51 protein-coding genes, 2 tRNA genes and 4 pseudogenes (1 of these 57 running past the window's edge) are annotated in these 55,343 nt (G+C 69.5%); 28 read left to right on the top strand and 29 right to left on the bottom strand.

Annotated elements, in window-relative coordinates; genetic code table 11:
* Positions 1 to 1,564, bottom strand: the 5' portion of a protein-coding gene (locus tag ABCR83_RS12255; protein WP_462694949.1) for an LCP family protein. It extends 17 nt beyond the left edge of the window; only the first 1,564 of its 1,581 coding nucleotides appear in the window; the start codon lies at positions 1,562 to 1,564; the stop codon falls past the left edge of the window.
* Positions 1,557 to 2,090 (bottom strand): DUF6542 domain-containing protein, encoded by a 534-nt coding sequence (locus ABCR83_RS12250; protein WP_462694948.1) that lies wholly within the window; start codon positions 2,088 to 2,090, stop codon positions 1,557 to 1,559. The genes ABCR83_RS12255 and ABCR83_RS12250 overlap by 8 nt, the downstream gene beginning before the upstream one ends.
* Positions 2,091 to 2,182: 92 nt before the next feature.
* Between ABCR83_RS12250 and ABCR83_RS12245 the strand changes: the two genes are divergently transcribed.
* On the top strand, positions 2,183 to 2,515 hold the full coding sequence (locus ABCR83_RS12245) for an ArsR/SmtB family transcription factor (protein WP_462694947.1): 333 nt from the start codon (positions 2,183 to 2,185) through the stop codon (positions 2,513 to 2,515).
* 844 nt (positions 2,516 to 3,359) lie between these two features.
* On the opposite strand, the gene ABCR83_RS12240 is transcribed toward ABCR83_RS12245, so the two are convergent.
* Both ABCR83_RS12240 and ABCR83_RS12235 read right to left on the bottom strand, forming a co-directional pair.
* A complete protein-coding gene (locus tag ABCR83_RS12240) occupies positions 3,360 to 3,788 on the bottom strand; it encodes an ATP-binding protein (protein ID WP_462694946.1) in 429 nt (142 codons plus the stop codon).
* A 46-nt stretch (positions 3,789 to 3,834) separates the two neighbouring features.
* A complete protein-coding gene (locus tag ABCR83_RS12235; RefSeq protein ID WP_462694996.1) occupies positions 3,835 to 4,242 on the bottom strand; it encodes an NUDIX hydrolase in 408 nt (135 codons plus the stop codon).
* Positions 4,243 to 4,350: 108 nt separating this feature from the next.
* Between ABCR83_RS12235 and ABCR83_RS12230 the strand changes: the two genes are divergently transcribed.
* Positions 4,351 to 5,139 (top strand): GntR family transcriptional regulator, encoded by a 789-nt coding sequence (locus tag ABCR83_RS12230; protein WP_462694945.1) that lies wholly within the window; start codon positions 4,351 to 4,353, stop codon positions 5,137 to 5,139.
* A gap of 648 nt (positions 5,140 to 5,787) precedes the next feature.
* Here ABCR83_RS12230 and ABCR83_RS12225 read toward each other — a convergent pair.
* On the bottom strand, positions 5,788 to 7,809 hold the full coding sequence (locus ABCR83_RS12225) for a type I restriction-modification system subunit M/S (RefSeq protein WP_462694944.1): 2,022 nt from the start codon (positions 7,807 to 7,809) through the stop codon (positions 5,788 to 5,790).
* 276 nt (positions 7,810 to 8,085) lie between these two features.
* Between ABCR83_RS12225 and ABCR83_RS12220 the strand changes: the two genes are divergently transcribed.
* Complete coding sequence (locus ABCR83_RS12220) at positions 8,086 to 8,937, top strand: hypothetical protein (RefSeq protein WP_462694943.1); 852 nt, start codon at positions 8,086 to 8,088, stop codon at positions 8,935 to 8,937.
* Positions 8,938 to 9,283: 346 nt separating this feature from the next.
* Here ABCR83_RS12220 and ABCR83_RS12215 read toward each other — a convergent pair whose 3' ends face one another.
* From ABCR83_RS12215 to ABCR83_RS12190, 6 genes and pseudogenes are all read right to left on the bottom strand, one after another.
* Positions 9,284 to 9,985: a hypothetical protein gene (locus ABCR83_RS12215; RefSeq protein ID WP_462694942.1), complete on the bottom strand. Its 702-nt coding sequence runs from the start codon at positions 9,983 to 9,985 to the stop codon at positions 9,284 to 9,286.
* A 114-nt stretch (positions 9,986 to 10,099) separates the two neighbouring features.
* Positions 10,100 to 10,252 (bottom strand): annotated as a pseudogene (locus ABCR83_RS12210) (IS5/IS1182 family transposase); the annotation flags it as partial.
* 100 nt (positions 10,253 to 10,352) lie between these two features.
* The gene (locus ABCR83_RS12205) at positions 10,353 to 10,799 is read right to left on the bottom strand and encodes a PIN domain-containing protein (protein ID WP_462694941.1); all 447 of its coding nucleotides are present in this window, start codon (positions 10,797 to 10,799) and stop codon (positions 10,353 to 10,355) included.
* Positions 10,796 to 11,062 (bottom strand): hypothetical protein, encoded by a 267-nt coding sequence (locus tag ABCR83_RS12200; RefSeq protein WP_462694940.1) that lies wholly within the window; start codon positions 11,060 to 11,062, stop codon positions 10,796 to 10,798. The genes ABCR83_RS12205 and ABCR83_RS12200 overlap by 4 nt, the downstream gene beginning before the upstream one ends.
* A 165-nt stretch (positions 11,063 to 11,227) precedes the next feature.
* Positions 11,228 to 11,300 (bottom strand) — tRNA-Arg (locus ABCR83_RS12195).
* Positions 11,301 to 11,349: 49 nt separating this feature from the next.
* On the bottom strand, positions 11,350 to 12,621 hold the full coding sequence (locus ABCR83_RS12190) for a M6 family metalloprotease domain-containing protein (RefSeq protein ID WP_462694939.1): 1,272 nt from the start codon (positions 12,619 to 12,621) through the stop codon (positions 11,350 to 11,352).
* A 246-nt stretch (positions 12,622 to 12,867) separates the two neighbouring features.
* Here ABCR83_RS12190 and ABCR83_RS12185 point away from each other — a divergent pair, with 246 nt between their 5' ends.
* Both ABCR83_RS12185 and ABCR83_RS12180 read left to right on the top strand, forming a co-directional pair.
* Positions 12,868 to 13,545 (top strand): TetR/AcrR family transcriptional regulator, encoded by a 678-nt coding sequence (locus ABCR83_RS12185; protein ID WP_462694938.1) that lies wholly within the window; start codon positions 12,868 to 12,870, stop codon positions 13,543 to 13,545.
* A 77-nt stretch (positions 13,546 to 13,622) separates the two neighbouring features.
* Positions 13,623 to 15,134, top strand: a complete 1,512-nt coding sequence (locus ABCR83_RS12180) for an MFS transporter (RefSeq protein ID WP_462694937.1) — start codon at positions 13,623 to 13,625, stop codon at positions 15,132 to 15,134.
* Between the two features lie 72 nt (positions 15,135 to 15,206).
* Here ABCR83_RS12180 and ABCR83_RS12175 read toward each other — a convergent pair whose 3' ends face one another.
* On the bottom strand, positions 15,207 to 15,713 hold the full coding sequence (locus tag ABCR83_RS12175) for a MarR family winged helix-turn-helix transcriptional regulator (RefSeq protein ID WP_462694936.1): 507 nt from the start codon (positions 15,711 to 15,713) through the stop codon (positions 15,207 to 15,209).
* A 150-nt stretch (positions 15,714 to 15,863) separates the two neighbouring features.
* On the opposite strand from ABCR83_RS12175, the gene ABCR83_RS12170 reads away from it, so the two are divergent.
* Positions 15,864 to 16,619 (top strand): dioxygenase family protein, encoded by a 756-nt coding sequence (locus ABCR83_RS12170; protein ID WP_462694995.1) that lies wholly within the window; start codon positions 15,864 to 15,866, stop codon positions 16,617 to 16,619.
* Between the two features lie 24 nt (positions 16,620 to 16,643).
* Here ABCR83_RS12170 and ABCR83_RS12165 read toward each other — a convergent pair whose 3' ends face one another.
* On the bottom strand, positions 16,644 to 17,114 hold the full coding sequence (locus ABCR83_RS12165) for a hypothetical protein (RefSeq protein ID WP_462694935.1): 471 nt from the start codon (positions 17,112 to 17,114) through the stop codon (positions 16,644 to 16,646).
* Positions 17,115 to 17,345: 231 nt separating this feature from the next.
* Entirely contained in the window at positions 17,346 to 17,798 is a 453-nt protein-coding gene (locus tag ABCR83_RS12160) for a hypothetical protein (protein WP_462694934.1), read from the bottom strand.
* Positions 17,799 to 18,299: 501 nt separating this feature from the next.
* On the opposite strand from ABCR83_RS12160, the gene ABCR83_RS12155 reads away from it, so the two are divergent.
* Together ABCR83_RS12155 and ABCR83_RS12150 are read left to right on the top strand one after the other, a co-directional pair.
* Entirely contained in the window at positions 18,300 to 19,301 is a 1,002-nt protein-coding gene (locus ABCR83_RS12155; RefSeq protein ID WP_462694933.1) for a sigma-70 family RNA polymerase sigma factor, read from the top strand.
* Positions 19,302 to 19,445: 144 nt separating this feature from the next.
* Entirely contained in the window at positions 19,446 to 20,981 is a 1,536-nt protein-coding gene (locus ABCR83_RS12150) for a peptide MFS transporter (RefSeq protein WP_462694932.1), read from the top strand.
* Positions 20,982 to 21,045: 64 nt separating this feature from the next.
* Here the strand turns inward: ABCR83_RS12150 and ABCR83_RS12145 are convergent, their stop codons facing one another.
* Positions 21,046 to 22,008, bottom strand: coding sequence for a helix-turn-helix transcriptional regulator (locus ABCR83_RS12145; RefSeq protein ID WP_462694931.1), 963 nt, complete (start codon positions 22,006 to 22,008; stop codon positions 21,046 to 21,048).
* A gap of 163 nt (positions 22,009 to 22,171) precedes the next feature.
* Between ABCR83_RS12145 and ABCR83_RS12140 the strand changes: the two genes are divergently transcribed.
* The 3 genes from ABCR83_RS12140 (at position 22,172) to ABCR83_RS12130 (ending at position 25,395) form a co-directional block, all read left to right on the top strand.
* The gene (locus ABCR83_RS12140) at positions 22,172 to 23,629 is read left to right on the top strand and encodes an MFS transporter (protein ID WP_462694994.1); all 1,458 of its coding nucleotides are present in this window, start codon (positions 22,172 to 22,174) and stop codon (positions 23,627 to 23,629) included.
* A gap of 594 nt (positions 23,630 to 24,223) precedes the next feature.
* The gene (locus tag ABCR83_RS12135; RefSeq protein ID WP_462694930.1) at positions 24,224 to 24,682 is read left to right on the top strand and encodes a hypothetical protein; all 459 of its coding nucleotides are present in this window, start codon (positions 24,224 to 24,226) and stop codon (positions 24,680 to 24,682) included.
* The gene (locus ABCR83_RS12130; protein ID WP_462694929.1) at positions 24,616 to 25,395 is read left to right on the top strand and encodes a class I SAM-dependent methyltransferase; all 780 of its coding nucleotides are present in this window, start codon (positions 24,616 to 24,618) and stop codon (positions 25,393 to 25,395) included. The genes ABCR83_RS12135 and ABCR83_RS12130 overlap by 67 nt, the downstream gene beginning before the upstream one ends.
* Here the strand turns inward: ABCR83_RS12130 and ABCR83_RS12125 are convergent.
* Positions 25,383 to 26,492, bottom strand: coding sequence for a P1 family peptidase (locus tag ABCR83_RS12125; protein WP_462694928.1), 1,110 nt, complete (start codon positions 26,490 to 26,492; stop codon positions 25,383 to 25,385). The genes ABCR83_RS12130 and ABCR83_RS12125 overlap by 13 nt on opposite strands.
* Before the next feature lie 12 nt (positions 26,493 to 26,504).
* Complete coding sequence (locus ABCR83_RS12120; protein WP_462694927.1) at positions 26,505 to 27,728, bottom strand: low temperature requirement protein A; 1,224 nt, start codon at positions 27,726 to 27,728, stop codon at positions 26,505 to 26,507.
* A 73-nt stretch (positions 27,729 to 27,801) separates the two neighbouring features.
* Here ABCR83_RS12120 and ABCR83_RS12115 point away from each other — a divergent pair, with 73 nt between their 5' ends.
* On the top strand, positions 27,802 to 27,975 hold the full coding sequence (locus tag ABCR83_RS12115) for a hypothetical protein (protein ID WP_462694926.1): 174 nt from the start codon (positions 27,802 to 27,804) through the stop codon (positions 27,973 to 27,975).
* Positions 27,976 to 27,995: 20 nt separating this feature from the next.
* Here ABCR83_RS12115 and mscL read toward each other — a convergent pair whose 3' ends face one another.
* The 5 genes from mscL to ABCR83_RS12090 all read right to left on the bottom strand — a co-directional run bounded on the left by mscL (position 27,996) and on the right by ABCR83_RS12090 (position 33,416).
* On the bottom strand, positions 27,996 to 28,475 hold the full coding sequence (mscL, locus tag ABCR83_RS12110; RefSeq protein WP_462694925.1) for a large conductance mechanosensitive channel protein MscL: 480 nt from the start codon (positions 28,473 to 28,475) through the stop codon (positions 27,996 to 27,998).
* 590 nt (positions 28,476 to 29,065) lie between these two features.
* Positions 29,066 to 29,929 (bottom strand): S-methyl-5'-thioadenosine phosphorylase, encoded by an 864-nt coding sequence (locus ABCR83_RS12105; protein ID WP_462694924.1) that lies wholly within the window; start codon positions 29,927 to 29,929, stop codon positions 29,066 to 29,068.
* A gap of 105 nt (positions 29,930 to 30,034) precedes the next feature.
* A complete protein-coding gene (locus tag ABCR83_RS12100) occupies positions 30,035 to 30,349 on the bottom strand; it encodes an FmdB family zinc ribbon protein (RefSeq protein ID WP_462694923.1) in 315 nt (104 codons plus the stop codon).
* Positions 30,350 to 30,415: 66 nt separating this feature from the next.
* Positions 30,416 to 31,696 carry an MFS transporter gene (locus ABCR83_RS12095; RefSeq protein WP_462694922.1) on the bottom strand — a complete coding sequence of 427 codons (1,281 nt, stop codon included), beginning with the start codon at positions 31,694 to 31,696 and terminating at the stop codon, positions 30,416 to 30,418.
* A gap of 220 nt (positions 31,697 to 31,916) precedes the next feature.
* Positions 31,917 to 33,416: a potassium/proton antiporter gene (locus ABCR83_RS12090; protein WP_462694993.1), complete on the bottom strand. Its 1,500-nt coding sequence runs from the start codon at positions 33,414 to 33,416 to the stop codon at positions 31,917 to 31,919.
* 230 nt (positions 33,417 to 33,646) lie between these two features.
* Between ABCR83_RS12090 and ABCR83_RS12085 the strand changes: the two genes are divergently transcribed.
* The gene (locus tag ABCR83_RS12085; RefSeq protein WP_462694921.1) at positions 33,647 to 36,442 is read left to right on the top strand and encodes a penicillin acylase family protein; all 2,796 of its coding nucleotides are present in this window, start codon (positions 33,647 to 33,649) and stop codon (positions 36,440 to 36,442) included.
* Here the strand turns inward: ABCR83_RS12085 and ABCR83_RS12080 are convergent.
* On the bottom strand, positions 36,432 to 37,034 hold the full coding sequence (locus tag ABCR83_RS12080) for a 5-formyltetrahydrofolate cyclo-ligase (RefSeq protein ID WP_462694920.1): 603 nt from the start codon (positions 37,032 to 37,034) through the stop codon (positions 36,432 to 36,434). The genes ABCR83_RS12085 and ABCR83_RS12080 overlap by 11 nt on opposite strands.
* An 81-nt stretch (positions 37,035 to 37,115) precedes the next feature.
* On the opposite strand from ABCR83_RS12080, the gene galU reads away from it, so the two are divergent.
* From galU to ABCR83_RS12045, 7 genes are all read left to right on the top strand, one after another.
* Complete coding sequence (gene galU, locus ABCR83_RS12075; protein ID WP_462694919.1) at positions 37,116 to 38,018, top strand: UTP--glucose-1-phosphate uridylyltransferase GalU; 903 nt, start codon at positions 37,116 to 37,118, stop codon at positions 38,016 to 38,018.
* A gap of 4 nt (positions 38,019 to 38,022) precedes the next feature.
* The gene (gene glp / locus ABCR83_RS12070; protein WP_462694918.1) at positions 38,023 to 39,327 is read left to right on the top strand and encodes a molybdotransferase-like divisome protein Glp; all 1,305 of its coding nucleotides are present in this window, start codon (positions 38,023 to 38,025) and stop codon (positions 39,325 to 39,327) included.
* 66 nt (positions 39,328 to 39,393) lie between these two features.
* Positions 39,394 to 39,885: a cyclic pyranopterin monophosphate synthase MoaC gene (gene moaC / locus ABCR83_RS12065; RefSeq protein WP_462694917.1), complete on the top strand. Its 492-nt coding sequence runs from the start codon at positions 39,394 to 39,396 to the stop codon at positions 39,883 to 39,885.
* A complete protein-coding gene (locus tag ABCR83_RS12060; protein ID WP_462694916.1) occupies positions 39,882 to 40,376 on the top strand; it encodes a MogA/MoaB family molybdenum cofactor biosynthesis protein in 495 nt (164 codons plus the stop codon). Before moaC ends, ABCR83_RS12060 begins: the two co-directional genes overlap by 4 nt.
* Positions 40,373 to 40,993, top strand: a complete 621-nt coding sequence (locus ABCR83_RS12055; RefSeq protein WP_462694915.1) for a GNAT family N-acetyltransferase — start codon at positions 40,373 to 40,375, stop codon at positions 40,991 to 40,993. Before ABCR83_RS12060 ends, ABCR83_RS12055 begins: the two co-directional genes overlap by 4 nt.
* Before the next feature lie 150 nt (positions 40,994 to 41,143).
* Positions 41,144 to 42,202, top strand: a complete 1,059-nt coding sequence (sepX, locus tag ABCR83_RS12050) for a divisome protein SepX/GlpR (RefSeq protein WP_462694914.1) — start codon at positions 41,144 to 41,146, stop codon at positions 42,200 to 42,202.
* Positions 42,203 to 42,301: 99 nt separating this feature from the next.
* Positions 42,302 to 42,375: transfer RNA gene (locus ABCR83_RS12045), tRNA-Ala, on the top strand.
* Positions 42,376 to 42,609: 234 nt separating this feature from the next.
* On the opposite strand, the gene ABCR83_RS12040 is transcribed toward ABCR83_RS12045, so the two are convergent.
* On the bottom strand, positions 42,610 to 44,427 hold the full coding sequence (locus ABCR83_RS12040) for a hypothetical protein (RefSeq protein ID WP_462694913.1): 1,818 nt from the start codon (positions 44,425 to 44,427) through the stop codon (positions 42,610 to 42,612).
* Positions 44,427 to 44,885 carry a hypothetical protein gene (locus tag ABCR83_RS12035; protein ID WP_462694912.1) on the bottom strand — a complete coding sequence of 153 codons (459 nt, stop codon included), beginning with the start codon at positions 44,883 to 44,885 and terminating at the stop codon, positions 44,427 to 44,429. Before ABCR83_RS12035 ends, ABCR83_RS12040 begins: the two co-directional genes overlap by 1 nt.
* 433 nt (positions 44,886 to 45,318) lie before the next feature.
* On the opposite strand from ABCR83_RS12035, the gene ABCR83_RS12030 reads away from it, so the two are divergent.
* Together ABCR83_RS12030 and ABCR83_RS12025 are read left to right on the top strand one after the other, a co-directional pair.
* On the top strand, positions 45,319 to 46,152 hold the full coding sequence (locus ABCR83_RS12030; RefSeq protein ID WP_462694911.1) for an NAD(P)H-binding protein: 834 nt from the start codon (positions 45,319 to 45,321) through the stop codon (positions 46,150 to 46,152).
* Between the two features lie 63 nt (positions 46,153 to 46,215).
* A pseudogene (locus tag ABCR83_RS12025) lies at positions 46,216 to 47,043 on the top strand (Mu transposase C-terminal domain-containing protein); the annotation flags it as partial.
* Between the two features lie 233 nt (positions 47,044 to 47,276).
* On the opposite strand, the gene ABCR83_RS12020 reads toward ABCR83_RS12025, so the two are convergent.
* Complete coding sequence (locus tag ABCR83_RS12020; RefSeq protein ID WP_462694992.1) at positions 47,277 to 47,756, bottom strand: DUF6194 family protein; 480 nt, start codon at positions 47,754 to 47,756, stop codon at positions 47,277 to 47,279.
* A gap of 47 nt (positions 47,757 to 47,803) precedes the next feature.
* On the opposite strand from ABCR83_RS12020, the gene ABCR83_RS12015 reads away from it, so the two are divergent.
* Positions 47,804 to 48,595, top strand: a complete 792-nt coding sequence (locus ABCR83_RS12015) for a MerR family transcriptional regulator (RefSeq protein ID WP_462694910.1) — start codon at positions 47,804 to 47,806, stop codon at positions 48,593 to 48,595.
* A gap of 68 nt (positions 48,596 to 48,663) precedes the next feature.
* Here ABCR83_RS12015 and ABCR83_RS12010 read toward each other — a convergent pair whose 3' ends face one another.
* Complete coding sequence (locus ABCR83_RS12010; protein WP_462694909.1) at positions 48,664 to 49,875, bottom strand: serine hydrolase domain-containing protein; 1,212 nt, start codon at positions 49,873 to 49,875, stop codon at positions 48,664 to 48,666.
* A gap of 111 nt (positions 49,876 to 49,986) precedes the next feature.
* Here ABCR83_RS12010 and ABCR83_RS12005 point away from each other — a divergent pair.
* The 3 genes and pseudogenes from ABCR83_RS12005 to ABCR83_RS11995 form a co-directional block, all read left to right on the top strand.
* Positions 49,987 to 50,700, top strand: a pseudogene (locus tag ABCR83_RS12005) (histidine kinase); the annotation flags it as partial.
* Positions 50,701 to 50,972: 272 nt separating this feature from the next.
* Positions 50,973 to 51,341 (top strand): annotated as a pseudogene (locus ABCR83_RS12000) (response regulator transcription factor); the annotation flags it as partial.
* The gene (locus ABCR83_RS11995; protein ID WP_462694908.1) at positions 51,331 to 51,792 is read left to right on the top strand and encodes a GNAT family N-acetyltransferase; all 462 of its coding nucleotides are present in this window, start codon (positions 51,331 to 51,333) and stop codon (positions 51,790 to 51,792) included. The pseudogene ABCR83_RS12000 and the gene ABCR83_RS11995, both read left to right, overlap by 11 nt.
* A gap of 9 nt (positions 51,793 to 51,801) precedes the next feature.
* Here ABCR83_RS11995 and ABCR83_RS11990 read toward each other — a convergent pair whose 3' ends face one another.
* Complete coding sequence (locus ABCR83_RS11990; protein ID WP_462694907.1) at positions 51,802 to 52,341, bottom strand: hypothetical protein; 540 nt, start codon at positions 52,339 to 52,341, stop codon at positions 51,802 to 51,804.
* A 119-nt stretch (positions 52,342 to 52,460) separates the two neighbouring features.
* Positions 52,461 to 53,351 (bottom strand): LysR family transcriptional regulator, encoded by an 891-nt coding sequence (locus ABCR83_RS11985; RefSeq protein ID WP_462694906.1) that lies wholly within the window; start codon positions 53,349 to 53,351, stop codon positions 52,461 to 52,463.
* A gap of 79 nt (positions 53,352 to 53,430) precedes the next feature.
* On the opposite strand from ABCR83_RS11985, the gene ABCR83_RS11980 reads away from it, so the two are divergent.
* A complete protein-coding gene (locus ABCR83_RS11980; protein WP_462694905.1) occupies positions 53,431 to 54,366 on the top strand; it encodes an EamA family transporter in 936 nt (311 codons plus the stop codon).
* Positions 54,366 to 55,244 carry an NmrA/HSCARG family protein gene (locus ABCR83_RS11975; RefSeq protein WP_462694904.1) on the top strand — a complete coding sequence of 293 codons (879 nt, stop codon included), beginning with the start codon at positions 54,366 to 54,368 and terminating at the stop codon, positions 55,242 to 55,244. Before ABCR83_RS11980 ends, ABCR83_RS11975 begins: the two co-directional genes overlap by 1 nt.
* Positions 55,245 to 55,343 lie beyond the last annotated feature (99 nt).

The following is a 55,343-nucleotide window of genomic DNA, read 5'->3' as shown; positions in this document are numbered from 1 at the left end:
TGCCGCCCGCCTTCACCGACTCGCCCGCGAAGTCGCTGTCCGGCGCCGACGCCGAGGCCGACGGGGAGCTCTTGGGGCTCGGGGAGGTGGTGGAGCCCTTCCCCGGACCGGTGAAGTCCTCGCCCAGGGTGACCTGGACGTGCCCGGCCGGGACCGAGGAGCTGGCGAGCGGAGCGGCGGTCACCCCCAGGCGTCCCGCGATCTGCTGGGCGGCGGCCTGCGAGCCCTTGCCGTAGACCACGGTGGTCCGCGCCTGCGCCTCGGTGTTGGTCGACTGCCCCGCGGTGTGGCCCAGCGCGGTGAGGGCCTTGAGCTCATCGGCGGCGGCGCCCGTCCTGCCGGAGCCGTTGAGGACGTCCACGGTGGCCGGTGCCGTCTTCGCCTGCCCGGAAGGCTTCGCGTCGTCCTTGCCGGGTGCCGGGGACGAGTCGCCTCCGCCGAACCTCGCCCGCACCAGGGCCCGGATCTTGTCCGGGTCGACCATTTCCACCTGCTCGTCGCCGACATAGGCGGACCCCTTGGTCGGCAGGGTGTTGAACTCGACCTTTCCGCCGGTGAGGTTGGTGGCCTCCTGGGCGAAGTCGAGCACATTCAGCTTGCTGTCGATGACCAGGTCCTTCTTCACCACGCCGAAAAGCCCCTGCAGCTTGCCCAGACTGCCGAACACGCCCTCGGACTTGAGCTTATGGGTGACCGAGGAGAGGAACGCCTGCTGACGGTGGGTCCGGTCCAGGTCGCCGCCGTCCAGCCCGTGCCGCTGGCGGACAAAGGCCAGCGCCTGCTTGGGGTCCACGCTCTGCAGCCCGGCGGGGAAGTCGGCCCCGGAGTAGCGGTCCTTCACCGGGTGCTTCAGACAGACCTGAAGCGGCCCGAGCGCCTTGGCGATGTCATAGAAGCCGAGCAGGTTGACCTCGGCGAAGTGGTCGATCGGCACGTCGAGGAAGTTCTGCACGGTCGCCAGCGTCGCCTCCCGGCCCGCCTCCCGGCTCTGCGCCTCCAGCTTGCTGCCCTTGACGCCCTGGCTGTACAGCTTGTCGTGGGCGCTGGTGTAGGCGTAGGAGTACGCCTCCTTGATCTTGTAATGCCCCTGGGTCGAGCCATCGCCCTTGAAGGTCTGGACATAGCTGTCCCGCGGTATGGAGAACGCCTGGACCTTGCCGCCGTCGGCGGGTATGTGCATCAGGATCAGGGTGTTGGTGTTGTAGTACCCGATCTCGCTCGACCCGGCGTGCAGTTGGTCCTGGACGAACTCCTTCGGCAGGTTGTTGCCGTCCATGTCCTTGCGCGAATCCAGCCCGATCAGCAGCAGGTTGACCGAGTTGTCGAGGTGCTTGGGCGCGTTCTTCCCCACCTTGTCGAGGGCGTCGGAGGTGTTCAGCCCGCCGGTGATCCAGTGGTACGTGGCCCAGGAGACCCCGCTGGTCGCCAGCACGGCGGCGGAGGCCACCCCGACCACCACCCGCCCGGTGACCACCAGCCGGGACGTCCGCCTGCCGCCCCGCCGCCGGGCGGCCCTGCCGTGTCCGCCGGACCTGTTGCCGCTCCGCCCTGGTTCCTTACCCACGGTTCTTCCTCACCTTCGCGACCTTCGCGCTTCGCCTGGCCCGGATCCAGCGCACCGCCAGCACGACGATCAGTGCGGCCTCGGCCGCCGCCATGGCCGGGAAGGCGTCGATGGCCCAGTGCACCGCCCCGGTGGTGAGCCCCTTGCCATGGGCCCCGGTCTTGCCCGTCGACTGCTCGGCGACCACTGTGATCAGCGCCACCACCGGCGGTGGCGCGTACGCCACCCACCAGGCACCCGCGCGCGAGCAGGTCGCGGCCGCGATGACCGCACCGAGGACCGAGGTGACCACCAGGGCCCAGCCCAGCGAGGAGTGGGTCAGCTCGTCCACCACGGCGCCGAGCACCGGCAGGACCACGGCGAGCAAGGCCGCTCCACGGCCCCGCGCCCCCGTTCTGCCGCCTTTTCTGGCTCTCCCGCGTGCACCTGCCGCTCGACGCCGTGAGGCAGGCACCCGGTGTGATCCTTGCGTGGCGGGGTGGGGCGTGGCGGGGTCTTGGCCTGCCACGGGCGTTCCGGGTTGCATAGTTGCGCAATGTAGCAAGCATTGCGGCTAGTCTGTACGGGTGTTCGGCCGGAATCCCGGGAGAGTGAACTAGACAGGGGAGGGGCGCGTCAATGGCGGCACCAGGGGGCAGAGCCGTGGATCCCCCAACCCAGGCACTCGATTTGGCGGCCCTGATGTTCGGGCTGCTAGCTTCGCCGCTGCGCCTGCACATCGTCTGGGCTCTCGCCCAGAGTGAGAGCGACGTCACACGCCTGGCACTGCGGGTGGGCGCCCGGCCGCAGGCCGTGAGCCAGCACCTGGCCCGGCTCAAGCTCGCCGGGGCGGTCCGGGCTCGCACCGAGGGCCGCCGCCAGATCTACGCGGTGACGGACCCCCGGCTGAGCGCGGCCGCGCGGACCATGCTGGCGGAGACCATCGCCGAGGCGGACGGCCTCCCGGCCTGAACGGGGCGGAGTCCCGCCTCCGGTACCGGAGTTGATCCCTGCCGAGTCCCGGGCGCCGACCTACCATCAGGATTGATGCCACCGAGCTCTACTGTCCGTCGGTCAGTGCTCTGCTCAGGGTGCGAAGCGGGCCACGGTGCACGAGCGGAGCGACGGGCCAGACGCCGGTGCTTACATACGCGGGGTTATGGAGACCGAACGCCATCAGGGTCGTCACGGGTAACACGGGGATGGCAGCCCCCTCCTCAGCCCAATTAGGCCCGCACTCGCTCGGCGGGCTCCCGCCATCCCGGAGCCTGAGCGCCCCCGCCGGAGGCATCGTCTCTGACGTTCAACGGCTGCTCTTGCATCAGCTGCGCGGACGGGCGCCCCCGGGCCGGAGACAGGTGCGCGCGGCCCGGGGTGATACGAGTCGCCTTGAACCCGCAGAGAAGGTTGTTACTCAATGCCTGGGTGGTGGGTCTGATGCGGGAGGGGGTACGTTGTGAATCGCTTCGTGCATGCGGGCAGTTGGGATCCAGATCGGTGGGCCAGTGGGAGGAACAGGACTGGTCGCAAGATCCAGTTGATTTCCGTGTCGCCTCGGGTCACGGCGTAGGTACAGGCCTGCCCGCCGATGAGCGACCAGGTGGTCTGGCTCTTGTCGAACCATTCCCGTGCGGCGGTCGCTTCCTTCCGGTCCTGGTCCGTCATCGTCATCTCTATGGCCACGATGACGCCGATGACTGCTTCTGCTGCGCTTCCGGCGTCGAACGATGCGACGGGGACGGGGCTTTGTTCGCTGCCGATGGTGGAGATGGTGCACTCGCACCAGTAGCCGGACCGTAAGGCGGTTCCGCGGGGCCTATTCATAGGGTGCTCCCGGAAGGGTCGGTGCCATCAGAAGCTCGGCGGTGACGGTGTGGCCTTGTCCGTCCCGGCGGATTGCCACATGGGTCGCGAGTGCGGTGACCAGCGCGAGTCCGCGCCCGTGCGTAGCCGCCGCATTCGGCTGTCCGACCGTCGGCGCACTCGATGCACCGCCGGCGTCCATGACGGAGACGGCGAGCACGCGCTCCGTGAGGGCCAGGGCGACATGGAAGTGCCCGGTGCTGCCGCTGGCGGTGTGCAGGACGGCGTTGCTGCTCAGCTCGCTCACGATCAGGGCGACGTCATCGGCACATGTGCGGTGACGGAGGACGTCACGGGCCCAGCGTCGTGCGCGGCTGACCTCTTCTGCCGAACCTGGGCAAGTGAGCCCCCAGACTCGCGGATAGCTCGTATACTCATCCATACAAGTTCCTTTGCGCTGGTGGGACGCTATGGACAGCGGGATTCTGTTAGACGAGTTTCACGCCGTCGTGGGCCCGGACGGCCGGCGGGAATGGCGCGTCAAGGGCGTCCAGGACGCGTATCGCGTAAGCCTCGTCGGCGAGCTCGGTGACCTCGTCGCGCGTCGCCCAGCGCAGTGCTCTGGTCTCGGCGCCCGTGGTCGGGTTCCCGTCGATCGCTTCGCAGCGGAAGACGAGGGAGACGATCAAGCCGGTCATGTTCTTGTACACGCCCGTCAGGACCGCCGGTGTCGCGATCTTGATCCCGGTCTCTTCGAGCACCTCGCGCTCAAGAGCATCGTGGATGGTCTCGCCGGCCTCCAGCACGCCACCCGGCGGCTCCCAGTGGCCGTTGTCCCGCCGCTTGATCAGCAGCGCGCGGCCCTGGTCGTCGACGATGATCCCGGCGACGCTCACGGAGTGGGGGCGCTCTGTGCTCACGTTCCTCGGTTCCCTTTGGCTGGCTAGTCTCTCCACCGTAGCAACTGAACTCAACCGCTCGTCTAGATACCTAAAGGAGTGCAGATGTCTGCTCTTCCCTCCGGCCTGCTCGGATCGTTGGATCCGACCAGTGATCGCGCGGTGTTTCGCCAGATTGCTGATCAATTGCGGGAGGCCATCGACAAGGGGCGCTTCAGGGAAGGCGACAAGCTTCCCTCGGAGGCCGAGTTGGTGGAGCACTACTCCGTATCGCGGATGACGGTGCGCAACTCGCTCTCGATCCTCCAGGGTGAGGGGCTGGTGCTGTCCGAGCACGGCAAGGGCGTATTCGTCCGGCCTCGCCCGCCCGTCCGGCGTCTGGCCTCGGACCGGTTCGCCCGTCGACACCGGGAGCAAGGGAAGTCGGCCTTCACGGTGGAGGCGGAGGCTGCGGGGAGCCGTCCCGAGGTGGACCGCCTGGAGGTGCAGGAGGAACGGCCTTCGACGGACATCTCCGCACGGCTGGGCGGGCCCCGGCGGGTGCTGGTGCGCCGGCGCCGTTACCTGCTCGATCACCGGCCGGTGGAATTCGCCGTCTCGTACCTCCCGCTCGATCTCGCACGCGGCACCCCGATCGCCCAGCCCAATCCCGGGCCCGGCGGGATCTACGCCCGCCTGGAAGAACTCGGCCACCGGCTGGACCACTTCGATGAGGAGATCCGCGCCCGGATGCCAACTCCGGCCGAGGTCAAAGCGCTTCAACTGGTCTCCGGCGTACCGGTCATTCACCTGATCCGGACCGCGTACGACACCGAGGGCCGTGCTGTCGAGGTCTGTGACACGGTCATGGCCGCCGACGCGTATGTGCTGTCCTACCAGCTGCCCGCCACATAGGAGTTGGGGTGTGAGGGTGGCAGCCTGTCGGCTCGTCAGCCGACCGCTTATCTAGACGGCTAGGTATCCATGCATGCCGGGATGTCGGAAGCGGACGCGAAAGGCCCCCAGCCAAGATCGGCTGAAGGCCTTCGCACTGGTGCCCCCGGGCAGATTCGAACTGCCGACACCCGCTTTAGGAGTGGGATCGAATCCGTGACGGGTGGTTCTCGATCGTGCTGCGTGGTGCTGTTCTATCTGGTCAGCGCCACGCGGCTTCGTGCCCAATCCCGCTCGAGACACCTTGTGCCAGACGGTCCGCTCACGCATGGCTCACGCGTCGGGGTGCTTCTCGCCTGCGGTGCAGCGGGCACTGATGCGTGCGAGTCCGGCGAGATCCGCAAGGAGCTGACTAGCCGCGCTGACGCAACTGTTGGACTACCGGTACCACGGCCAGGCAGAGCAGTGCGGTTCCCCCGAACGCTGCACCTGCTGAGAGCAGAGCACCGGAGACCGCAGTGCCGTCAAGGGCCTTGAGGAAGCCAACGCATGCCGCGACAAGGGCGGAGAACAGCACCATGACCAGCAGCCAGGGAATCCAGGCGCTGTTCCCGGGCTCGGAGGAGGGCGTGGGTGAGGGCACCGGAGCAGACGGTTGGTGTGGAGTGTTCACAGCGATGCTTCCTTCTCGAATTGGTGGCGGGGGACGGCGCCAAAGGCGGGTTCGGCAGAAGGGCCCAATAGCGCACCCGCCAGAGCGATGCGGGCGCGCCGTACTGAGGCGCCGACGTCCAGATGTGCGCGGTCCAGCTCGTCAAGGCCGTTCAGCGCGGCCACGATCTCCTGCTGCTCCGCCAGATCCGGCAATGGAATCCGCAGCGACCCGAGAGATTCGGACCGGAGCGACGGGGCCGCGGTGGCTGCGGCCCGGTCCCGCATCCAGGCGACGGACTTGTCCAGGCATAGGTAGTGGTGCAGGTACTCCGGCAGCACCCGGTCCCTCTGCCCCTCGGTCACCCGGAGCCGGATGACATTGGGACTCATTAGCCAGCCGACTTGATGCTGCTGTACCAGCGCCGGCGGAACGATCGCACCGGAGCGGACACACACGACATCCTTTTCCTGCAGCTCGAAGTTCCTCAGCCGACGGGCCGTCTCCTCTGTCACTCTCTCGTCCGCCTCGTCACTGATGCGCCGGCCTTTCAGATGCCGTGGGAACACCACGGGAACTGGGCCGTTGGTGCTGCGCTGCTTCTTGCCGAGCTTGGAATAAGACGGTCCGGCCTGGATCTCGCACAGTGACTCGAGGCTGGCCATGGAGGTCGGCTGGTTCTTCCGGAGCAGCGGTCCACGGTCCCGGACGAACGGCAGCCGGGCGACAGCCTCCTGTATGTCCCATAGCCGCTCCTCGGTATCGCTCAACTTTCCCCATGCACCAATGAGTTCGCCCTCGAAGTCGTCTCCGTAGCCGTTCCGGCGTTCGACATGGTCAAGAGGGTTGAGTGAGTAGTCGCTCCGCCGCAGTTCATCTCGGGTCACCAGAGCACAGGGCACCGGCTCCGCGGTTGTCCCCCCGAGGGGAGGAGTCACCCCTCCCGGGTTCCTGCAGGCACGGTAGGCGTCGAGGAGAGATTCGGCGTCCAGAGCGCTGAGGACCCGACGAGAGCCGTTCTTCACTCCCATGTGCCGTGCGTCGAGGAACAGTGTGCTGTCGCACGGGTTGCCGGGGTGGCGCAGCATCCACACGGACACCGGGACGGCGGTGCTGGTGAACAGCTTTGCTGGCAAGGCGATGACACCGTCGACAACTCCGCTCTCCACCAAATTCCGGCGGATGGTCCGCTCAGCCTTGTGACTGGAGTTGCCTGCCTTGTTGGGCATGATGATCCCGGCTCGGCCCCGCTCGCGCAGCTTGGCCAGGCAATGCTGGACCCATGCGAGGTTGTCGTTGTCACGGGGTGGCGCCCCGTACCTCCACTGCCCCTCACGGCGCTCTCCGCGGCCGGGGTCGCTCATGTTGAACGGCGGGTTGGTGAGCACGATGTCGAACGATTCCAGCGGGGCCTGCTCCGAATGGTCGTTCCAGGGGGTTGTGCGCTTGAGGTCGAGAGCCGGGGAGACGCCATGAAGGAGCAGGTTCATGGTCGCCAGTCGCCAGGTGTCGGCACGCCGGGTCTCGCCGTACGTACGCAGCGTCCCCTTGTGCGGCAGGCCGTCCTCGTCCGAGGCGCAGGCGGCCACCGCTTCGATGAGGAACCCGCCGTCACGGGCGTATGGGTCGTAGATGGACTCCGGTTTCCCGGGACCGAACTCCGAGCAGGCCAGCCGCGTCATCAGCCGGACCACCGGGCGCGGAGTGAAGAACTCGCCACTGCCCAGAGCGGCTTGCTGCTCGTACTCGTCGAGGATCAGCCCGAACACATCCTCGGTGAGGCGGCTCATCGCGTCCACGACATTGCGAAGGTCGCGAGCGGTCCGTGGCTCCAGACGCCCCAACGCCTCCTGCATGCTGGAATGGACGCCGAGGCCACGCATGTCCTCGTCGGCCGCGCGGCCGACGTCCCGGAGCAACTGGGCGGCCTCGTCGAGACTGCTGAGGGTACGGGCACGAGCGGCCAACGTGTCGAAGCGGTCCGCGGCGGCGGCACGGAGATAGTGGAGACATAGCAGCAGGTTCAAATAGTCGAGCACGCTGGCCGCTCCCCGTACCCGGTCGACGAGACCGCCCATGAGTTTGGTTACGATCCGACGGTTCTCGGGGCGAGGTTCATCGACCGCGCTGGTCGGGATGCGGTACGACGACCCGGCGCCGGGACGGCGCCTCGCCTCATCGGCCGGGGACCTCCTGGCGACTTCTCTCTTCCGGGCACGGTCCCCGTAGGTGGTGCCGGCGGGCTCTCCTGCGCCGAGCCGCCCGGACGGCACCGGCCGCTGGTTCAGCCGCGCGGCTCAGGGACCCTGTGCGCGGTGGCCGCCATGTACCTTGCGGCGCGGTCCGCTTCCAGCCCCGAGCGAGGCCTCGGTGTTCCAGCACGCCAAGCCGGCGCGGACACGGACACGTTGGCATCCATGACCGCCGGTTTGCTCGGCGCGGGTCTGGGGCAGGAATGGCTCGGTTCGTACGGCCGGTCCGTTCAAGACGCCCCGCTGCTGGACGCGCTGGCCGAGAACCTGCTCCGACCGGTCCCCGAGTCACTGACTCCACCCTCCCCGGACGAGGCCCGTCGGGCACGGTCGCGGTTCGTCGAAGAACTCGATAGTGCCGACATCGGAGCCAGCCTTCTGCTCCCGGACTGCCGAGAGGCGCGCATCGTGAACCGAGGCACGCTGATGGCCGGCAACTGGTCGGCACAGCGCACTCGTCTGACCACTGCGGACGGCCAGAACCTCTTCCTCATCCGTGGGGTGCGGCGCATGGAAACGGGAGACGCCCTCGATGCGGCTCGTGCGGAAGCATCGAAAGCCGTCGAGAACCGTCCCACTGCACAAGCCCGGCTGCAGGGCGCGTATTTGCCCGTCACCGATATTGGCCGAGTGAACGAAGCGCTCACAGCTCTGGGGTTGGCCACATCCCGCCGCGGCCCCGACTGGATCTCCTACGAGAACCTGGTCATCAGGCAGACGAACCGCAAGGAACGGGCCACGGACGTTCCCGGAGCCCAACTCCGCCTCACGGTCACCGATATCCGGGCGGTATGGGAGCGGCTGTGCAGTATGGGATTTGACGGAGAGGTCCAACGGGACCGCGGCGCCTTCTGGCTGCAGATCGACCCGTATCTGATCGTCTCCGTCAACAACGCGGAGTCGCCCCCGGGGTGATGATGCGACCGGCTGTCCGTGAGGAACAGCGAGACTGGTGACGGTCGGCTCTGGGCCGTTGTCCTCGCGGCGGTTCTCGCTCACGCCCCCGGGGCGCCGTAGCCGAGCGCTTTCCGCGCTCGCTCGCCGACCTGGCCGACGCCGCGGTGCATCAGGAGCGACCAGGACCCAGCACCTGCTGTCTACATCCAAGGCGATATCCGGGAGATCAACTCACTGCCCGCTGCTCACCCGTACACCTTTGCTGACCAGTCCCTTTGGGACGTCGTGCCGCACGCGCCCGTCACCGCCCCAACTCACTCGCCGAGCCTGGGCCAGGGGGCGAAGAGAGCGGGCACCTCAGGTCTCACGACGTCGCGGTGATCGAGAGGGCACCCAGAGCGAACTTGTGCGTCTGTGCGGCTGCTTCGTCGATCGGCACACGCTTGCCGTCCGGCGGGAAGAAGTCGACGACGCCGATCGCGCCGTAGTTTGCCCAGAAGCAGGTCGTCATGGGGAAGGTGTCGCTGACGTTCTGCTGGCACTTCAGTGCCAGGTCCTTGGTGGTGAAGGCCTTGGGCTCGCCGACCGGGTTCCGGCCGTAGCCCTTCTCCAGGTCCATGGTCCGGGAGAAGACCTTGTCCAGCGCGGCGGCGGGGTCTGCGACCTTTTCGTACAAGGTCGTTCGGGTGGTGAGGTTCGGCACTGTCGTCCGCATCCCGCCCTTGCTGAGGGTGATGCGCGTCGCGCCGAAGCAGGAGACCTTGTCTTCCCTGGGCTCCTGCTTGACCTGCGGAAGGTCGTCGTCGCCGGTGACCGACATGTCTAGGTCGCTGCCGAAATGGAAGCCCCCGTTGCCCTTGTCACAGGTCATGCCGTCCATCGCGGGCACGCGGATTGCCTTGTACCGGGCTCCGTTGTCGACGGCGAGCTTTTCTGCCTTCGACAGGGCGTCCTTCTTGCCGCCGTCGTCTGAGCCACAACCTGCGGCGAGCACGCCGACGGCTATGACGGCGGGCAGAGTCCCCCACTTGTTCTTCATCGCCGACCTCTCCTGGTCAATGATCACCAGGGGATCCTATGGCCAGAGCGATCTGGGTATGTCGTGCGTCTCCAGGCGGGGGCTGCCGTTGCCCTGAGGGAACTCCTCGGCCCCCCATCCGCCGCGGCGATCTGCGCGAGCGGTGTCCTGCTTGCGCAGGTAGACCAGGCCGACTAGGGCGCGTTGGCGCGGCGGGAGTTTGCAACGGCGGTCGACCTCGCGGCTGACGATGGGCATCGTGACCCACTCGACCAGCGCATGAGGCAGGTCGAGTGCGGCGGGATGAGGAACCAACGAGGTGTCTGTGCCGGTGGGTTGAGACTTCGAACACCTCCCTCAACGGCACGGGAGCCTCGTGCGTTATGGACGTCACCACCCTCACCGCGGCGTTTCGTCAGACTTTCTCGACTCGCACGGGGTGTCCCGCGAGGAGTTGATTCATGTCGTCGGTGTCGGAGGTGAAGACGGTTGTCTGAGATCCCTGCGCGGCTTCCCGCCTGGCCACAGCTGCCAGAATGGCGTCGATGGCGTACTTGTGCCCATGCAGGCCGGCTGCCTTCAGCATGTCGCGCGCTATGGTGATCGCCTGATCGTCCGTGTGCACGATACGGATACGGGACAGTGTCCAGTTCCACAGTGCCTGCCTCGACGTTTCGCGGGGGTCCCATGCCTCCAAGGTCGTGAGCGCCGAGGTGACGATCGGGATGTCGAGCCGCGGAGCTGTCTTGATCAGCGCAGCCATCTCCCGATCGCCCTGAACCGCCTTGGAGAGAGCCTCGGAGTCGAACACGAAGACGCGCTGTCGCGGTCGGTGCAGCTTCGCTCGGGTGGTGCGGCTCACGCGGCCTCATCCGAACTCGGCCGCTGCTCGTCATGCCAGCTGTCGATGGCGGCGATTCGGTCCAGCGCTGCTTGCTGCTCGTCGTCCGTCACGGTGCCGTGCTCTCCTTCGAGGCGTTCGGCCAACTCGCGTAGTCGGTCCATGGCGTCCTGATGGGCGGCGGCGGCTGCGATGTAGCCGGACACCCCGCGTGCGTCGACGCGCTCCTTGATTGATTCCACCAGCTCTTCCGGCACGGTGATAGTGATCTTCCGGGTTGCCATACTTCAAGTATGTCACGCCCCGCCTGTCGCATCCTGCTCTTCCCGAAGGAGCCGGCTCCGGGGCGTAGGGCGCACCGCTCACGCAAACGGCCCCGGACGAGGAGTCCGAGGCCGAATAGAACGCCTCCCTGGGGAGAAACCCCAGGTCAGCGCGTTACCGCGAAGTACCCCCGGGCAGATTCGAACTGCCGACACCCGCTTTAGGAGAGCGGTGCTCTATCCCCTGAGCTACGGAGGCTGGGCAGCGGTCAGTCTAGCGGGTGGCCGAGTGGCGGGGGCAAGGGTGGTCAGCGGTGGGAGGACGCGGCTGTGCGGCGGGTGACCTTGACGCGCCAATTGCCGTGCCGGTCATGGCTGATGACATCGATGGTGACGCCCTCGACCGTGGTGTGCTGACCGGCCAGGTAGGGGGCATCGCTGAGGCCTGCGGTGACATTGGGGTCCGTGGTGTAGCAGCCGGGGCTGCCCGGGGTGGCGTCGAGGGCGCGGATGGGGCCGGCGCCGGAGGCGCGGTCGGTGGCGACGGTGGTGAGGAGGACGCCGGGGCGGCAGACGGCGTGGTCCAGGCGGCCGGGGGCGCGGGCCTCGAGGGTGAGGGCGCGGGTGCGGGAGAGGGGGACGACGATCAGCTTGGGGCCGCCCTTGACCGAGGTGGGGCTGAGGGCGAAGGTGCGGGTGCCGGCCAGGGTGACGCAGCGCACCTGGCTCGGGGCCAGCCAGCCGAGCTTCCACTTGTGCCAGGCGAGGAAGTCGTTGGACGGCCCCCAGTCCTCGTCCATGGGATCCCAGTGGCCCACGGGCGTCCGCGGCCGGTTGCCGTGACCGCCGGTGTAGTAGAGGTCGGGGAGGCCGAAGCTGTGGGCGTTCTCATGGGTGAGGACGCGGTAGGGACTGTCCCCGGTCTGGCGGCTCCAGATGAAGGAGACGTTCTTCAGCGGGGCGCCGCGGCGGGTCCGCAGGCCGGTGGGGGCGCCGGCGAAGGTGACCGAGCGGACGTCATCGGTGGCGGGCGGCCCGGCGTTGGGCGTGGCCAGGACGTTGACCAGGTCATAGCGGCGGAGGTCGACCTGGCCGTCGACCGCGGCGAGGATCTCCCTGGAGATCGCGTGGTAGCCGTCGTGGCTGCGGGTGTCGAAGGGCGTGCCGCGCTCGATGCCATAGGCGGAGTACGGGCGTGACATGCGGATCCAGCGCAGCAGGGGCGTGGAGCGGTAGTCGAGGCGCCCGTATGAGCTGGCCCGGTAGTAGTCGGAGACGGCGGGGAAGAACTCGGCGTACCGTTCCCGCGGTGTGCCCCGGGCCGGGGCGTCCGGGAAGTCGATGAAGAAGGTGATGGCCCGGACCGTGCCGCTGGATTTGGCGTAGCCGCGCGGGGTGCGGGCGCCCTCGGAGACGTTGTCGGTCACCGTGCGCAGGGCGCAGGGGCCGGATGGCGGGCGGCCGGTGGGGTCGGGTGCGGTGGGGGCCCTCGGGTGGGAGGGCTTGGATGCCTGGGCCGGCGCCGGTGCGGTGAGGGCGAACAGCGCGGCCGCCACGATCGGGATGGCCAGGGATTTCATGGCCGTCACCTCCTGCCTCGCGGTACTCACTGTGGGTTGCCGGGCGGGCGTTCGCTTCCTGACCGCGGCCGGATGGGTGGCTTTCGCGGGGCGGTGGATGTGATGGGCCTCACGGGCGGAGGGGGAAATTTCCGGGGACGTTCTCCCCGTTTGACGTCACGTACCGCAGAAACGGGGAGTCGTTCCCCGGTTCTTGATCGACTTTATGGACCGACCGGCCGAGCAGGGCCGAGGGGGCCGGGAGGAGTGTCGGACGTGACGTCATCGCAGCAGCCGCGTCTTCGCGCGGACGCCCAGCGCAACCGGGAGCGGATCGTCGCGGCGGCCCGTGAGGTTCTGGTCGAGGAGGGGGTCGAGTTCTCGTTCGACAAAATCGCTCGACGCGTCGGGGTCGGGAATGCCACGCTGTATCGGCATTTCGCGGACCGCCGCGAGCTGATCCACCATGTCACCCTCTCGGTGATGGCCCGCCTCGCGGGCCAGGCCGAGACGGCTCGAAACGAGGAAGCCGATGCTTTCGAGGCGTTGAGGCGCTTTGTCCACGCCGCCGCGGAGGAGCGGGTCGGAGCCCTGTGCTCACTGCTCGCCCTGGGCGTCGACCGCAGCCACCCGGAAATCCTCGAGGCATGGGACTGCCTCGAGCGGGAGATCGAGGCGGTGATGTCGGCGGCGCGCGCGTCCGGGCAGCTGCGCGCCGACATCGAGGTCGGCGACCTGATGGTGGCGATCACCCAGCTCACCAGGCCGCTGCCGGGCGGCGGTTGCGAGCACTTCGCGCGGTTTATGCACCGGCACCTACAACTTTTTCTGGACGGACTGATGATGCCGTCCCGATCACAACTTCCGGGGAAGGCGGCGACGTTGGCAGACCTTCGCCGCAAGGGATCGCTTGATCCGGCCCATTGTCAGACCCCTCTGTCATAGTCCGACTCAGACTTCCGACACAGACTTCCGTACCGATCGTTCGCACCGATCAACGCACCACTAGGTAGGCCTCAACCATGTCAGAAACCCTCACCCCCGATCCCAGGCGCTGGAAGGCGCTGATATTCATCGCCCTGGCCCAGCTGATGGTGGTGCTCGACGCGACCATCGTGAACATCGCCCTGCCCTCCGCCCAGACCGACCTGCACATCTCCGACGGCAACAAGCAGTGGGTCATCACCGCCTACGCCCTCGCCTTCGGCGGTCTGCTGCTCTTCGGCGGCCGGATCTCCGACCTGTGGGGCCGCAAGCGGGCCTTTGTCACCGGCCTGGTCGGCTTCGCGGCCGCCTCGGCCTTCGGCGGTGCCGCGGTCAACATGGGGATGCTGCTGACCGCCCGTGCGCTCCAGGGCGTCTTCGGCGCGCTGCTCGCGCCGGCCGCGCTGTCGCTGCTCGCGGTGACCTTCACCGAGGTCAAGGAGCGGGCCAAGGCGTTCGGTGTCTTCGGTGCGATCGCCGGTGCCGGCGGTGGCGTCGGCCTCATCCTGGGCGGCGTGTTCACCGAGTACCTCAACTGGCGCTGGACGTTCTTTGTGAACATCCCCTTCGCGGTGGTCGCCGCCCTCGGCGCGATAGCCGTGGTCCACGAGCCCGCCGGCAGCCGCAACCCCGCCAAGCTCGACATCCCCGGCGTCATCCTGGCCACCCTCGGCCTGGTCTCGCTGGTGTACGGCTTCACCCGCGCCGAGACCGAAGGCTGGTCGGCCGGCAGCACCATCGGCCTGTTCATCGCCGCCGCCGTGCTGCTGATCGCCTTCGCGGTCGTCGAGACCCGGGTGAAGCAGCCGCTGCTGCCGCTGCGGGTGGTGACCAACCGCAACCGCGGTGGTGTCTATGCCGCGCTGGGCCTGGCCGCCATCGGGATGTTCGGCCTGTTCCTCTTCCTCACCTACTACCTCCAGGTCACCAGGGGGTACAGCCCGGTCAAGACCGGCCTGTCCTTCCTCCCGATGATCGCGATGATGATCGTCGGTTCGACGCAGATCGGTGCCCGGCTGATGATGCGGGTCCCGGCCCGCTGGCTGATGGGCCCGGGCTTCCTGGTCGCCACCGTCGGCATGCTGCTGCTCACCCGGATCGACATGAACACCTCGTACACCACGGGGATCCTGCCCTCGCTGATGCTGATGGGCATCGGCATGGGTACCGCCTTCATGCCCGGCATGAGCCTGGCCACGCACGGCGTCCAGCCGCGTGACGCCGGTGTCGCCTCCGCGATGGTCAACACCTCGCAGCAGGTGGGCGGCGCGATCGGCACCGCGCTGCTCAACACCATCGCGGCCAGCGCCACCACCTCGTACTTCAAGTCGCACGCGGCCTCGGTCACGTCGAAGGAGGCGGGGAAGGCGCTGGTGTTCCAGTCCGCGGTGCACGGCTACACCACCGCCATCTGGTGGGCCTCCGGCATCCTCGCGCTGGCCGCGCTGATCGCGATGGTGTTCGTCAACACCGGCGCGCAGGGCGGCCCGCAGGCCACGTCCGGCAAGGGCGAGGAGGCGGAGGACTTCGTCCCGGTCATGGCGCACTGACCGCCCGCATCCCATGCGAAGCCCCCGCCGGACACGGTCCGGCGGGGGCTTCGCCTTGCCCGGGCGCGGTCCTCAGCGCAGCCAGGGCAGGTCCGCGCCGGCCGGCTGCAGGCCCGCCGCGATCGTCCCGCAGATCCGGCCGAACAGGGCGGCCTCCTCGGGCGTGAGGCGGTCGAAGATCGCCGAGCGGACGGCGGCCACATGGCCCGGTGCGGACTTCTTCAGCATCTCGAACCCGTCGTCCGTGAGGACGGCCAGCTGGCCGCGCTTGTCGGAGGGGCAGTCCTCGCGGCGGACCCAGCCGTTCTTCTCCAGCCGGGCGATGGCATGGGAGAGCCGGGAACGGGTGATCTTGGCACTCTCGGCGAGCTCGGTCATCCGCATCCGGCGGCGCGGCGCCTCCGAGAGCTGGACGAGCAGGGCGTAGTAGAGGTGCGGCATGCCGGCGTCGCGCTGGAGCTGGCGGTCGAGGTGATCCTCCAGGAGTGTGCTGGCGTGCCGGTACGCCTGCCAGGCGGCCTGCTCCTCGGCGCTGAGCCAGCGGGGCTCCGCCGGGTCCGTCGCGGATCGGTTCGTCATGACATCCACTGTTCCACCCGGTGATCCATTCGGCACTTGATTCTTGAAGTTTAAATAACTCGGGGTTAGGGTCGCCCTCAAGGGGGTGCTTGAGAATTCAAGTACATCTCCTTCGCTCAGATCCCGGACCGCCCGGAGGCCACCGTGCGCATGCCTGCCCTCTATCTCTCCCATGGCGCCCCGCCGCTCGCCGACGACCCGCTGTGGCCCGGCCAGCTCGCCGCCTGGTCCGCCGAACTGCCCCGGCCCACCGCGATCCTGATCGTCTCGGCGCACTGGGAGGAGGCCCCGCTGGCGCTGGGCGCCACCGGGACGGTGCCGCTGGTCTACGACTTCTGGGGTTTCCCGGAGCGCTACTACCGGGTCGCCTACGCCGCCCCGGGCGCCCCCCAACTGGCCGAACGGGTGCGCGGGATGCTGCGCGGCGCCGGTACGCCCGTACATGACATCCCGGACCGGGGGCTCGATCACGGTGCCTATGTACCGCTCGTCGAGATGTACCCGGACGCCGATGTGCCGGTGCTCCAGATCTCGCTGCCCACCCTCGACCCGCGGCGGCTGATGGAGACCGGCCGCAGGCTGGCGCCGCTGCGGGAGGAAGGGGTGCTGATCGTCGGCAGCGGCTTCTTCACCCACAACCTGGCCGCCCTGCGGCATTCCGGCACGCCGCAGTGGTCGGCGGAGTTCGACCACTGGGGCCGGGAGGCGCTCGGCGCACAGGACGTCGACGCCCTGCTGGACTTTGCGCACAAGTCCCCGGCGGCCCGCCTGGCGCACCCGCGCACCGAGCACTTCGCCCCGCTGTTCGTCGCCCTGGGCGCCGCCGAGGACGAACTGGCCACCCAGCGCAGCGTCATCGACGGCTTCTGGCGAGGGCTGGCGAAGCGGTCGGTGCAGTTCGGCTAGCCCAACGGCTAGCCCGGTCCGGGCTCATCGCCCGATCAGCTCGCAGGCCCGGGTCATGGAGGCGAAGGACCGGTACGCCCGCTCCGGGTCGGCGGCCGCGACGTCCAGCGCGGTGTCCGCGAACTTGATCACATGCTCGTCGCCATGCGTGGCGGCCCGTTCGAACGCCTCCTCGGCGGTGGGCGGTACGGCGGCCGGGCCGGGGAGTGGTTCGGCCGGGGCGTAGGCGGCCGTCACCACCGCACTGGCGAGCCAGCCCGGGGTGGCGGGGATCCGGGCGAAGTAGGCGATCCAGTCGGCGAGTTGGCGTGGGTCGCCGAGTGCGGCCCGCCAATTGGCCTCGGTGATCCGGGAACTGGCCGTCGGCAGCTCCTCCAGCTGGTGCCGGTAACGGTCCAGCCAGCGGTGCACGGCGGCCGCATGGCCCCGGCGCTCGGGGCCGCTCCTGTGCAGTCGTTCCAGGGCTTCGTCCAGCGTTCCGCTCGTGTCGTGCATGGCCCGACGCTAGAGGCGGGGGGCGCCCGGCGTAACGGTCCCTGGTCCTACGGCTGGAGGCCGAGCGGTTCAGTGCTGAGCGCTCCGCTGGAAGTGAGGTCCTGCGACTGCGGGCCGTCCGTGGCCGGTCGCGCCCACGCGGCGGAGCCGCATCACGCGGCCGCCCCGCGCCCCTTACGGGGCGCGGTACCGCACCGGACTTCCACAAGCTCGCTCGGTGCCAGTAAAAGTTCAGTGCTCGTGCCAGTAGAAGATGTAGTACGCGGCCACGGCCACGGCCATCCCGCAGAACAGCCCGATCCCGGAGGAGCGGAGCACCGAGCCGCCGGAGAGGACGTGCAGGAAGCCGATGCTGCCACCGGCGAGGACCCCGAAGCCGATCGCCCGCAACTCGGTGTTCATCGCGTTCCGCTCCCGTACCAGGACATGGCCGACGGCGAACGAGATCGCCGCGGCTGCCAGGCCCAGCAGCCAGCCGCCCAGCTCGGAGAAGCCGTTCTCGTGGGCGAGGAAGACGGTGTACAGGCCCAGGGCGAAGGCGAGGAGGGCGGGCAGCGCCCAGGTGTAGCGGCTCCGGTCGGGGACCGGTCCGGCGTGGGTCACCCGGGCCGGCAGCCGGGTGCTCCGGGCCACCGGGCCGGGGACGTCGGATGCGTGGTGCGGCAGGATCGAGTGCGCGGGCATCTCCGGGCTCCTCTCGCTCACCCCCCTTCCCCCCAGCGCACACCCGTGTCCCGGCACGGGCAACTCGAGCGGGCGGGCGGTGCCGGGAATGCCGGAAATCCAACCTTCCAGGACGTCCCGTGCAACCAGGGGGCGGTGTGGGACGTCTTGAAGGGCGGAAGTCCGGGCACGAGCGGAAGTCCGGGCACGATCCGGCCACGGGCGGCGTTTCCCCACAGTGACCGGGGTGACGCCGAATGTGGCGGCCGCCATGGGAGCGCGGGGTCGTGGTTCTCCACGAGGGCCTGAAGACCCGCCTCGGCAGCCGGTCCGACCAGTGCGTCCGCGCCTCTGGGCGACGTGCTCCCCGGTCTGTGTCCGGGCAGGGTACTGCATGATCAGAAAAAAGAAGAGCTTGCCGGGGAATTCTGTCCGGATTCCAGTCGTTCTTTTCTTCGGACGGACCCGCAAGGCAGCGAGTCCTCATCCATCCCGCGACCGTCTCATCGCAAGGGAGCACGCATGGCAACCCGTGCCGTCGCCCGTCGTCGGACCGCCACCACCAAGGCCGCCGGCGAGGCAAGCAGCGTTCGCGCCTCGGCCGGGGAGATAGCCGACCGCGACCTGGTCGGCATGTACCTCGACGAGATAGCGCGCACACCCCTGCTCGACGCCGCCAAGGAGGTCGAGCTGTCCCAGGCCATCGAGGCGGGCGTCTATGCCCGGCAGATCCTCGACGGCCTCGAGGCCGGCGAGGCGGGGGGTGCCTCCCGCGAGGAGCTGGAGGCGATAGCCGCCGAGGGGGCCCGGGCCAAGGACGTCTTCATCAAGTCGAACCTGCGCCTGGTGGTGGCCGTGGCCCGGCGCTATCCGCGCAGCGGTCTGCCGCTCCTCGACCTGATCCAGGAGGGCAACGCGGGCCTGGTGCGTGCGGTGGAGAAGTTCGACTACACCAAGGGCTTCAAGTTCTCCACCTATGCGACCTGGTGGATCCGGCAGGCCATCACCCGTTCCATAGCGGACCAGTCGCGCACCATCCGCCTCCCCGTCCACCTGGTGGAGGAGCTGGGCCGCATCCGCCGGGTGCAGCGTGAGTTCAACCGCGAGCACGGCCGCGACCCCGAGCACGAGGAGATCGCCGCCGAGCTCGGCTCCACCCCGGAGCGGGTCGGCGATGTGCTCGACTGGGCCCGCGACCCGGTCAGCCTCAATATGTCGGTGGACGACGAGGGCGAGACCCAGTTCGGCGACCTGCTGGAGGACACCTCGGCCATCTCGCCCGAGCAGGCCGTGGTCGCGCTGCTGCGCACCGAGGAGCTGGAGGGCCTGATCGGCCGCCTCGACCACCGCACCGCTTCGATCATCAAGGCCCGCTATGGCATCGAGGACGGGCGCGAGCGCACCCTCACCGAGGTCGGCAAGCAGCACGGCCTGACGCGCGAGCGCATCCGGCAGATCGAGAAGCACGCGCTGCTGGAGCTGAAGAAGATGGCCCATGACACCGGTTTCGACGCGGCGGCCTAATCCGGCATAACCTCATAGACCGGGCCCCGGCGCCACCCCCCCTGCGCCGGGGCCCTTCACCAGCCCGTACGAGGACGTACGGGATCGACGACGTCCCGGATCGCACCGGGGCGTTTTGCTGTGCCCAAGGAAAGTTCACGCACCATGGTGACCCACCAGCCGGTGGCGGAGGATTCCTCGCCGCCGACCGCCGCCGCGTCCGCGACCTCGCGGAAGTCCTCCGGGAAGACGTTCTTCGGCCATCCCCGGGGGCTGGCCACGCTCTTTATGACGGAGATGTGCGAGCGGTTCAGCTACACCGGCATGGCCGCCCTGTTGGTGCTCTTCCTGGCGGCCGATCCCGCCGAGGGCGGACTCGGCTTCGACAAGGCCACCAGCGCCACGATCTTCAGCGTCTACAGCGCGATGGTCTATCTGCTGGCCCTGCCCGGCGGCTGGGTGGCCGACCGGCTGTGGGGAGCCCGCAAGTCCGTCGCCTTCGGCGGCTTCACGATGATGGCGGGGCACTTCCTGCTGGCGGTGCCGGCCGGTTCCGCGGTCTTCTTCACCGGCCTGGGGGCGATCGCGCTGGGTGCGGGGGTGATGAAGGCCAATGTCTCCACGATGGTCGGCCAGCTCTACCCGGACCGTACGGACGCTCGTCGGGACGCGGGCTTCACGGTCTTCTACATGGGGATCAACACCGGTGGTTTCGCCGCCCCGTTGATCATCGGCACGGTCGGGCAGCAGGTCGACTGGCACCTGGGCTTTGCGCTCGCGGGCGTGGGGATGACGCTGGGCATGACCCAGTACCTGCTGGGCAGCAGGCAGCTGGCCGAGGCCGGCGACCAGGTCAACTCGCCGCTCGGCCGCGCCGAACGGGGCGCGCTGCTGCGCAAGGCCGGGCTGTGGCTGGTGGTCGCGGCGGTCTTCTACGGTGTGGTCGGCGGTGCCGGGATCTTCAGCCGGGGCTGGGTGCTGTGGCCGCTGAGCCTCGGCGGGCTGGCGCTGCCCGCGTTCTACTTCGTGCGGATGAAGCGGGACAAGGACCTCAGCGCGGACGAGCAGTCCAAGATGAGCGGCTTCATCTGGATCTTCGCGGCGGCCGCCGTGTTCTTCATGATCTATGGCCAGGCGGGCTCCGTGCTGAACCTGTTCGCCCAGGACCACACGCGCAATGAGATCTTCGGCCGGGAGTTCCCGGCCACCTGGTTCCAGGCGGTCAACCCGGTCTGTGTGATGGCCCTGGCGCCGCTGCTGGCGATGCTCTGGCAGTGGCTGGGGCGGCGGAATCCCGGCACCACCGTCAAGTTCTCGATCGGCCTGGTGGGCATCGGCCTCTCGTTCTTCCTGATGGTGCTCGCGGACGCGGCCGCCGTCGCGGGCGGGGCGAAGGTGTCGCCGCTGTGGCTGGCCACGGTGTTCCTCATCCAGAGCACTGCCGAGCTGTGCCTGGCCCCTGTCGGGTTGTCGGTGACCACCAAGCTGGCGCCGCGGAAGTACGCGAGCCAGATGATGGGCGTGTGGTGTCTGGCCGTGACGGCCGGCGCATGTGTTGCCGCGCTGACGCAGCTGGTGATGGGCGCCGGGACGGGCGGTGGCCTGTACTTCGCCCTCCAGGGCGGGCTGGCCGTGGTCGCGGCCGTGGCCGTGTTCGCGTTCCGGCGCCGGGTCGGTGCGTTGATGGGCGACGTCCGGTAGGTCCGACACCCCCCAAGGCCTGCCGCGGTTGGCGGCGGGCCCGTGGTCCGGGCGCCGTTCGTGGTCAGGAACCGGCCGCGCGCGAGACTCGCGCACCCAGCTCCCGCAGGTGCTCGATCAGCCCGGGCGGCTCGCTGACCTCGAACTCGCAGCCCACCATCGCCAGCCGGAAGGCGACCCACTCCAGTGCGTCGGAGGTGGTGACGTCCAGCCGGCAGCTGTCCTCGTCGAGGGGCCGGGGCGTGCCCAGCGCATTCGACAACCGGCTGGTGACGAACTCGGCCGGGGCCCGCATCGTGGCCACCACCCGGTACGTCGGCTGATTGCGGGCCATCGACCCACTGACGAACTCCGCCGCGTCCCGCGCGGGCAGCTCGCGCGGCTCGAAGCGGGCCCCGGTGGCGAATGGCTCGCTGACCCGGTCCACCCGGAAGGTGCGCCAGTCCGCCCGGTCGATGTCATAGCCCACCAGGTACCAGCGCCGCCCGGTGCTGACCAGGCTGTGCGGTTCGACCAGCCGCTTGGTTCCGGAACCGTCCTGCTTGCGGTAGGCGAACCGCAGGCGCTCGTGCCCGGTGGCCGCCGAGGCCATCACGGTCAGCGTCCGGGGATCGACGGTCGCACCGTCGCCCCAGGTCAGGGGAACGGTCGCGGACTGCAGGGCGGTCACCCGGTGGCGCAGCCGGGAGGGCAGCACCTGCTCCAGCTTGGCCAGCGCCCTGACCGACGCCTCCTCGATACCATCGACAGCGTGCCCCGCGCCGGCCCGCAGGCCGACCGCGATGGCGACGGCCTCCTCGTCGTCGAGCACCAGCGGCGGCATGGCCGCCCCGGCGGCCAGCCGGTACCCGCCATCCGCCCCCATCGTTGCCTGTACGGGGTAGCCGAGGTCGCGCAGCCGCTCGACATCGCGCCGGATGGTGCGGGTGCTGACGCCGAGCCGGTCGGCGAGTTCGCTGCCCGGCCATTCGCGAGGCGACTGGAGAAGCGAGAGCAGATTCAGAAGTCGTACGGGTGTGTCAGTCATAACACCCAGCCTGGCATCGATCTAGGACTTCTTCTGACCTATACGGGGCCTACCGTGAAAACAACCCCGGAAGAAAGCACCGAAGTGAAAGGCAGTACCCGTGAGCTCAGTGAACACTGATTCGGCGCTCGACCGCCGCCGATGGGTGGCGCTCGCCGTCGTGATGACCGCGTCCTTCATGGACCTGGTCGATGTGACGATCGTCAACATCGCGATGCCCAGCATCCAGAAGGACATCGGCGCCTCGTTCAGCGTCCTGCAGTGGATCACCGAAGGCTATGCGCTCGCCTTCGCCGCCGGCCTGATCACCGGTGGCCGCCTCGGTGACATATACGGGCGCAGGCGGGTCTTCCTGCTCGGCATGACGGGCTTCACCCTCGCCTCGATGCTGTGCGGCGTCGCCGGTGACCCGCACTTCCTGGTCGCCGCCCGGGTGCTGCAGGGCGCGATGGCCGCGCTGATGGTGCCCCAGGTGCTGGCGATCGTCCACTCCACCTTCCCCGCCCATGAGCGCGGCAAGGTCTTCGGGCTGTTCGGCATGATCGTCGGCCTGGGTGCGGTCTCCGGCCCGATCCTCGGTGCCCTGCTCACCCAGTGGAACCTCTTCGGCCTGGAATGGCGCCCGATCTTCCTGGTCAACCTCCCGGTCGGCATCGCCGGGCTGATCCTCGGCCGCCGTTTCATCCCCGAGTCCAAGGCCCCCCGGGCCCTCAAGCTCGACCTGGTCGGGGTCGCCCTCTCGGTCATCGGCCTGCTGATGCTGCTCTACCCGCTGACCCAGGGCCGTGAGCTGGGCTGGCCGCTGTGGGGTCACCTGTGCATGGCCGGCAGCGCGGTGGTGTTCGCGGGGTTCCTGGCCCACGAGCGGCGCAAGGCCCGCAAGGACGGCTCGCCGCTGGTCGAGCTCTCGCTGTTCAAGGTCAAGAGCTTTGCGGCGGGCGTCGGTCTGCAGACCGCCTTCGGCGTCTCCTGCGGCATCTTCTTCCTGATCTGGATGCTCTATATGCAGATCGGCCTGGGCTGGAGCCCGCTGCGCGCGGGTCTGACCGGCATCCCCTTCTCGATCGCCGTCTCGGCCGCCGCCGGTGTCTCCGTCCAGAAGCTCGTCCCGCGCTTCGGACGGAAGGTGCTGCAGGCCGGTGCGCTGACGATGATGGCCGGGGTGCTCCTCTACATCTGGGAGGCGGGCCACTTCGGCACGGACATCCAGCCCTGGCAGATGGCCCTGCCGCTGCTGGTCATGGGCGCCGGAATGGGTCTGATCGTCGCCCCGCTCACCGAGGCCGTCCTCTCCGAGGTCCCGCGCGAGCACTCCGGCTCCGCGTCCGGCCTGATCAACACGACCCAGCAGCTGGGCAATGCGGTGGGGCTCGGCCTGGTGTCGGTCGTCTTCTTCAACGCCCTGGACCAGGGCGCAGTCGCTCGCGGCCATGCGGGGGAGGCCTTCTCGGACGCTTTCCAGCACGGTATGTGGTGGGTCGCGGGAGTGCTGGGTGTGGTGCTGGTGCTGATGTTCGCGCTCCCTAACCGCTCCACGGAGCAGAAGCGGGAAGCGGAGCGGAAGCAGGAACAGGGGCCGGAGGTCATCGACGAGGTGCGGGAGCCGGTGGCCGCCCGGTAGTCCCCGCCGCTCGCCGCCTGGCCCCGTCCGGTTACTGCCCCGGGCGGGGCCGAGCCCTGTGTGGAAGGCCCGGTGCGGCGCTATGCGGGCGGCAGGGAGTCCGGGCCGAGGAGGGGCGTTTCGCTCCGGTGCGGCCGTCGGCACGGTGGGGCGTATTTGCAGAAGAACCCGCGGCCCCGGCAGGAAATGCACCGGTGCGCCGCCGTCAACTCCCCGGTGTCACCACGCAGGTTCATATGGAGGGTGGCGCCGTGCACGACCCCGCTCCCTCCGCAGCCCTTGCAGAGGTGGTGCGGCCCGGCGCATGCGGCGCGGGAATCCTCTTGCTGATCACGCATGCCGGTGATGATGCTCCCGGCCGGGGCGGGCCAGGCCCCGCTCGCCCGCGCCTCCCTCTTTAGACAACAAGATCCCCCGGGGATTTGACGGCAGGACCCGCTGTCCGCATCATTCCACTAAGTACTTAGTGAAAGGGGGCGGCGTGATCGCGTTTCGTGCGGACCGGCGCAGCGGCCTGGCCGCCTGTCCGCAACTGGTCCACCAGCTCAAACCGGCCCTCCCCCGGAGCGCACCGCAGCCGATGGAGGAAGACATATGACCGGCCCGGTCGGCCCGGCGGCCCATGTGCTGCTGCTGCAGCACGGCCGGGTACGGCTGGTGGGCGACGCCCGGCGGCTGACCGGCGAGCACCTCCGGCTCACCGGCCGTGCCGACGAGTCCACCGAGGACGGGCTGCCGCCCGGGCTGGACCGCGGCGCCCTCGTCGAGTGCACCGTCACCGGCCGCCGGGTCACCGCCGTCATACGGCGGACGGACCCCGAGCCCACCGCTCACTGGATCACCGAAACCCCCACGCTGGAAGACCTCTTGCTCGCATATCTCCGCTCCGCTCCCGCCCATTCCCACCCCGCCACCGAGGCGGCGGCGTGCCACGCCGCCTTCTCGTCCGAACTCCCCTTCGGTTCCACTTCCTCGGAGGTTCTCCCATGCCGTCGCCCAAAGCCATGCTCAAAAACCGCAACAGCCTCACCCACAAGGTGCGTTATGCGGTGAGCAACCCGGCCCGCATAGCCCCCTATCTCAAGCGCACCGCCCGTGATTCCTGGCTGCGCCTGATGCACCCCGATCATGTCGACTACTACCGTGCGGTCATGGCCTCCGACACCGCCCGCAATCCCGAGGCCGCCGTGGGCAGCAAGACGCACGACCGCTGGCTGGCGCTCGGCAAGATGCAGTTCGACTATCTCACCGAGCACGGACTGGCCCCGCACCACCGGATGCTGGACATCGGCTGCGGGAATCTGCGGGCGGGCTGGCGGTTCATCGGCTATCTGGACCCGGGGCACTACTACGGGATCGACATCTCGCCCGACATCCTGATATCTGCCAAGCAGACCCTGACGAAGTACGACCTCCAGGAGAAGCTCCCGCACCTCACCATCACCCGGAACCTCACCCTGGACTTCCTGCCCGACGGCCACTTCGATGTGGTCCACGCGCACAGTGTGTTCTCGCACTCGCCGATCGAGGTGATCGACGAGTGCCTGGCGAACGTCGGGCGGGTACTGGCTCCGGGCGGCTTCTTCGACTTCACCTTCGACCGGACCGAGGGGGCCGAACACCAGGTGCTGCGCGAGGACTTCTACTACCGCACCCGGACGCTGACCGCCCTGGCCGAGAAGCACGGCCTGCGGGCCAGGTTCATGGACGACTGGGAGAAGCGTCCGCACGGCCAGTCGAAGATCAGAGTGAGTCACTCCTTGTAGAGATCCCGGTAGGAAGGGAAGACGCCGCCCGGTCCGTCCACGCCCTCCGCCGCGAGCACCGCCTTCACCATGGCGCGGGTCAGGGCGTCCGCTCCGGCGGCGAGGATCTCGTTGACGGCGCCCAGCGAGTAGTCGACGCCGTCCGGCAGTTGCTCCTCGACGGCCAGTGGGCGGCTGCCGGTGGCCAGGGTGAAGACCGTGTCGCCATCGGTGAGCAGGTGCAGGGGGCGTACCACGCGGGCCATGCCGTCATGTGCCGTGCCCGCGAGCTTCTGGGCCTGGGCCCGGGTCAGTGCGGCATCGGTGGCGACGATGGCGAGGGTGGTGTTGAGCGGCGGGCGCGCCGAGGCGGCCAGCCGCTTGGCGGACTCCTCCCGGGCCGCGGCCAGGGCGCGTTGGGCGGCGAGGTGACGGTCGGGCTCGGGGTAGTCGAGCCGACCGCCGTCGTACAGCCGTCCATAGAGCACGCCGGTTGCCGGGTCGACCACGGAGCCGGCCGCGTTGACCGCCGCGAGCGCCGCCACGGTCACCCCCGAGGGAAGCACCAGGCTGGCCGTGCCGATCCCGCCCTTGAGCCCGCCCGCCACCGCGCCCGTGCCCGCGCCCACATTGCCCTGTGCGACGGGCGCCCCGGGCCCCGTGGCGGCCGCGGCCTCGGCCGCCCGGCGGCCGAGCGCGGCGTCCGGGCGGGCCCGCCAGTCGCCGCCGCGGCCGAGGTCGAAGAGGGCGGCGGCCGGGACGACCGGGACCACCTGGGACGGGTCGGGGCCGATGCGGATGCCCCGGCCCGCCTCCTCCAGCCAGGCCATCACCCCGGCGGCGGCCTCCAGGCCGAAGGCGCTGCCGCCGGTGAGGACGATCGCCTCGACACGCTGGACGAGGTTGCGCGGGTCCAGCGCGTCCGTCTCGCGGGTGCCGGGGCCACCGCCGCGTACGTCCACGGCGGCGATCGCACCGCCCGGCTCGGTGAGCACCACGGTGGTGCCGGACAGGGTGCCCTCGCCGGTCAGTTCGGCGTGCCCGACCCGCAGGCCGGCCACATCGGTGAGCGCGTCCCGGGGGCCGGTGCGCGGTTCTTCGGATGCGGCATCAGTCATGGGACATGCGTATCACGGTCGGGTGGCGGGGAGTTGGCCGGTCCGCGCTTCCGCGGCCGCCCGCCGGGTGGCCAGGGCGACCCCCACGACGATCGTGACGGTGGCCACCAGCCCGGCGGCCGGCACCGCCCGGTGCCCCGCGAACGTACAGGCCAGCACCAGCACCGAGGAGACGGGCAGCACCGACTGCTGGGCCGGGCCGCGTTTCTGGTGCCGGGAGTGGATCAGCCACACCGTGAACATGAAGACCGCGGTGGGCACGGTGACGGTACCGGCGGCGGCGAAGGCCGAGATGTGCGCCTTGCCGGTGGCCTCCTCGATCACCACCTCGATGCCCGCGCCGATGGCGGCGGCCGAGGTGAAGACCGGATAGTGCCCGTAACCCCAGAGGAAGGCCTGGCTGTTGGAGGCCAGATGGAGATGGATAGGCACCGCGAAGTAGATCCAGTAGGCGGCGAAGATGATCAGCAGTCCGCCGGCCGCGATCGGCAGCAGTGTGCTCAGCGCCTTGTCCTCGTCCACCGCCGACTGAACGGCCACGGTCGCCGCCGAGACGGTCTCACCGAGGACGATGATGGTGAACAGGCCATACCGCTCGGCGATATGGTGCGGATGCCAGCCGGTCCGATGGCGGTACTCGGCGATCACCGGTACGGCCGTCTCGCAGCAGGCCATCACCAGGAACACCCAGGGTTTGGCGTGGTTGGGCAGCACCAGCAGGCCGAGCCAGCCGAGCTGGCAAACCCCCACGCCCGCCGCGTACTTGAGCGCCGTGCGCCGCTCCGCGCCCGCCGAGCCATGGGCCGCGCGCAGCCATTGGAACACCATGGCCAACCGCATCACCAGATAGCCGAACCACACCGCGGTGAAGTCGCTCCGGCCGAAAGCCCGTGGCACACCCGCCGCGAGGATCAGCACACCCAGGATCTGGATCAGGGTCACCACGCGGTAGAGCACATCGTCGGTGTCGTACGCGGAGGAGAACCAGCTGAAGTTCATCCACGCCCACCACACCGCGAAGAACATCATCGCGTAGCCCGGAACGCCGTGCTCGGGGTGGCCCTCGGCGAGCGAGTGCACCAGCTGCTTGCCCGCCTGCGCGACCGCGACCACAAAGCACAGGTCGAAGAAGAGCTCCAGCGGAGTGGCCGCGCGGTGCCGCTCCTCGCGCCCACGCGCGGTCATCGGGCGGAGCACGCCCCATGACCGGTCCGCGGCGGGCGAATCCTCGCTCATAGGGCGATTGTCGCCAGGACCGGCCCGCGGCGCGCGCGGGAGGCGTCCGTACCGGGGCCCGTACCCTGGGGGCATGAGCACCGTCCCGGAACCCACGCCCGCCGCTTTGATCTTCGACGACCCGCTGGACCGGCAGTCTTCGGACGACACCGACCATGGGTGGGGCGAGCGGCCGGCGGCGGCCGGCGGCGACGGCACGGCGGACCTCGCGCGATTCCTGGCGGAGAAGCCGCCGCACCACCTGTAGGGGAGCGCCCCGGCCCGGGCCTACCGCGGCGCGGGGACCGAGTCCGTGCCCGGACCCCGGCGCTGCTCGATCAGGGTGTCCCGGATCTGGGCGAGCAGCTCGATCTCGGTGGGCTCGGGGGGCGCCGCCTCCGCCGGGGACTTCGCCGCCTGGCGGTCCTGCCAGCGCTTCATCGGCAACAGCAGCAGGAAGTAGACCACCGCCGCCGTGATCACAAAGGTGAGGGCGGCGCTCAGCACCGAGCCCCACTGGATGAAGACGCCCTTGGTCACCTCTCCTGTCCTGCCGAGCTCGCAGGGACCCTTGATACAGACCGCATAGCGATCCAGGTCCTTGGTGCCGAAGGCGCCGACAACGGGGTTGATCACGCCCTTGACCACAGAGTTCACGATGTTGGTGAACGCCGCGCCGATGACAACGGCGACCGCGAGGTCGATCACATTGCCTCGCATCAGGAATGCCTTGAAGCCTCCAAGGACCCCTGTCTTCTTCTCGCTCACCGAACGGCCTCTCTCTGTGTGTCGTTGCTCCGGCAGCGTCGTTTCCAAGCCGGTCGTCTCCAAGCAGGTCGATTCCACACCATACGAGAAGGTCCGGTCGTTCTGTCCAATTCATGAACACGATCAGCCGAGGCGGCCCGACAGTAGAAACAGGCCATACGCGGACAAGGCCGCCACCCCCGCGCTCGCCAGGAACCAGCCCACGGCGCGGCGCCATCGCCACCGCCCCGGCCCGCGCCCGATGCACACGGGATCGAACCGTGGCACCGCACAGGTGGGCGGGGGAAGGTAGGGCGGCGAACAGGCAGCGGAGGCGGCGGCGGGCGCGGCCCACGAGGGCCGCGGCGGAAGGGCCGGGATGCGCGCGATGAGCGCGGGGGAGGCAGAAGAGAGGGAAGGCGAGAAAGAGGACATGGCAACCACCGCCTGTCGTGGGGAGCGGGTACGGACGCTCCCCACGATCCCGGCTTTCGCCAGATCCTGCTCGGGCTTGTGGACGCACTCCGGGTTGTGAACAACCCGGTCACTCTTGAGAGTTAGCGAGAGTTAGCGAGGGTGAGAGGGAGTGGGAGGGGAGTGGGAAGAGATCGTCAGGGGAGCTCGATGCCCAGCTCCCAGCCGTCGTGCGCATGGGTGCACAGGCAGTCCCGCGCCTCGTTCTTCGGCAGTGCGCCCACCACGTCGAAGAGCACCTCGCGCAACCGCGCCATGTTCTCGGCGAAGACCCGCAGCACCTCCTGGTGGGTGACGCCGTCGCCCGTCTCCGCCCCGGCGTCCAGGTCGGTGACCAGCGCCATCGAGGTGTAGCAGAGCCCCAGTTCGCGGGCCAGGACGGCCTCCGGGTGCCCGGTCATGCCGACCACCGACCAGCCCTGCGCCGCATGCCAGCGCGACTCGGCGCGGGTGGAGAAGCGCGGCCCCTCGATCACCACCATCGTCCCGCCGTCCACCGGCTCCCAGTCGCGCCCGCGCGCGGCCGCCAGCGCGGCCGTGCGCCCGGCCGGGCAGTAAGGATCGGCGAAGGAGAGGTGGACGACCTCGGGGACGGCCTCCGAGCCGGGCAGCGGCTCCCCGTCGAAGTAGGTCTGGGTGCGGGACTTGGTGCGGTCCACCAGCTGGTCGGGCACCAGCAGGGTGCCCGGCCCGTACTCCGGCCGCAGCCCGCCCACCGCACACGGCCCCAGCACCTGCCGTACGCCCAGGGAGCGCAGGGCCCAGAGGTTGGCCCGGTAGTTGATGCGGTGCGGCGGAAGGTGGTGGCCACGACCGTGGCGGGGGAGGAAGGCGACCTTGCGCCCGGCCAGTTCGCCGAGGAACAGCGAGTCGCTCGGAGCCCCATAGGGCGTCTTCACCGTGATTTCGGTCACGTCATCCAGGAACGAGTAGAACCCCGATCCGCCGATGACACCTATCTCAGCCTGCGCGCCGACCGTATCGGCCATCGTGTTGACCATGCGGCCACCTTAGAGGGTGCCCGATGGGCCGATGCGCGGAACGGAGCCCGCCGGCCCCGGAGGGGTGGTGGACTCCGTTCCGTAGGAGTTGGTGAGAGCCGGTGCTCAGGCCGCCGAGGAGCCGGCGCTCGAGGTGCTCGAGGAGGTGGTGGTGCTCGAAGACGGCGTGGACGGCGTGGACGATGCGGACGACGTGGTGGACGCCGGCGTCGACGGCTTCGCCGGGGTGCTGCTCGACGCCGAGCCACGGCTGTCGTTCCGGTAGAAGCCGGAGCCCTTGAAAACAATGCCGACTGCGGAGAAGACCTTCTTCAGGCGCCCGTCGCAGCTGGGGCACACGGTCAAGGCGTCATCGGTGAACTTCTGCACCGCCTCAAGGCCCTCGCCGCATTCGGTGCACTGATACTGGTAAGTCGGCACTTGCTCCTCCTGGCACTCTCACTCGATGAGTGCTAACGACGCTCCATAGTGCAGTATTCCGGTCCGTCAGTCCACCGAGACCGGCTCACGGTGACCGACCCCACGTGCCGCGACGAGCGACTCGGAGCTCTTGGGCGTGAGACTGCGGCGCAGCGCCAGCAGGATCAGCAGGGCCACCGTGGTGCCGCCCAGCGGCACCAGGAAGCCGGTGCTCGCGCTGTGCGCGTCGACCAGCCGGCCGGCCACCGTGGATCCGGCCGCCTGCCCCAGGCCCACCGCGCCGGTCAGCCAGGTGAAGGCCTCGGTACGGGCACTCGCCGGGACCAGGGACTCCACCAGCGTGTAGCCGGTGATCAGCGCGGGCGCTATGCACAGGCCGACGATCAGGCCGAACCCGCCCAGCAGCGGCAGCGCGTGCACCGCCCACAGTGGGGTGGTCGCCAGCGCCAGCAGCGGATAGGCGGTCAGCAGCCGCCGCTGCGGGGTGCCGCGCCAGGCGACGGTGCCGCAGACGATGCCCGCGACCATGTTCCCGGCCGCGAACGCGCCATACATCAGGCCGTTGATCCCCGGTCGGCCGATCTCCTCGGTGAAGGCCGCCAGGGACATCTGCATGCCGCCGAAGACCGAGCCGATGCCGAGGAAGACGAAGACCAGGACCCGCACGCCCGGCACCGACAGGGCCGACTTCCCCTTCTCGCGGCTGCCGGAGGCGGACCGGCTCGGCTGCGGCTGGGTGCGCCGCTGGGAGGCGAAGAGCAGTCCGCCGATGACGGTGAGCGCCGCCTCGGCGATCAGGCCTGCCGCGGGGTGAATGCCGGTGCAGAGCGCGGTGGCCAGCACCGGACCGATCACAAAGGTGAATTCATCGGTGACCGACTCAAAGGCCGCCGAGGTGGCCATCAGCGGCGAGCCCTCGAGCTTCGCCGCCCAGCGGGCCCGCACCATCGGACCGATCTGCGGGGTGGACGCACCGGCGGGCACCGCCGCGGCGAACAGCGCCCACAGCGGGGCGTCCGACAGCGCCAGCGTCACCAGCAGCGAGATCGCCGCGGCGTGCACCACGACGCCCGGCAGCAGCACCGCGCCCTGCCCGAAGCGGTCCGCGAGCTTGCCGCCCTGCGGCGCGAACAGCGCCATCGAGACACCGGCGGTCGCCGAGACGGCGCCCGCGGTGGTGTAGGAGCCGGTGGTGTGCTGGACGAGCAGCATGATGCCGATGGTCAGCATCGCGAACGGCTGCCGGGCAACAAAGCCGGGGAGCAGGAACGTCCAGGCGCCGCGGGTGCGCAGCAGCCGGCCGTATCCGGGACGTGCCCCGGCGGAGTCGTTGACCGTGGATGCCACGGCCGGGCCTTTCCGCCGCCTGGTAGCACGCCCCGGACGGGGTCGCCGCACGGAGCGCGCCGAGAGCTGTCCTCTCGCGCAGGACCGTGGTAGATGCCGATCCGGCCGCCTGGTGTTGCGCGACCGCGGCCGCCGTGCGGTCGCGCCAGCTCTGCATCAGGCAGAGTTGGTTCGGGTGTTGTCGATGAGAAGCAGGGCCTGTCGAACTAAGCGGATGACCCTACTTCCTCCCCACCATACCCGGAGCCCCCAGCCACCCCGCGAGCTTGCCGCCCTCGCCGACGGCCCGTAGTCGTTTCTCGGCCGCGTCGCGCACCGGGTCGGTGGCCACCACCAGCAGTTCGTCCCCGCGGTGCAGCACCGTGGTGGGCAGCGGTACAAAGCTGGTGCCCTCCCGTACCACCAGCGTGACGGCCGATCCGGCGGGCAGCCGGAGTTCGGCGACCTCCACGCCGTGCATCCTGGAGGCGTCCGGGATGGCGACCGACAGCAGATGGCCGCGCAGCCGTTCCAGCGGTGCCGACTCGATGCCCAGGTCCGCGGCCTCCGTGTCGCCGAGTTTGAGGCGGCGGGCCAGCCAGGGCAGCGTGGGTCCCTGGACCAGGGTGTAGACGATCACCAGGACGAAGACGATGTTGAAGATCCGGCGGCTGTCCGGGACGGCGGCGACCATGGGGATGGTGGCCAGCACAATGGGCACCGCACCGCGCAGCCCGGCCCAGGACAGCAGCGTCTTCTCCTGCCAGGAGGCGCGGAACGGGGTGGTGCTCAGGAACACCGACACCGGCCGGGCGACCATCGTCAGCACCAGTCCCACGATGAGCGCGGGCAGGATGTCCTGGCCCAGTTCATGCGGGGTGACCAGCAGGCCGAGCAGGACGAACATGCCGATCTGGGCGATCCAGCCGAGCCCCTCGGCGAAGCCGCGGGTGGCCGCCCAGTGCGGCAGTTTGGCGTTGCCGAGGATCAGCGAGGCGAGATAGACGGCGAGGAAGCCCGAGCCGTGGGCGAGCGCCCCGCCCGCGTAGGCGACGGTGGCGATGGCCATCACGGCGATCGGATAGAGGCCCGAGGCGGGCAGCGCCACATGCCGCAGGCCGTACGCGCCCAGCAGGCCGACGGCCACACCGGCGGCGGCGCCGATGGCCAGTTCCAGGGCGATCTTGCCGAGCAGCAGGTACCAGTGGTCGACCGGTCCGGCGGCCGAGAAGGCGACGACCAGGATGACCACGGGGGCGTCGTTGAAGCCGGACTCGGCCTCCAGGACACCCGTGAGCCGGGAGGGCAGCGGAACGTTGCGCAGCACCGAGAAGACCGCCGCGGCGTCCGTGGAGGACACCACCGCGCCGATGATCAGTGACTGACGCCACTCCATGCCCGCCAGATAGTGCGCGGCCGATGCCGTGATGCCGACGCTCACGGCGACGCCGAAGGTGGAGAGCACGGCGGCGGAGGGCAGAGCCGGTTTGATCTCGTGCCACTTGGTGCCGAGTCCGCCCTCGGCGAGGATCACCACCAGGGCCGCATAGCCGATCACCTGGGTGAGGCCGACGTCATTGAAGGAGATGCCGATGCCGTCCTGGCCGATCGCGACGCCGATGCCGAGATAGATGAGCAGGGTGGGCAGCCCGCTGCGCGATGAGACGCGTACCGCCGCCACTGCGATGAGCAGGACGAGCGAGCAGATCAGCAGGAGTTCGTTGAGGTGGTGGACAGTCAGGGGCCGCTCCCTTCACTAGGTCTTGCCACCCGATCGGCTGGTGGAACGTTCCTTCAGCCGACGGGAACTTCATTTCCTCATCTAATATTTTACGGGTTCTTAACGCCGGGTGTCGGCGGGCACGGTCCTGGCCGAAGCCCCGGCGGTGACTCCGCGTCCGGCCGCCGGGTGCCCTGCGCCTATGGTTGCTTCCAGCACTCCAGGACCACCCTGCCCCGCGAAGGACAGCGATGCCCGCCAACAAGACCGGCCCTTCCGGCAAGAAAAAGAAGGGGCGACGCGCCCGCCTGCTCGTGATCACCCTTGTGCTGCTGCTGGTGGCGGGTGTCGGCTACGGCGCGTACTGGAGCGTCAGCACCGTGCGGGCCTCCTTCCCGGAGACCACCGGCACGCTCAAGCTGGCGGGCCTGTCCGGACCGGTCAAGGTGGCCCGGGACGGCAATGGGATCCCGCAGATCTACGCGGACAACGCCGAGGACCTCTTCCGCGCCCAGGGTTTCGTCCAGGCCCAGGACCGGTTCTGGGAGATGGACGTCCGCAGGCATCTGACGGCGGGACGGCTCTCCGAGATGTTCGGCTCCGGGCAGGTGGAGACCGATGTCTTCGTCCGGACCATGGGCTGGCGGAAGGTCGCGGAGCAGGAGTACGAGACCAAGCTCTCGCCGGCCACCAAGAAGTACCTGCAGGCCTACTCCGACGGCGTCAACGCCTACCTCAAGGGCCACCAGGGCAAGAACCTGTCGGTCGAGTACGCGGCCTTGGAGTTCGAGAACGACTACAAGCCCGAGAAGTGGACCCCGGTCGACTCGGTCGCCTGGCTCAAGGCCATGGCCTGGGACCTGCGCGCCAACCTCAGCGATGAGATCGACCGCTCGCTCGCCTCGACCCGGCTGAGCCCCAAGCAGATCAACGAGCTCTACCCGCCGTATCCGTACGAGCGGAACAAGCCGGTCGTCGAGGGCGGTTCCTATGACGCCCTCACCAAGACCTTCGACCCCAAGGGCACTCCGGAGCCGCAGACCCCGGAGACCACCGGCACCCGGACCGGCACCGGCAGAACGGGCACCGGCCCCGGAACCGGGACGACCACCGGCGGGTCGGCGGGCACCGGGCTGCGTACCGGGCTGTCCTCGCTGTCCAAGACCCTCGACCAGTTCCCGGCGCTGCTCGGCTCCAATGGCAATGGCATTGGTTCCAACTCCTGGGTGGTGGCCGGGAAGTACACCGCCACGGGCAAGCCGCTGCTGGCCAATGACCCGCACCTGGCGCCCCAGCTGCCCTCGCTCTGGTACCAGATGGGGCTGCACTGCAACAAGGTCGGCGCCTCCTGCCCGTTCGACGTCGCCGGCTACACCTTCGCGGGGATGCCGGGCGTGGTCATCGGGCACAACCAGGACATCGCCTGGGGCATGACCAACCTGGGCGCCGACGTCGCCGACCTCTACCTGGAGAAGGTCACCTCCGGCAGCTACCAGTACGACGGCGAGCAGAAGCCCCTGAAGACCACCAAGGAGGTCGTGAAGGTCGCGGGCGGCGAGGACCGCAAGTTCACCATCCGCTCGACCAACAACGGGCCGATCGTCTCCGACCGCAATGACGAGCTGGGCAAGGTCGGCCAGGACGCGCCCGTCAAGGACCCGGCGCCGGACCGGTCCGACGGCTACGCGGTCTCGCTGCGCTGGACCGCCCTCGAACCGGGCAGGACGATGGACGCCGTGTTCGCGCTGGACCAGGCGTCGGACTTCCGCCAGTTCCGCAAGGCGGCCGCCGACTTCGACGTACCGTCCCAGAACCTGATCTACGCCGACACCAAGGGCAACATCGGGTACCAGGCGCCCGGCAGGATCCCGGTGCGGACCAAGTACAACGACGGCCGGCTGCCCGCGGCCGGCTGGGACCCCAGGACCAGCTGGAAGGGCTACCTCCCGCAGGCCGCGCTGCCCTATGACTACAACCCCAAGCGCGGCTATATCGTCACCGCCAATCAGGCGGTCGCCGACCAGAGGTATCCCAACAACCTCACCACCGACTGGGGTTACGGCACCCGCAGCCAGCGGATAAACAACCTGATCCAGTCGAAGATCAAGGACGGCGGGAAGATCTCGACCGACGACATGCAGAAGATGCAGATGGACAACAGCAGCGAGATCGCCAAGCTGCTGACGCCCTACCTGCTCAAGGTCAAGGTCAAGGCCGCCAACGACCGCGAGACGCAGTACGTCCGCGAGGCGCAGAAGCTGCTCCAGGGCTGGAACTACAACCAGGATGCCGACTCGGCGGCCGCCGCGTACTTCAACGCGGTCTGGCGCAACACCCTCAAGCTGGCCTTTGGCAACAAGCTGCCCAAGGAGCTGCGGGTGAAGGGGCAGTGCCTGCGGGTCCGCCCGGCCAATGACTCGGGTCCGCAGGAGGACCTGGACGGCAAGACCCGCCTGGTCACCGAGTGCGGTGAGCGCGAGCCGGACGCGGCGCAGCCGGACGGCGGCGACCGCTGGTTCGAGGTGGTGCGCAACATCCTAGACAAGCCGGACAGCGAGTGGTGGAAGACCAGCGGCCGCAACGGTGCCCGCAACCGTGACGACCTGCTCAACCGGGCCATGCAGGACGCCCGTTGGGAGCTGACCTCCAAGCTCGGCAAGGACGTCAACTCCTGGAGCTGGGGACGGCTGCACCAGCTGAACCTGAAGAACCAGACGCTCGGCAAGGACGGCCCCTCCATCGTCCGCTGGCTGCTCAACCGCGGCCCGTGGAACCTGGCGGGCGGCGAGGCGGCGGTCAACGCGGCCGGCTGGAACGCGGCGGGCGGCTACGGGGTGGTGTGGGTGCCGTCGATGCGGATGGTCGTCAACCTCGACAATCTCGACAAGTCCCGCTGGATCAACCTCACCGGCGCCTCCGGGCACGCCTACCACGCCCACTACTACGACCAGACCGACAAGTGGGCCAAGGGCGAGCTGCTGCCCTGGTCCTACAGTCCGGACGCGGTCAAGAAGGCCACCGAGGACACGCTGACGCTCAAGCCGTAGCGGCTTTGAACCGGCGTACTCCGCCGGGAGTGACCACCGCGTGCACGGGGTGGTCGTGCGGTTCCGCCGGGACCCGCGCGACCACCTCGTCGTCGTAGAGCAGCACGATCCGGGCGGGAGCGGCACCCGCCCGCTCCAGGCGGGCCAGCACCCGGTCGTAGGAGCCGCCGCCGCGCCCCAGGCGCATGCCCCGTCCGTCCACCGCCAGCCCGGGCAGCAGTACGGCCCGGGCCTCGGTCACCGCGTCGGGGCCGAGGCGTTCGCCGTCCGGCTCCAGCAGGCCCCTGGTCGCCCGGACCAGATGGCCGGGGCCCCGGTAGCGGCCCCAGTCGAGGTCGTTGTCGGCCAGCAGCACCGGCAGCAGCACCCGTACGCCCCGTGCCCGCAGTGCCTCCAGCAGCGCGCGGGTGCCGGGTTCGGCGCCCACCGAGACATATGCGGCCACCGTGTCCGCCGCGGTGAGCTCCGGGAGCTCGAGCGCGCGCCGCCCCAGGGCCTGCTGCGCGGCCGCGATCTCGGGGGCGCCGAGGGCGGCCCGCCGGGCGAGCAGGGTGCGTCGCAAGTCGGCCTTGCCGGCGTCCGTTTTGTCCATTGTTCGTACAAACTCCTTTTCTCGGTCCATACTCGGTGGAACCGCATCTTCCGCCCATGAGCAACGGATAGTGTTCGTCACATGACTCAAGCGCGCCCTCGGATCAGCAAGGCTGTCATCCCTGCCGCCGGGCTCGGTACCCGTTTCCTGCCCGCCACCAAGGCCACTCCCAAGGAAATGCTGCCGGTCGTCGACAAGCCGGCGATCCAGTACGTGGTGGAAGAGGCGGTGCAGGCGGGGCTGTCGGACGTCCTCATGATCACAGGTCGTAACAAGCGCCCGCTCGAGGACCACTTCGACCGCAACTACGAGCTGGAGGAGGCCCTGCGGCGCAAGGGCGACGAGTCCCGGCTGGCCCGGGTCCAGGAGTCCAGCAACCTGGGCACCATCCACTATGTGCGGCAGGGCGACCCCCGGGGCCTGGGCCATGCGATCCTGTGCGCCGCGCCGCATGTGGGCCGGGAGCCCTTCGCCGTGCTGCTGGGCGACGACCTGATCGATTCCCGTGACCAGCTGCTCTCGCGCATGGTGGACATCCAGCGGCGGCGCGGCGGCAGCGTGATCGCGCTCATGGAGGTCGATCCCTCCCAGGTCCACCTCTATGGCTGTGCGGCCTTCAAGCCCACCGACACCGAGGACGTCGTCGAGGTCACCGGCCTGGTGGAGAAGCCCGATCCGGCCGAGGCACCCAGCAATTACGTGATCATCGGCCGCTATGTCCTGGACCCCGCCGTCTTCGACGTGCTGCGGGAGACCCCGCCCGGCCGCGGCGGTGAGATCCAGCTGACCGACGCCCTCCAGGCCCTCGCCGCGGAGCCCGGCCTCGGCGGCCCGGTGCACGGCCTGGTCTTCAAGGGCCGCCGCTATGACACCGGGGACCGTGGTGACTATCTGCGTGCCATTGTCAGACTGGCATGCGAACGTGAAGACCTGGGGCCGGACTTCCGGGCCTGGCTTCGGAGTTACGTCACCGAGGAGATGTAGCGCTTTGAGCAGCACCGCCGAAACGGCCACCGGGCAGGACCGCTTGTGGTCGGTGGACGAGCACCTCGACGACATCCTGCGCAGGATCCGCCCGTTGGAGCCGATCGAGCTGCAACTCCTGGACGCCCAGGGCTGTGTGCTGGTCGAGGACATCACCGTCCCCGCCGCCCTGCCGCCCTTCGACAACAGCTCCATGGACGGCTATGCGGTCCGCACGGTCGATGTCGAGGGTGCCGGCGAGGAGTTCCCGGCGGTGCTCACCGTCATCGGCGAGGTGGCGGCGGGCGGCGGCGAGCCGCCCGCCGTCGGGCCCGGCGAGGCCGCCCGCATCATGACGGGCGCCCCGCTGCCGCCCGGTGCCGACGCCGTGGTCCCCGTCGAGTGGACGGACGGCGGCCTGGGCGGCGGCCCCGCCGCCGCCATGCCCCCCGAGGGGGCGGAGGGCGTCTCGGGCGAGGTCCGGGTCCACCGGCCCGTCGAGCCGCGCGCGCATGTGCGCGCCCGCGGCAGCGACGCCGGCGCCGGAGAGCTGGCCCTGGCCGCCGGCACCGTCCTCGGCCCCGCCCAGATCGGGCTGCTGGCGGCCATCGGCCGGGCCGATGTGCGGGTCCGGCCACGCCCGCGGGTGGTCGTCCTGTCGACGGGCAGCGAGCTGATCCCGCCCGGGGAGGAGCTCACCCCCGGCCGCATCCACGACTCCAACAGCTTTGTGCTCGCCGCCTGCGCCCGGGACGCCGGAGCCCTCGCCTACCGCGTGGGCGCGGTCGACGACGACCCCGGGACGCTCCGCTCCACCCTCGAGGACCAGCTGGTCCGCGCCGACGCCGTGGTCACCAGCGGCGGCGTGAGCGCCGGGGCCTATGACGTGGTCAAGGAGGCCCTCTCCGGGCTCACCGCCGAGGAGGGCAGCGTCGACTTCCGCCGGCTGGCCATGCAGCCCGGCAAGCCCCAGGGCTTCGGCCGGATCGGCCCCGACCACACCCCGCTGTTCGCGCTGCCGGGCAACCCGGTCAGCTCCTATGTCTCCTTCGAACTCTTCGTCCGCCCGGCCATCCGCGCCCTGATGGGACTCGACCCCTTCGACCGCCCCACCGTGCGCGCGGTGTGCACCGATGCCGTCGAATCGTCCCCGAAGGGGCGTCGCCAGTATCTGCGCGGGCGGCACACGGAGGGCGAGGTCAGCACCGTCGGCGGCGTCGGCTCCCACCTGGTCAAGGCCCTCGCCGGGGCCAACGCCCTGATCGTCGTCCCCGAGGACACCACCGCCCTCCCGGCCGGGGCCGAAGTCGACGTGATCCTCCTCCACTGACCGCTCATCACTCCGGGTACGGTGTCTGCCCACTGCCTGACCGCACTGGACCGGACCGGGAGAACGATGAGCAGCGCCCAGGACCCCCCCGCCCGCCTCACCCACCTCGATGATGCGGGCGCGGCGCGCATGGTCGACATCTCAGCCAAGGACAGCACCGCCCGCACCGCCCGGGCGAGCGGGCGGGTGCTGGTCTCGCCGCGCGTGGTGGAGCTGCTGCGGGGCGAGGGGGTTCCCAAGGGCGATGCGCTCGCCACCTCCCGCATCGCGGGCATCATGGGTGCCAAGCGCACCCCCGAGCTCATCCCGCTCTGTCACCCGCTGGACCTCTCCGGTGTGACGGTGGACCTGTCGGTCGCCGACGACGCGGTGGAGATCCTCGCCACGGTGAAGACCACCGGGCGCACCGGAGTGGAGATGGAGGCCCTGACCGCCGTCGGCGTCGCCGCCCTCACGGTGGTCGACATGGTCAAGGCCGTGGACAAGGGTGCCGTCATCACCGACGTCCGGGTCGAGGAGAAGACCGGCGGCAAGTCCGGGAACTGGAGCCGCGCATGAGAGCACTGGTCGTCACCGCCTCCAACCGGGCCTCGGCCGGGGTCTATCCGGACCGCGGCGGCCCCCTGCTGGCGGAGGGGCTGGCCCGGCTGGGGTTCACCGTCGACGGCCCCCGGGTCGTCCCCGACGGGGACCCGGTGGAGCAGGCCCTGCGCGAGGCCGTCGAGGCCGCGTACGACGTGGTCCTGACCACCGGCGGCACCGGGATCTCGCCCACCGACCGCACCCCGGAGGCCACCGGGCGGGTCCTGGACTACGAGATCCCGGGCATCCCCGAGGCCATCCGCGCCGAGGGCCTGGCGAAGGTGCCCACCGCCGCGCTGTCCCGGGGGCTGGCCGGGGTGGCCGGGCGCACCCTGATCGTCAATCTGCCCGGTTCGACCGGCGGCGTCCGGGACGGCCTGGCCGTCCTGGAGCGGCTGCTGGTGCACGCCGTGGAGCAACTGCACGGCGGTGACCACCCCAGACCGGGCTCCCGGACCCCGGCATGAACGTCTGGCCGGTCGAGCTGGCGGACGGCGATGTCGTGCTGCGCCCCATCAGGCAGCGCGACCAGCGCGCCTGGCGGGAGGTCAACCGGCGCAACCGCGACTGGCTGCGCCCCTGGGAGGCCACCGTCCCGCCCCCGCCGCCCGGCGGGCCCGTCACCCAGCGGCCCACCTACCGGCAGATGGTCCGCCACCTGCGCGCCGAGGCGCACGCCGGTCGCATGCTGCCGTTTGTGATCGAGTACCAGGGGGAGCTGGCCGGCCAGCTGACCGTGGCGGGGATCACCTGGGGCTCGATGTGCTCGGCCCACATCGGCTACTGGGTGGACGAGGCGGTGGCCGGCCGGGGGGTCATGCCGACGGCCGTGGCCCTGGCCGTCGACCACTGCTTCCACACCCTCGGGCTGCACCGTGTCGAGGTGTGCATCCGCCCGGAGAATGCGCCCAGCCGCCGGGTGGTGGAGAAACTCGGCTTTCGCGAGGAGGGGCTGCGGCCGCGCTATCTGCATATCGACGGCGCCTGGCGCGACCACCTCGTCTATGCGCTGACGGCGGACGAGGCGGCGGACGGCCTGTTGGCCCGCTGGCGCAGGCCCAGGCCAGGATCGACCGATAAATAAAATAAATGTTCGATATTGACTGTCGATTGACGGTTTCCGCAAGCTTGTGAACCCAACAATCACAAAAAAAGTTCGAGATATCAGCCGCTTCGTGCGACACACCGCGCCAATTGGCGGAATCCGCCGCGCGCACCCCTCTACCGTGTCGGTGTGAGCAGCAGCGGCCTGATCTACGCAGTCATCGTCGGGGCCTGGGCCGCCTACTTGGTGCCGATGTGGCTCCGTAGGCAGGACGAGCTCAATGAGGCGCGTCCGACGGAACGCTTCAGCACCGCCATCCGGCTGCTGTCCGGACGGGCGGGTATGGAGCGCCGTTACGCCAAGGAGAGCGAGGGGCGCGCGCCCGTCGATGCTCCCGGCCCGGACGGCCCCGTCGAGGACGCACCCTCGGCGCCTCGAGCCCCGGAGCCGGACGCCGCGGCCGAACCGGTCGCCGTCCGGCCGTCCGGCGTGCACGCGTCCGGGCACTCCCCGACGCCTGCCGAGCGCGCCCGGCGCTCCAAGGTGCTCGCGCGCCGGCGGCGCACCACGGTGCTGCTCTTCCTCGCCTTCACGGTCGGCGCGGTGGTCGCGGGCGTCGGCGGGCTGGCGTTCCTGTGGGTCCCGGCGGTCCCGGCGGCGCTCCTCAGCGCGTACATCTTCTATCTGCGGATCCAGGAGCGGCGACGGTTCGCCTTCACCATGGACCAGCGCCAGGCCGAACTGGCCGCGCAGCGGCTGCGGGAGGGCCGACCCCACCCTCGGCAGGCGGCGGGTCCCGCGCCCGCCGCCGCCCCCGGCGCTGAACGGATGGGAGGCGCCCCCGTCGCCGACACCGTCGTCCACCCCGGCCCCGCCCCGGCAGCGCCCCCGGCGCCCTCGGCGCACAGCGCCGGCCGGCGCGCCCTCGTCGAGCAGACCGATCACGCGGAGTGGGTCGACCAGCAGCGGGACCGGCGGGTCGGCGAGGGCTGGGAGCCGGTGCCGGTGCCCCTGCCGACCTATGTCACCGCGCCCGTGGCCCCCCGTGCGAGCGGCAGCGTCGACCTGGAGGCCCCGGACACCTGGAGCTCCACCCGCTCCAGCGCCGCCGAGCCCACCGCCGACGGCAAGCCGCCCGCGGACGACCGACGGGCCCTGCGCCCGCGCCGCCGCCCCCGCGAGCGCGGCCGCACTCCCCTCTTCGACCAGTACGCCGAGGACGACCGCCCCCGCGCGGCCAACGAGTGACCCGCACCGCTGACGCTCCCCTCGCTGACCAGCGAGGGGAGGGCGGGGGAGCGATTTCCGACCACCCTGATGGGGGTGCTAAGGTTTCCCTCGTTGCAAGGGCCTGTGGCGCAGTCCGGTAGCGCACCTCGTTCGCATCGAGGGGGTCAGGGGTTCGAATCCCCTCAGGTCCACCGCAGGGCCGTTCTTGAGTTCGCTCAGGAGCAGTTGACGAGATCCCGTCCGATCACTCTGATCGGACGGGATCTTCTCGTTTCTGGGGTGTTCGGGAGGTCCGGGTGCTGGCGGAGGCCGAGTTCGGGCGTCGTCAGGTTCGGACTTGCTGCCGTTTCAGCGGGCAAAGGCATGCTTGTGCCGTCGGCTGTGCTTGGCGGCCGACGGGTGTATGTGCCTGTGTGGTTCGCGGGTTAGGGAGATGCCGGGGGCGGTGGTCTGATTCCGGGGCCGCGGTTGTCCGGGTGGTGGGTGTTGTCGAGGCTGAGGTCGGCGGGCTCCAGGGCTTCGAAGTCGTCGTTGGTGAGGACGTCTCCGGTGCGTTGGGTGAGCCATGTCTCAAGGGTCGTCAGGTTCGCGACGGTGAGCATGAGGGCGATCAGGAGGGTCTGGGCGACCTGTCCGGTGGCGGGCCGGTGTTTGGGCTTGCCGATGTCCAGGTCGGTGCTCTTGAAGCGTCCGTTGGCGCCTTCGTTGTGGCTGCGGATGGGCTTGTAGGAGCTGTCCCAGGCAGGGTTGAGGTAGTGCTCGTCCTGCCGGTACTTGGCGATGAGGAAGCCGCTGCCGATGCCTGCGTCGGCTCGCAGGGTGATGGCGAAAGCGCTGCAGACTTCGGGGAGAGCTTTCTCCGGAGGCGGATTGAGGTATTCGGCCTCGGGGAGCTGGATCGAGGGCCGCGCTGCAGGGTGATGGGTGCGGGCGCGTGCTTGCGAGAGGTCCACGGTGGTCGGCGGCAAGGTGGATATGCGTGTGCGGGTCGGCCAGAACCGTTCGCGCCGGGGGCAGCTGACCGACGGGGAGGGTCCGGAGGCGGGACACTGCAGGCGGGTCGTGCCGTGGTGGTCGGGGCCGTCCTTGCGCTTGAGGTGGTAGGGCTCGCGTGCGGCGATGTGTTCGAGGAGTTCGGCACTGCGGATACGGACTGCTTTGTCGTCGGCGCCGGTGGTGGCCTCGGTCAGTGTGGTCGGGGTGAGAGGGCAGAGGAAGGAACCATCGACCAGCGGGGCGCCGGCCCAGCTTCCCTGGGGTCCGCGTTCGGCGACTTTGTAGTCCAGGACCAGTCGGTAGCCGAGCCGGCGGGCGGGGATCTGGAAGTTGTCCGGCGACTGGCCGGTGTAGGCGCGGTCGGCCGCGCAGGTGCCGGCGGGGAGCCCGAGGGCTTTGAGCTGGGTGAGCGCGGTGATCGCGTTCTGGCCGGTGCGGGTGGTGGGGGTGTCCAGCACGAGGCCCAGACACAGCTGCGGGTATGCCCTGGGCTGGCGGACGCGGTCGCTGCGGTGGGCGGCGATGACCAGGGCGGCGCTGTAGCCGAAGATGCCGGTGCCGGAACCGCCGTTGTAGTGCCAGCTCGCGGTGATCTCGGTCGAGGCCATGCCCGAGCGGTCGCAGTCGTGATCGGCGAGGACGGGGATGGAGGTGGCGTCGACGCCGACGTCGCCGTGCCAGCCGCGCAGGTGACCGCGCTGCTGGGCCATGCGGACCACGCTCAGGACAAGCTGGTTGGCCAAGTGCTGCCGCACGGCCGCGGCCTGGCGCCCGTCCGAGCTCTGCCACCGTGCCGCGTGTGCCTCGGCTTCGTGCAGGGGGAGGCGCTTGCGGCGATCGCAGCGGGCCGGGTCGAGGATGGTGGTGATCCGGTCAAGGCCGCGGTAAAGGCGTCGGCTTGCCGCGATGCGGGCTCGTGCGGTGTGTGGCGGGTGTTCGGGGATGTCCAGCCATGCCCGGGCCCGCGGTTGCAGACTGAAGTGCGTAATCCGCCAGGCATCCGCGACGGTTGCGCGGCCGGTGTAGTAGATGGCCAGCAGCAGCGCGGCCAGCACGGTGCGCGGACGTATCCCGGCAGGTCCCGGCCGGCCCTCGAGCAGTTTCTCGAGGGCCTGGGGGACGCCGGAGCGGTCCAGCAAGGCCAGCAGCTGCCCGACTTTGGAGTCGGGAATCTGGACCGGACCGCTGCGGCGCAGACGGGGCCGCAGCAGCCGGGCTGCGGCATCCGGATCATCTGGGCGCCGCATCAAGAGCGGCGCCCGCGCAGGAGATGGGCGGCTGTGTCCGGGGCCAGAGGCGGCACCCATTGGTAGTACGGAGCCAGCGCGGCCAGCGACGTCATGCCAGCCGATTCAGCGACCAGAGTGGGTGTGATGCCCGAGGCCGGCAGGTTCACGATCCACGTCGAGCGCAGGCGCCGGGCCGAGACCGGCGGCAGCCCGGCAGGGGGCCGGTGCCGGGCCGGCCAGGAGCTGACCAGGTTCTTCGCAGCGGCCACCTTGCGCCGGGGACGGAAGAGGTAGTCGTCACCGGCGATGGCGGCCAGCTCGGAGAGGGTGTCTTCCCAGTCGGCCTGGCAGGCCACCAGCCGCTTGAGCCACGGCGCTTGGACCAAGGCCACTTTGCACCGGGTCGTGCGGATGTCGGTGCCCCGGACAGCACGCAGCTCGCCGGGGGCCAGGCCGCATCCGGCGGTCAGGGCCATCAACGCCCGCCCGTCCAGCCGGGCCCGGCCTCCCAGCAGTTCCGCTCAGGCCCGCAGCCTGCCCAACTCGCCCTCCTCGTAGGGAGGATGCGGGCCTCTGGGGGCCGACCAGTCGGACAGGCGGTGCCTCTCCCCGCTGGACCCAGACCAGTGCTTCGCGGGTCCGTCGCAGCCACGAGCGGTAGGTCTGCAGTGTCGCTGGGGCCTGGCCTGTGCAGCCCGACAGCATGAACGCGTCGATCGTCTCCGACCGCATCCACACCGCCGGATCCACCGGCAGCCCCGTTGTCGGCGTACACGTGAACGTGCTCAGTCGGGTACGGATGTACATGCCCAGCTGAGGGAATGGCGCCAGGCGTCTTCTTGACCTGAAGCATGGTTGAGGTTCTAGCGTGTTGCCTACTTGATCATCTGACGACGGGAAGACACGCCCATGATCCTCGTGACCGGAGCCACCGGAAACATAGGCAGTGCCCTGCTCAAGGAGCTGCACTCACGCGGTGTCGGGCCGCTGAGAGGGCTCACCCGTGATGCCGCACGGGCCGTCTTCCCCGAAGGGGTCGAGGCCGTGGAGGGCGACCTCGCGGAGCCGGCGTCGTTGAAGCCCGCGCTGGAGGGGGTGCGCTCGCTGTTTCTCGTGTCGCGTCTCGGCCCGGACGCAGACATCCTCGAAGCCGCCCGGCAGGCGGGTGTGCAGCACGTCGTGCTGGTGTCGTCCATCACCGTCCAGACCCACCCGCACCTCGGCCCCGCCGGCGAGAACCTGACGGTGGAGCAACTGCTCAAGGCGAGCGGCATGGCCTGGACGATCCTGCGGCCGACGCAGTTCGCCTCGAACGCCCTGATGTGGGCGGCTTCCATCCGAGGTCACGAGACCGTCCGCGCGCCGTACGCCGAGACCGCGTTGCCGACCATCCACCCTGCGGACATCGCGTCGGTGGCACGGGTGGCACTGACCGAGCCCGGCCACCAGGGACGCACGTATGCCCTGACCGGTCCAGAGCCGGTGACCGCCCGACAGCAGGTCCAGGCCATTGAGGCAGCGCTGGGCCGTGAGGTTTCCTTCGCCGAAATCAGCCGTCAGCAAGCCCACGCACAGATGGCCGCGGTCTTCGGGGCCGAGGCCGCGGACGCGGTGCTCGACGTCACGGGCGGAGACGTGAACGACGAGCTGCTGATGGTGCGCGACACAGTTTCACAGGTCACCGGAACGCCGGCCCGCCCGTTCCAGCAGTGGGCCTCGGAGAACGCCAACGCGTTCCTTTGAATCGCCTGGGCCTGGGCACGTTCATCCGTACTCAGGCGCGCACTTTCAGGAGTACGCCGACACGCGCTGAAGATGTCCCGCTCGGTGCTGCCTCACCGCCGACTGCTGGCCTTGGACGAGCGGCTGAAGCACGCGGCCGCGAAGCCGGTGATCGTCCCAGAGGGCATCGTCTGCGACCACGGGAAGGTATTCATCTCCCGCAACTTCCGGGCCTCTTGCCGGTTCCTGGAGATCGACTTTCAGCCCACCCACAAGGGGGCGCCCTTCCAGAAGGGGCACATCGAGAAGATGATGGACACCGTCGCCGGGATGTTCGCCCAGTTCCTGCCGGGCTTCACCGGCCGCAACACCGACCGCCGGGGTCGGCACCCCGAGCAGGAGAACCTGTGGTCGCTGCCCGAGCTGCAGGAACTTCTGGACGAGTGGGTTGTCGCGAAGTGGCAGAACCGGCCGCACGACGGCCTGCGGGACCCAGACCACCCGGGTCGGCTGTTCACACCGAACCAGAAGTACGCAGCCCTGGTCGAGGCCTGCGGCTACGTCCCGGTCGCGCTCAGCGGCGAGGACTACGTCGAGCTCCTGCCCGCGGCCTGGCGGGCCGTCAACTCCTACGGCATCCGGATCAACAACCGCACCTACGACAGCCCCGAGCTCGGTCCGATGCGCCGACGTGACTCCGGCGTCACCGCCAAGCGCGGGCTCTGGGAGGTCCACCGCGACCTCTACGACGCCTCTTACGTTTGGGTCCGCGACCACCGCGGGGAAGGCGGCTGGGTCAAGGCCACCTGGAAGTTCCTGCACCGAGCCCCGGTTCCGTTCGGCGACCTGGCCTGGGACCACGTCAGCCATCAGCTGCCCAAGGTGACCGAGGAGGAACTCGCCCAGGCTGTGTTCCTGGGGTTCGTTCGATGCGTGTTCGGGGTGGTGGATGGCGGGTGGGGGTGGAAGCCTTCTGACGCGTCGACTTGCCGCTGTGCGGGCAGGGGGGCGGGCCCCGGGTGGCCGGAGCTGGTGGCGCTGCTCTGTTGTTGTCGTGCGCGTGGGTCAGGTGCTCGGCGATCTGAGGGAGTGAGGTTTTTCAGGTGTGCACCGTGAGCGTCAAGTGCGCTTGATCTGGAGCCGTGTCAGTCGTTCTCCAGCGGCTGTCCCGGTTCGTGTCGCCGCGCGAACCGGGCACGAGCGGCGTCGTGGGCACCGCGCAGAAGCTGCACAACTGTGTCCGTTGTCCTCTCACCGGGATTGACGACGGAGATCCAGCCGAGCGCGCCGTATACCGGGTGCGGCATCACACTGTCGGCGGCTGTGTGGTCGCGAGGGCGTCTGAGGCTGCGTGGCTCCTCCCCGGTGAGCTCCTGGAACGTCGCAGGGGCGACGTGGATGTTCACACGCCAGCGGCCCGGAGGGTCAAGGTCGGAAGCGGCGTCGTCGGGGTAGTCCTTGGTGACGATCGTCCCGTAGGGCTGGCCGTTCCCAGGCAGCTGACCGTCGGGGGCGTAGTAGAAGAATGCATCCCCCCAAGCCGGCTCGGGGAAGTCGCCTCCCGGTTCCGGGACAAGCACGAGCGCGCCGTCGAAGCCTCGCACGGTCGTGATGATGTGTTCCATACTCATGGTTCAAGCATCACCTTCAAGTGCTTATGTGGGGTTGGCTGGTGGGCGAGACCTTGAGCGGTTCCCAACAAGTACTGCTCAGGACAGTCGACGTCGCCAGGGAGTCGGGGTACTCGTTGCAACAGGTTCGCGACCTGGAGCGGCTGGGGGTCATTCCCTCAGCCGCTCGGTCGGGCAACGGTTACCGTTCCTATACGCCTGTCCATGTGCACGCTCTTCGTGCGTATCGGGGGCTTGCGGGTGCTGTTGGGCCTGTCGCGGCCCGGCAGATGCTCGCGGAGCTGCGAACAGCGACGATCGCGACGGCAGCCGCGGCGATCAACGCGGTGCACGTTCAGCTCGCGCGGGAACGAGACGAGGCCCTGCGCGCCCAACAAGCGCTGCGTGCGGTCCAGGACGAAGCGGACACACCCGAGTCCGAGCAGGAGAGTGACGCGATGACGATCACGGAGCTCGCCGGAGCGCTCGGTGTGCGTCCCTCGACCCTGCGGTTCTGGGAGCAGGAAGGGCTTGTCATCCCCGAGCGAGTGACGTCATTGCGAGCACGTCGCTACGGCCTTTCAGCGATCGGAGCGGCCCGAATCGTCGCGGCCCTTCGCAGCACCGGTTACGGCATTCCCGCAGTGCGCGAGATCATGGGTTCCCTGCCCCGGCTCGACGGCCGGGGAGAGATCCGACGCATCCTGCAACAACGTCTTGACCAGATCGCCGCACGAACCGTAGCGCTGCTCCGAGCGGGCGCAGACCTGGCAGCCGTCGTCATGGCCGCCCAGGAACCGACGACGACCCAGTCCGTATCAGGCAACGTCTGCCCTGGCGGCCACGGCTCGTAGGCGTTGGTCGTCAGCGTGGCGGTTTCGCCGGACGATGTGGCGGCGGATCGGCGGCGCCGAGAACGCCCCTAGCGGGGTGGGCGGAGCGCGTCGGTGATGACCTTGTCGGCGGCGCGCTGTTGGGAGAGCATTTCAGGCGTGCTCCCGTCGAGTGCGAAATTCATGGAGACCACCGCCCCTCGTCGACCGTCTTCGGTGACGCCGACGGTCACGATGGAGCCCGAGTCGCCGCCGTCGTGGCCCCAGTAGCGACCGCCGCCGGGCAGCGGTCGGGAGACCAGTCCGAGGCCGTATCGGCCGTCGGGCCAGATCGCCTCGATCTTGGGGCTGACCGGCCGGGTGGTCTTCATCGCGGCCAATTCTGCGGGGCGCAGGATGCGTCCGCCGAGGAGTGCCCGGAAGAAGACGTCGAGATCGTGAGTGGTGGAGACGATGCCGCCCGCCGCGTAGGCGGGGATCTGGGAGGTGACGTCGACGAGTTCGCCGTCGAAGCGCTGGTACTGCTTGGCATGCGGCAGCCGGATCTCCGGCGAGGTCCCGGGCCAGTGGGTGTGCCGCATGCCCAGCGGCCGGAAGATGCGGCGGTCGAACTCGCGGTACCACGGCTGCCCGGTGATGCGTTCGATGAGCAGTTCGGCAATCATATAGCCGGTGTTGGAGTACGCCCAGCCTTCGCCGGGCTCGAAGAGCTGCGGCAGGGCCACCCCACGTGCCACCAACTCCCGTGTGGAGTAACGCTGGTGGCGCATTTCCAGGTACTCCGCCTTTGAATTCCACGACGGGAGGGCGTCCTGCAGGCCTGCGGTGTGCTGGAGCAGCTGCCGGATCGTGATCGGGCGGCCGGCCATGATCTTGGGCAGCCATCGTTCGACCCGGTCGTCGAGCCCCAGGCGTCCCTCGCCGACGAGTTGGAGGACCACGGTCGCGGTGAAGGCCTTGGACGTGCTGGCGATGCGGAACGCGCCATCGACGGGGATCGGACGTCCGGTGCGCACATCGGCGACGCCGACGCGCGCGGCGCAGGTGGCGTCATGTGTCGTCGCCCTCGCCTGAACAGCCGGGATTCCCAGGGCCGATACCGCCTCGGCATTGCGGCGCAGATGCGGGTAGTCGGGTACGTCGAAGCTGTTGGCGGTGTTGCGCGTTGCTGTGTTGCCGATGGCGGTCGAGGAGCAGGGTGGTGTGGCCCCCGTGCCCGCGGCGGGCGGAGCGATCAGGACGGCGGCTGCGGTGGCGCTCAACGCCGGCGTCAGTGGAACGGCGTGGAGGTGGTTTCTCATGGCTGGGAAGCTAGGCGGCGCCGAGTCGGCCGCCGATACCACTGGCTGGAGGTGTTCCGGTACAGCCAGCTGTACTGCGGGGATCGTGCACCTGTCCGCATACTGACCGCCATGTATGTGTATGGAGCAAACGCCTTGCGTGCCTGCGCCTATCTGCTCGGCAATCTGGTTGCCGCGCTCGGTGGTCTCCTCTTCCTCCCCCACCCGGGGGCGGTGGTCAACTGGGCGGACCGTCGGCGGTCCGCCGCCCGGCGATGGCTCGGCATACCGAGCGACTCGTCGCCGACCACGCGTCGTTGGCTGGCGATCAACGCGTTGACAGGCGTGCCGACGGGCCTCCTGGCGCTGCTGGTTGTCGGCAACATCATCGTCGGCGTGATCGGCATGACCGTCTGGTGGGCGATTCCGCCCGCGAACCGCCCGCGGTTGTGGATCGACGTGCCGATCGACGGCTGGGGTGGCGCACTGTCCCTCGGCATCGTTCAGGTCGTCGGCCTCGGCGCTGTGGCGTGCTTCGTGCTGCCGCCGCTCGCGCGTGCGCAGACTCGTCTCCTCGCGCCGTCACGGGCGGAGCGGTTGGCGCTTCGCACGGCGACGCTGACGCGGACCCGGGCGGACGTCCTCGACGCGCACGGCGCGGAACTGCGAAGGATCGAGCGGGACCTGCACGACGGCACACAAGGCCGGCTGGTCGCGATGACGATGGAACTCGCCCTGGCACGGGAGGCGGTGCGCGAGGAACCGGACACGGCCGAGGGGCTGATCGAACGCGCACACGCGAGCGCCGAGGCCGCGCTGGCCGAACTCCGCGGCGTGGTGCGCACGATCTACCCGCCGATCCTCGCCGACCGGGGGCTGTCCGGGGCGTTGAGCGCGGTCGTCGCACGGTCGGGCGTGCCTGCCCGGCTCGATATGGGTGAGCTGGGCGACCTGCCTGCTGCGGTCGAGACGGTCGCCTACTTCACGGTCGTCGAGGCGCTGACCAATGCGGCCAAGCACAGTAGGGCATCCGCCGCCACGGTCGCTGTCGAACGCAAGGACGGCTGCCTGCGGATTCGGATCACCGACGACGGGACGGGCGGCGCCGACGAGGCGGGAGGCACCGGGCTGGCCGGGTCGCCGAGTTCATCGACGCCCTGCGCAAGGTCGCAGCGGGCGGCATGGCGCTCGACGCCGAGGTCATCGCGCAGGTCGTCCGTCGTCGGGACGATCCTCTGACGACGCTGACCACACGTGAGCGGCAGGTCCTCGGTCTGATGGCCGAGGGCCTCGACAACGCGACCATCGCCGCGCGTCTGCGGGTGTCGGACAACGCGGTGCACAAGCACATCGGCAACATCTTCGCCAAGCTGGGCCTGGCCGCCGCCGACGCCGGTCACCGCCGGGTGCTCGCCGTCCTCACCTATCTGGACGCGAGCCCCGGATTGTCGGTGCCTCGTGCCAGACTCGCTGGTCATGACATATGACGTGGGGCTCAGGGACGTGGAGCAAGCCGATCTGGAAGTGTTCCTCGACTACGAACACGATGCAGAGGCCGTCCGGCGCTCGAAGTTCACTCCCCGAGAGAGGGAGGCCTTCATGACCCACTGGGCCACGAAGGTACTGGGAGATCCAACCGGTTTCGTGCAGACCGTCACAGTGAATGGCGAAACGGCCGGGCACATCGTGGCCTGGTGGGACCAGCACAGGCGCTTCATCGGCTACTGGTTCGGTCCCCAGTACTGGGGCCGGGGCATCGGAACCGAAGCGCTGACGCTCTTCCTGAAACGGGAAACGACCCGCCCGCTCTTCGCGGATCCCTTCACCGGGAACACCGGCTCAGTACGGCTGTTGGAAAAGTGCGGCTTCCAACGCATCGAGACGGTACGACACGGCGAGCATGAGCACACCATGCTTGTACTCCGCCAAGAGCGCTGAAGGGGGTGTTCAGTGGCCGATCGGCGGTGTGAGGCAACCGTGCTCGATGTAGCGGCCGTTCACATGGGCCCACACCCTCTCCCGGTTCACCGCACCGGTCACACAGCCCGTCCTGCCCACCCAGATCCCGTAATCCGTGCCATCCGTCTTCCTGTTCGCCGCACCCACCAGGAGGACCCCCGCCTCCACGTGATGTCCGGCGGCGGCCTGTTCGAGCACCGGACGCACCTCACCAGGGCTGATCCTGCCCCGCTCGCGCAATTGCTCCAGCCGTGGCTTCACCACACTCGCGATCCGCTTGGCCGCCGCCTCGTCCTCGGGGCTTATGTCCTGCGGCCACTTGTGCCGGTTGTTGTCCCAGTAGTTGGGAACCTCCGGGTCCACCTGCCGTGGCCCTGCAGACGGCGACCGCTCCGCCGAAGGCGTGGAGTCGACCGTCGGATTGAGGTTCTTGAACAGGTTGTCATCGTCCAGTGCCCCGCATCCGGCTATCCCCAACACCGACACCGCGACGGCCGCCGAACAGGCAAGCGCACTCCATATCCGCATGCCCGGCATCCTCCCGCCCCCGGCCGCATGCCGCATGAGTATCCCTACTCAGACCAAGCCCCTTTCTGTCCTGCCTGTCACGGTTCCCACCTCGTAACGGCGGCGCCGGACAAAGGGTTTCATTCCGTGCCGGGCATGGCCGGGATGTCGAGAAGGTCGAGGAAGGCGGTCGCCGCGGGTGTGCGGCCGGCGCGGCTCCAGATGACGTATTCGACGCGGGCCGGCGGGTCGGTGACCTCGATGGTGGTTACGCCGGTGAGCTGGGTCACGTAGGCGGAGGGGAGCATGGCGATGCCGAGGCCCTGCCTGACCAATCGAGCCATGATGAAGTCGACGGTGGTCACTTCGAAGGCGACATCGCGGCTGAGGCCGGCGGCTGAGAAGGCTTGGTCGGATTGGGCACGTCCGGCCGTCCCGGCCGGAAGGTCCACGAATACCTCGGAGGAAAGCCTGTGAAGGCTGACCTCGGGTTCGTCGGCGAGTGGATGGTCCGGCGCGACCACGGCGACGAGTCGGTCACGGGCGAGTTCGTGGGCGGCGACACCTTGAAGCCGCGCTGTGGTCGGCAGCCCGAGGAAAGCCACGTCGATGGCTCCCTGCCTGATCTGCTCGACGAGGTCCTCGCTCGCGCCCACCCGCAGGCCGATGCGCACCTGCGGGTACTGCCGGCGGAAGTCGCTCAGCGCACCCGGGATATCGACCGCGGCGACGGTAGGGATCAGGCCCACGGTGAGCCGTCCGCGGACCTCTCCGACAGCCGCGGCGACCTCGGCGGACGCGCGCTCGGCGGCGTCCAGACACTGCCGGGCGGCGGGGAGGAACGCCGCACCGGCCGCTGTCAGACGCACCCGGCGGCTGGTGCGCTCGAAGAGTCTCGCGCCCAGTTCCCGTTCCAGGCGCGCGATTTGATGGCTGAGAGCGGACTGGACGACCAGACATCGTTCGGCGGCCCGGGTGAAGCTGTTCGTCTCGGCGACGGCGACGACGTAGCGCATCTGCTGGAGATCCATGAATCTATCTTGTATTGAGATCGATGAGGTGACAAACATGTGTTGGACTCATTGATCGCTGCTGGATGAGACTGCGGGCATGCCAAGTCCAGCAGTACAAAGGGCTTCCGGCGGAGCCGGTGACGGTGCTCCCCGCGGAAATCTGCCTCGCGCCGCCCTGACGGCGTTCACTCCCATGGTGTGGGGCACGACATATGTCGTCACCACCGAGTTTCTCCCGCAGGGACACCCGTTGTTTGCGGGACTCCTGCGTGCGTTGCCCGCCGGCCTGATCGCGCTGGCGGTCACCCGGACCTTGCCGCGCGGAGCGTGGTGGGGGAAAGCCGCAGCACTCGGGGTACTGAATATCGGCCTGTGCTTTCCCCTGCTGTTCATCGCGGCCGAGCGCCTGCCCGGGGGCGTGGCGGCCACCCTGGCGGCGGCCCAGCCGCTCATCGTCGCCGCTCTGGCCGTGGCCGTCCTGCATGAGCGCCCCTCCGCCTGGCGCATCGCCTGGGGAGCAGTCGGCCTGGTCGGCGTCGGCCTGGTGGTGATCGGGCCGAACGCGGCACTCGACATCGCCGGGATCGCGGCGGGCCTTGCGAGCGCGGCCTCGATGGCGCTCGGGGTGACGCTCACCAAGCGCTGGGGACGTCCCGTGGAGGCCAGTCCCACCGCTTTTGCCGGCTGGCAGCTCACCGCAGGAGGCCTGTTCCTGGTGCCGGTCACCTTTCTCGTCGAGGGGCCACCTCCGGCCGTCAACCTCACCGCCGCCCTCGGCTACCTCTGGCTGGGTCTGGTCGGCGGTCTGATCGCCTATGTCCTGTGGTTCCGCGGCATCACCTCATTGCCCGTCACCTCTGTCGCGGTTCTCGTCCTGCTCTCGCCACTGGTCGCCGCGGTTCTCGGCGCCATCCTGCTCGGCCAGACACTCGGCCCGGTCCAACTCCTGGGGTTCGGGCTCTCACTCGCCGCGATCGTCGCAGGACAGCTTCCCGCACCCGCCCGCATGACCTCGTCGGAAGGACTCTCATAATGCTGAGCACAAAGACCGTACTGGTCACGGGTGCGACTGGCGGCCAGGGCGGCGCCGTTGCCCGCAGGCTGCTCGACAACGGCCGGGCGGTGCGCGCTCTCGTCCGTGACCCGGACAAGCAGGGGGCCAAGGACCTCAAGGCGCTCGGCGCGGAGCTGGTCACCGGAGACCTCGACGACCCGGAGTCGCTGCGCGCGGCGGCGCAGGGCGTGCACGGCGTCTTCAGTGTGCAGCCCGCCGACTTGGCCGACCCACACCCCGAAGTCGAGGTGCGGCAGGGCAAGAACGTCGCCGACGCGGCCAAGGCCATGGGTGTCGCGCACCTGGTCTACAGCTCCGTTGGCGCTGCCGGGTACAAGTCCGGCGTCATGCACTTCGAGACCAAGGCGGAGATCGAGGCACACATCGAGGCCATCGGCGTGCCCGCGACGGTGCTGAGGCCGGTTTTCTTCATGGAGAACTGGCCGTACCTGGTGCCGGAGGCGGAGGGCGGTGAGCGGGTCGGTTCGATCGCGCTGGACGCGGACATCTCGCTGCAGATGATCGCGCTGGCCGATATCGGCCGGATCGCCGCGGACGCGTTCGACAAGCCGGCCGAGTTCATCGGCAAGAAGATCGAGATCGCCGGCGACGAGCTGACCGTGCGGCAGATCGCCGAGGCGTTCACCAAGGTCGACGGCATACCGACTCGCTTCGAGCGGCGGCCGATCGAGGATCTGCGGGCCGAGGCCGAGGAGGTGGCGGCCATGTACGACTGGCTCAACGAGAAGGGGCACCAGGCCGATGTCGCCGCGCTCCGCAAGCGGTACCCGGAGCTGCTGACCCTTGAGGCGTGGCTGCACAGGAACCGGTACCGATCCCGATCCCGCGCCCGGTGACATCGGCCGGGTGGAACTCGCCCGGGACGACGGGCTGTGCGCCCGGGGTCCTCACCTGCTGGCTCGCAAAGTCGGGTGGGTGTGCGTAACCACGTATGA

The organism is Streptomyces xingningensis (assembly GCF_054957865.1).
The sequence above is the reverse complement of the archived record's forward strand: the minus strand, read 5'-3'. Positions and strand labels throughout refer to the sequence as shown.

Coding starts and splice junctions, on each gene's coding strand:
- ABCR83_RS12140 (WP_462694994.1), top strand. CDS start 22,172: ATGACCGCGTCCTTCATGGACCTGGTCGATGTGACGATCGTCAACATC.
- ABCR83_RS12250 (WP_462694948.1), bottom strand. CDS start 2,090: ATGCAACCCGGAACGCCCGTGGCAGGCCAAGACCCCGCCACGCCCCAC.
- ABCR83_RS12020 (WP_462694992.1), bottom strand. CDS start 47,756: ATGGAACACATCATCACGACCGTGCGAGGCTTCGACGGCGCGCTCGTG.
- ABCR83_RS12200 (WP_462694940.1), bottom strand. CDS start 11,062: ATGGCAACCCGGAAGATCACTATCACCGTGCCGGAAGAGCTGGTGGAA.
- ABCR83_RS11995 (WP_462694908.1), top strand. CDS start 51,331: ATGACATATGACGTGGGGCTCAGGGACGTGGAGCAAGCCGATCTGGAA.
- ABCR83_RS12145 (WP_462694931.1), bottom strand. CDS start 22,008: ATGACTGACACACCCGTACGACTTCTGAATCTGCTCTCGCTTCTCCAG.
- ABCR83_RS12010 (WP_462694909.1), bottom strand. CDS start 49,875: ATGAGAAACCACCTCCACGCCGTTCCACTGACGCCGGCGTTGAGCGCC.
- ABCR83_RS12245 (WP_462694947.1), top strand. CDS start 2,183: ATGGCGGCACCAGGGGGCAGAGCCGTGGATCCCCCAACCCAGGCACTC.
- ABCR83_RS11985 (WP_462694906.1), bottom strand. CDS start 53,351: ATGGATCTCCAGCAGATGCGCTACGTCGTCGCCGTCGCCGAGACGAAC.
- ABCR83_RS12230 (WP_462694945.1), top strand. CDS start 4,351: ATGTCTGCTCTTCCCTCCGGCCTGCTCGGATCGTTGGATCCGACCAGT.
- ABCR83_RS12030 (WP_462694911.1), top strand. CDS start 45,319: ATGATCCTCGTGACCGGAGCCACCGGAAACATAGGCAGTGCCCTGCTC.
- galU (WP_462694919.1), top strand. CDS start 37,116: ATGACTCAAGCGCGCCCTCGGATCAGCAAGGCTGTCATCCCTGCCGCC.
- ABCR83_RS12150 (WP_462694932.1), top strand. CDS start 19,446: ATGGTGACCCACCAGCCGGTGGCGGAGGATTCCTCGCCGCCGACCGCC.
- ABCR83_RS12115 (WP_462694926.1), top strand. CDS start 27,802: ATGAGCACCGTCCCGGAACCCACGCCCGCCGCTTTGATCTTCGACGAC.
- ABCR83_RS12035 (WP_462694912.1), bottom strand. CDS start 44,885: ATGGCCCTGACCGCCGGATGCGGCCTGGCCCCCGGCGAGCTGCGTGCT.
- ABCR83_RS12055 (WP_462694915.1), top strand. CDS start 40,373: ATGAACGTCTGGCCGGTCGAGCTGGCGGACGGCGATGTCGTGCTGCGC.
- ABCR83_RS11990 (WP_462694907.1), bottom strand. CDS start 52,341: ATGCGGATATGGAGTGCGCTTGCCTGTTCGGCGGCCGTCGCGGTGTCG.
- ABCR83_RS12190 (WP_462694939.1), bottom strand. CDS start 12,621: ATGAAATCCCTGGCCATCCCGATCGTGGCGGCCGCGCTGTTCGCCCTC.
- ABCR83_RS12170 (WP_462694995.1), top strand. CDS start 15,864: ATGCCTGCCCTCTATCTCTCCCATGGCGCCCCGCCGCTCGCCGACGAC.
- ABCR83_RS12135 (WP_462694930.1), top strand. CDS start 24,224: ATGACCGGCCCGGTCGGCCCGGCGGCCCATGTGCTGCTGCTGCAGCAC.
- moaC (WP_462694917.1), top strand. CDS start 39,394: ATGAGCAGCGCCCAGGACCCCCCCGCCCGCCTCACCCACCTCGATGAT.
- ABCR83_RS11975 (WP_462694904.1), top strand. CDS start 54,366: ATGCTGAGCACAAAGACCGTACTGGTCACGGGTGCGACTGGCGGCCAG.
- ABCR83_RS12240 (WP_462694946.1), bottom strand. CDS start 3,788: ATGGATGAGTATACGAGCTATCCGCGAGTCTGGGGGCTCACTTGCCCA.
- ABCR83_RS12120 (WP_462694927.1), bottom strand. CDS start 27,728: ATGAGCGAGGATTCGCCCGCCGCGGACCGGTCATGGGGCGTGCTCCGC.
- ABCR83_RS12060 (WP_462694916.1), top strand. CDS start 39,882: ATGAGAGCACTGGTCGTCACCGCCTCCAACCGGGCCTCGGCCGGGGTC.
- ABCR83_RS12165 (WP_462694935.1), bottom strand. CDS start 17,114: ATGCACGACACGAGCGGAACGCTGGACGAAGCCCTGGAACGACTGCAC.
- ABCR83_RS12080 (WP_462694920.1), bottom strand. CDS start 37,034: ATGGACAAAACGGACGCCGGCAAGGCCGACTTGCGACGCACCCTGCTC.
- ABCR83_RS12160 (WP_462694934.1), bottom strand. CDS start 17,798: ATGCCCGCGCACTCGATCCTGCCGCACCACGCATCCGACGTCCCCGGC.
- ABCR83_RS12130 (WP_462694929.1), top strand. CDS start 24,616: ATGCCGTCGCCCAAAGCCATGCTCAAAAACCGCAACAGCCTCACCCAC.
- ABCR83_RS12085 (WP_462694921.1), top strand. CDS start 33,647: ATGCCCGCCAACAAGACCGGCCCTTCCGGCAAGAAAAAGAAGGGGCGA.
- ABCR83_RS12040 (WP_462694913.1), bottom strand. CDS start 44,427: ATGCGGCGCCCAGATGATCCGGATGCCGCAGCCCGGCTGCTGCGGCCC.
- ABCR83_RS12180 (WP_462694937.1), top strand. CDS start 13,623: ATGTCAGAAACCCTCACCCCCGATCCCAGGCGCTGGAAGGCGCTGATA.
- ABCR83_RS12125 (WP_462694928.1), bottom strand. CDS start 26,492: ATGACTGATGCCGCATCCGAAGAACCGCGCACCGGCCCCCGGGACGCG.
- ABCR83_RS12175 (WP_462694936.1), bottom strand. CDS start 15,713: ATGACGAACCGATCCGCGACGGACCCGGCGGAGCCCCGCTGGCTCAGC.
- ABCR83_RS12155 (WP_462694933.1), top strand. CDS start 18,300: ATGGCAACCCGTGCCGTCGCCCGTCGTCGGACCGCCACCACCAAGGCC.
- ABCR83_RS12105 (WP_462694924.1), bottom strand. CDS start 29,929: ATGGTCAACACGATGGCCGATACGGTCGGCGCGCAGGCTGAGATAGGT.
- ABCR83_RS11980 (WP_462694905.1), top strand. CDS start 53,431: ATGCCAAGTCCAGCAGTACAAAGGGCTTCCGGCGGAGCCGGTGACGGT.